Annotated in this window: 55 protein-coding genes, 2 tRNA genes and 1 pseudogene (1 of these 58 running past the window's edge); 15 read left to right on the top strand and 43 right to left on the bottom strand. The window is 59.7% G+C overall.

What is annotated here, in order from left to right; translation table 11 throughout:
• A partial coding sequence (locus P3T22_RS07960; protein WP_429324701.1) for a hypothetical protein occupies nt 1-599 on the bottom strand: 599 nt, incomplete at its 3' end.
• A 166-nt stretch (nt 600-765) separates the two neighbouring features.
• Here P3T22_RS07960 and P3T22_RS07965 point away from each other — a divergent pair.
• Entirely contained in the window at nt 766-1,860 is a 1,095-nt protein-coding gene (locus P3T22_RS07965; protein WP_429324702.1) for a DUF4238 domain-containing protein, read from the top strand.
• 401 nt (nt 1,861-2,261) lie between these two features.
• On the opposite strand, the gene P3T22_RS07970 is transcribed toward P3T22_RS07965, so the two are convergent.
• From P3T22_RS07970 to P3T22_RS08030, 13 genes and pseudogenes are all read right to left on the bottom strand, one after another.
• On the bottom strand, nt 2,262-4,070 hold the full coding sequence (locus P3T22_RS07970; protein WP_429324703.1) for a filamentous hemagglutinin: 1,809 nt from the start codon (nt 4,068-4,070) through the stop codon (nt 2,262-2,264).
• A gap of 336 nt (nt 4,071-4,406) precedes the next feature.
• A complete protein-coding gene (locus P3T22_RS07975; RefSeq protein ID WP_429324704.1) occupies nt 4,407-5,033 on the bottom strand; it encodes a tyrosine-type recombinase/integrase in 627 nt (208 codons plus the stop codon).
• A gap of 188 nt (nt 5,034-5,221) precedes the next feature.
• Nucleotides 5,222-5,734 (bottom strand): NADPH-dependent F420 reductase, encoded by a 513-nt coding sequence (locus P3T22_RS07980; protein ID WP_429324705.1) that lies wholly within the window; start codon nt 5,732-5,734, stop codon nt 5,222-5,224.
• A 2-nt stretch (nt 5,735-5,736) separates the two neighbouring features.
• Nucleotides 5,737-5,916 (bottom strand): NAD(P)-binding domain-containing protein, encoded by a 180-nt coding sequence (locus tag P3T22_RS07985; protein WP_429324706.1) that lies wholly within the window; start codon nt 5,914-5,916, stop codon nt 5,737-5,739.
• Nucleotides 5,917-6,490: 574 nt separating this feature from the next.
• Complete coding sequence (locus P3T22_RS07990; protein ID WP_429324707.1) at nt 6,491-7,357, bottom strand: SIR2 family protein; 867 nt, start codon at nt 7,355-7,357, stop codon at nt 6,491-6,493.
• Between the two features lie 3 nt (nt 7,358-7,360).
• Entirely contained in the window at nt 7,361-8,434 is a 1,074-nt protein-coding gene (locus tag P3T22_RS07995) for a ParA family protein (RefSeq protein ID WP_429324708.1), read from the bottom strand.
• Nucleotides 8,435-8,992: 558 nt separating this feature from the next.
• Nucleotides 8,993-10,210 (bottom strand): hypothetical protein, encoded by a 1,218-nt coding sequence (locus P3T22_RS08000; RefSeq protein WP_429324709.1) that lies wholly within the window; start codon nt 10,208-10,210, stop codon nt 8,993-8,995.
• 3,550 nt (nt 10,211-13,760) lie between these two features.
• Nucleotides 13,761-14,060, bottom strand: a complete 300-nt coding sequence (locus P3T22_RS08005) for a cyclic-phosphate processing receiver domain-containing protein (RefSeq protein ID WP_429324710.1) — start codon at nt 14,058-14,060, stop codon at nt 13,761-13,763.
• Nucleotides 14,047-14,568, bottom strand: a complete 522-nt coding sequence (locus tag P3T22_RS08010) for a phospholipase D-like domain-containing protein (protein WP_429324711.1) — start codon at nt 14,566-14,568, stop codon at nt 14,047-14,049. Before P3T22_RS08010 ends, P3T22_RS08005 begins: the two co-directional genes overlap by 14 nt.
• 262 nt (nt 14,569-14,830) lie before the next feature.
• Nucleotides 14,831-15,028 (bottom strand): annotated as a pseudogene (locus P3T22_RS08015) (sugar O-acetyltransferase); the annotation flags it as partial.
• Between the two features lie 81 nt (nt 15,029-15,109).
• A complete protein-coding gene (locus P3T22_RS08020; RefSeq protein WP_429324712.1) occupies nt 15,110-15,382 on the bottom strand; it encodes a hypothetical protein in 273 nt (90 codons plus the stop codon).
• Nucleotides 15,383-15,678: 296 nt separating this feature from the next.
• Nucleotides 15,679-15,963, bottom strand: coding sequence for an H-NS family nucleoid-associated regulatory protein (locus P3T22_RS08025; protein ID WP_429324713.1), 285 nt, complete (start codon nt 15,961-15,963; stop codon nt 15,679-15,681).
• A 5-nt stretch (nt 15,964-15,968) separates the two neighbouring features.
• Nucleotides 15,969-16,211: a hypothetical protein gene (locus P3T22_RS08030; RefSeq protein ID WP_429324714.1), complete on the bottom strand. Its 243-nt coding sequence runs from the start codon at nt 16,209-16,211 to the stop codon at nt 15,969-15,971.
• A gap of 447 nt (nt 16,212-16,658) precedes the next feature.
• Here P3T22_RS08030 and P3T22_RS08035 point away from each other — a divergent pair, with 447 nt between their 5' ends.
• Nucleotides 16,659-18,245 (top strand): recombinase family protein, encoded by a 1,587-nt coding sequence (locus P3T22_RS08035; protein WP_429324715.1) that lies wholly within the window; start codon nt 16,659-16,661, stop codon nt 18,243-18,245.
• A gap of 70 nt (nt 18,246-18,315) precedes the next feature.
• Complete coding sequence (locus P3T22_RS08040) at nt 18,316-19,188, top strand: hypothetical protein (protein WP_429324716.1); 873 nt, start codon at nt 18,316-18,318, stop codon at nt 19,186-19,188.
• 241 nt (nt 19,189-19,429) lie between these two features.
• Here the strand turns inward: P3T22_RS08040 and P3T22_RS08045 are convergent, their stop codons facing one another.
• The 3 genes from P3T22_RS08045 to P3T22_RS08055 form a co-directional block, all read right to left on the bottom strand.
• Nucleotides 19,430-19,786, bottom strand: a complete 357-nt coding sequence (locus P3T22_RS08045; protein WP_429324717.1) for a hypothetical protein — start codon at nt 19,784-19,786, stop codon at nt 19,430-19,432.
• Between the two features lie 261 nt (nt 19,787-20,047).
• The gene (locus P3T22_RS08050; RefSeq protein ID WP_429324718.1) at nt 20,048-20,533 is read right to left on the bottom strand and encodes a L,D-transpeptidase family protein; all 486 of its coding nucleotides are present in this window, start codon (nt 20,531-20,533) and stop codon (nt 20,048-20,050) included.
• Between the two features lie 67 nt (nt 20,534-20,600).
• The gene (locus tag P3T22_RS08055) at nt 20,601-21,341 is read right to left on the bottom strand and encodes a metallophosphoesterase family protein (RefSeq protein WP_429324719.1); all 741 of its coding nucleotides are present in this window, start codon (nt 21,339-21,341) and stop codon (nt 20,601-20,603) included.
• Nucleotides 21,342-21,656: 315 nt separating this feature from the next.
• On the opposite strand from P3T22_RS08055, the gene P3T22_RS08060 reads away from it, so the two are divergent.
• The 3 genes from P3T22_RS08060 to P3T22_RS08070 are packed head-to-tail and all read left to right on the top strand — an operon-like array spanning nt 21,657 to nt 22,961.
• Nucleotides 21,657-22,232, top strand: a complete 576-nt coding sequence (locus tag P3T22_RS08060) for a hypothetical protein (protein WP_429324720.1) — start codon at nt 21,657-21,659, stop codon at nt 22,230-22,232.
• Complete coding sequence (locus tag P3T22_RS08065) at nt 22,222-22,434, top strand: hypothetical protein (RefSeq protein ID WP_429324721.1); 213 nt, start codon at nt 22,222-22,224, stop codon at nt 22,432-22,434. Before P3T22_RS08060 ends, P3T22_RS08065 begins: the two co-directional genes overlap by 11 nt.
• Complete coding sequence (locus P3T22_RS08070; protein WP_429324722.1) at nt 22,431-22,961, top strand: hypothetical protein; 531 nt, start codon at nt 22,431-22,433, stop codon at nt 22,959-22,961. Before P3T22_RS08065 ends, P3T22_RS08070 begins: the two co-directional genes overlap by 4 nt.
• Before the next feature lie 408 nt (nt 22,962-23,369).
• On the opposite strand, the gene P3T22_RS08075 is transcribed toward P3T22_RS08070, so the two are convergent.
• A complete protein-coding gene (locus tag P3T22_RS08075) occupies nt 23,370-23,582 on the bottom strand; it encodes a hypothetical protein (RefSeq protein WP_429324723.1) in 213 nt (70 codons plus the stop codon).
• 23 nt (nt 23,583-23,605) lie between these two features.
• Complete coding sequence (locus P3T22_RS08080; RefSeq protein ID WP_429324724.1) at nt 23,606-24,427, bottom strand: hypothetical protein; 822 nt, start codon at nt 24,425-24,427, stop codon at nt 23,606-23,608.
• Nucleotides 24,428-24,722: 295 nt separating this feature from the next.
• On the opposite strand from P3T22_RS08080, the gene P3T22_RS08085 reads away from it, so the two are divergent.
• Nucleotides 24,723-25,028, top strand: coding sequence for a helix-turn-helix domain-containing protein (locus P3T22_RS08085; RefSeq protein WP_429324725.1), 306 nt, complete (start codon nt 24,723-24,725; stop codon nt 25,026-25,028).
• A 278-nt stretch (nt 25,029-25,306) separates the two neighbouring features.
• On the opposite strand, the gene P3T22_RS08090 is transcribed toward P3T22_RS08085, so the two are convergent.
• From P3T22_RS08090 to P3T22_RS08170, 17 genes are all read right to left on the bottom strand, one after another.
• Nucleotides 25,307-25,876, bottom strand: coding sequence for an HD domain-containing protein (locus tag P3T22_RS08090; protein WP_429324726.1), 570 nt, complete (start codon nt 25,874-25,876; stop codon nt 25,307-25,309).
• 36 nt (nt 25,877-25,912) lie between these two features.
• On the bottom strand, nt 25,913-26,731 hold the full coding sequence (locus P3T22_RS08095) for a hypothetical protein (protein WP_429324727.1): 819 nt from the start codon (nt 26,729-26,731) through the stop codon (nt 25,913-25,915).
• 241 nt (nt 26,732-26,972) lie between these two features.
• Nucleotides 26,973-27,049, bottom strand: a tRNA-Pro gene (locus P3T22_RS08100).
• 63 nt (nt 27,050-27,112) lie between these two features.
• The gene (locus tag P3T22_RS08105) at nt 27,113-27,520 is read right to left on the bottom strand and encodes a MerR family transcriptional regulator (protein ID WP_429324728.1); all 408 of its coding nucleotides are present in this window, start codon (nt 27,518-27,520) and stop codon (nt 27,113-27,115) included.
• Between the two features lie 46 nt (nt 27,521-27,566).
• The gene (locus P3T22_RS08110) at nt 27,567-27,977 is read right to left on the bottom strand and encodes an integration host factor subunit alpha (RefSeq protein ID WP_063496729.1); all 411 of its coding nucleotides are present in this window, start codon (nt 27,975-27,977) and stop codon (nt 27,567-27,569) included.
• A 69-nt stretch (nt 27,978-28,046) separates the two neighbouring features.
• On the bottom strand, nt 28,047-30,482 hold the full coding sequence (gene pheT, locus P3T22_RS08115; protein ID WP_429324729.1) for a phenylalanine--tRNA ligase subunit beta: 2,436 nt from the start codon (nt 30,480-30,482) through the stop codon (nt 28,047-28,049).
• Nucleotides 30,483-30,624: 142 nt separating this feature from the next.
• Entirely contained in the window at nt 30,625-31,638 is a 1,014-nt protein-coding gene (gene pheS, locus P3T22_RS08120; protein WP_063496731.1) for a phenylalanine--tRNA ligase subunit alpha, read from the bottom strand.
• Nucleotides 31,639-31,795: 157 nt separating this feature from the next.
• Nucleotides 31,796-32,155 (bottom strand): 50S ribosomal protein L20, encoded by a 360-nt coding sequence (gene rplT / locus P3T22_RS08125; RefSeq protein ID WP_006052502.1) that lies wholly within the window; start codon nt 32,153-32,155, stop codon nt 31,796-31,798.
• Nucleotides 32,156-32,184: 29 nt separating this feature from the next.
• Nucleotides 32,185-32,382, bottom strand: a complete 198-nt coding sequence (gene rpmI, locus P3T22_RS08130) for a 50S ribosomal protein L35 (RefSeq protein WP_012433738.1) — start codon at nt 32,380-32,382, stop codon at nt 32,185-32,187.
• Between the two features lie 247 nt (nt 32,383-32,629).
• Complete coding sequence (gene infC, locus P3T22_RS08135) at nt 32,630-33,154, bottom strand: translation initiation factor IF-3 (RefSeq protein ID WP_075643546.1); 525 nt, start codon at nt 33,152-33,154, stop codon at nt 32,630-32,632.
• A gap of 49 nt (nt 33,155-33,203) precedes the next feature.
• A complete protein-coding gene (gene thrS, locus P3T22_RS08140; RefSeq protein WP_063498014.1) occupies nt 33,204-35,111 on the bottom strand; it encodes a threonine--tRNA ligase in 1,908 nt (635 codons plus the stop codon).
• A 251-nt stretch (nt 35,112-35,362) separates the two neighbouring features.
• Nucleotides 35,363-35,439 (bottom strand) — tRNA-Val (locus tag P3T22_RS08145).
• Nucleotides 35,440-35,568: 129 nt separating this feature from the next.
• On the bottom strand, nt 35,569-37,812 hold the full coding sequence (locus P3T22_RS08150; protein ID WP_063496733.1) for a RelA/SpoT family protein: 2,244 nt from the start codon (nt 37,810-37,812) through the stop codon (nt 35,569-35,571).
• An 84-nt stretch (nt 37,813-37,896) separates the two neighbouring features.
• A complete protein-coding gene (locus tag P3T22_RS08155; RefSeq protein WP_063496734.1) occupies nt 37,897-38,250 on the bottom strand; it encodes a RidA family protein in 354 nt (117 codons plus the stop codon).
• Nucleotides 38,251-38,346: 96 nt separating this feature from the next.
• Complete coding sequence (locus tag P3T22_RS08160) at nt 38,347-39,258, bottom strand: alpha/beta fold hydrolase (RefSeq protein WP_063496735.1); 912 nt, start codon at nt 39,256-39,258, stop codon at nt 38,347-38,349.
• Nucleotides 39,259-39,606: 348 nt separating this feature from the next.
• Entirely contained in the window at nt 39,607-40,248 is a 642-nt protein-coding gene (locus tag P3T22_RS08165) for a CoA transferase subunit B (protein WP_063496736.1), read from the bottom strand.
• 2 nt (nt 40,249-40,250) lie between these two features.
• The gene (locus P3T22_RS08170; RefSeq protein ID WP_063496737.1) at nt 40,251-40,955 is read right to left on the bottom strand and encodes a CoA transferase subunit A; all 705 of its coding nucleotides are present in this window, start codon (nt 40,953-40,955) and stop codon (nt 40,251-40,253) included.
• 273 nt (nt 40,956-41,228) lie between these two features.
• On the opposite strand from P3T22_RS08170, the gene P3T22_RS08175 reads away from it, so the two are divergent.
• Entirely contained in the window at nt 41,229-41,774 is a 546-nt protein-coding gene (locus P3T22_RS08175; protein ID WP_063496738.1) for a LuxR C-terminal-related transcriptional regulator, read from the top strand.
• 148 nt (nt 41,775-41,922) lie between these two features.
• Here the strand turns inward: P3T22_RS08175 and P3T22_RS08180 are convergent, their stop codons facing one another.
• Both P3T22_RS08180 and P3T22_RS08185 read right to left on the bottom strand, forming a co-directional pair.
• Nucleotides 41,923-42,354, bottom strand: a complete 432-nt coding sequence (locus P3T22_RS08180) for an acyl-CoA thioesterase (RefSeq protein WP_063496739.1) — start codon at nt 42,352-42,354, stop codon at nt 41,923-41,925.
• Nucleotides 42,355-42,449: 95 nt separating this feature from the next.
• Nucleotides 42,450-43,226, bottom strand: a complete 777-nt coding sequence (locus tag P3T22_RS08185) for an SDR family oxidoreductase (protein ID WP_429324730.1) — start codon at nt 43,224-43,226, stop codon at nt 42,450-42,452.
• A gap of 191 nt (nt 43,227-43,417) precedes the next feature.
• Here P3T22_RS08185 and P3T22_RS08190 point away from each other — a divergent pair, with 191 nt between their 5' ends.
• Nucleotides 43,418-45,091 carry an electron transfer flavoprotein-ubiquinone oxidoreductase gene (locus P3T22_RS08190; RefSeq protein ID WP_063496741.1) on the top strand — a complete coding sequence of 558 codons (1,674 nt, stop codon included), beginning with the start codon at nt 43,418-43,420 and terminating at the stop codon, nt 45,089-45,091.
• 156 nt (nt 45,092-45,247) lie between these two features.
• Here the strand turns inward: P3T22_RS08190 and P3T22_RS08195 are convergent, their stop codons facing one another.
• The 4 genes from P3T22_RS08195 to P3T22_RS08210 all read right to left on the bottom strand — a co-directional run bounded on the left by P3T22_RS08195 (nt 45,248) and on the right by P3T22_RS08210 (nt 50,658).
• Nucleotides 45,248-46,723, bottom strand: a complete 1,476-nt coding sequence (locus P3T22_RS08195) for a tetratricopeptide repeat protein (protein WP_063496742.1) — start codon at nt 46,721-46,723, stop codon at nt 45,248-45,250.
• 47 nt (nt 46,724-46,770) lie between these two features.
• Nucleotides 46,771-47,871 (bottom strand): chorismate synthase, encoded by a 1,101-nt coding sequence (gene aroC, locus P3T22_RS08200; RefSeq protein WP_063496743.1) that lies wholly within the window; start codon nt 47,869-47,871, stop codon nt 46,771-46,773.
• Between the two features lie 240 nt (nt 47,872-48,111).
• Nucleotides 48,112-50,049: an MFS transporter gene (locus P3T22_RS08205; protein WP_429324731.1), complete on the bottom strand. Its 1,938-nt coding sequence runs from the start codon at nt 50,047-50,049 to the stop codon at nt 48,112-48,114.
• A gap of 144 nt (nt 50,050-50,193) precedes the next feature.
• Nucleotides 50,194-50,658, bottom strand: a complete 465-nt coding sequence (locus P3T22_RS08210) for a CBS domain-containing protein (protein WP_063496745.1) — start codon at nt 50,656-50,658, stop codon at nt 50,194-50,196.
• Nucleotides 50,659-50,897: 239 nt separating this feature from the next.
• On the opposite strand from P3T22_RS08210, the gene P3T22_RS08215 reads away from it, so the two are divergent.
• From P3T22_RS08215 to P3T22_RS08225, 3 genes are all read left to right on the top strand, one after another.
• Nucleotides 50,898-52,400 carry an O-acetylhomoserine aminocarboxypropyltransferase gene (locus tag P3T22_RS08215; RefSeq protein ID WP_429324732.1) on the top strand — a complete coding sequence of 501 codons (1,503 nt, stop codon included), beginning with the start codon at nt 50,898-50,900 and terminating at the stop codon, nt 52,398-52,400.
• Nucleotides 52,397-53,230 carry an alpha/beta fold hydrolase gene (locus P3T22_RS08220; protein WP_429324733.1) on the top strand — a complete coding sequence of 278 codons (834 nt, stop codon included), beginning with the start codon at nt 52,397-52,399 and terminating at the stop codon, nt 53,228-53,230. Before P3T22_RS08215 ends, P3T22_RS08220 begins: the two co-directional genes overlap by 4 nt.
• A gap of 200 nt (nt 53,231-53,430) precedes the next feature.
• On the top strand, nt 53,431-53,751 hold the full coding sequence (locus tag P3T22_RS08225; protein ID WP_063496747.1) for an Mpo1-like protein: 321 nt from the start codon (nt 53,431-53,433) through the stop codon (nt 53,749-53,751).
• A gap of 78 nt (nt 53,752-53,829) precedes the next feature.
• Here P3T22_RS08225 and P3T22_RS08230 read toward each other — a convergent pair whose 3' ends face one another.
• Entirely contained in the window at nt 53,830-55,143 is a 1,314-nt protein-coding gene (locus tag P3T22_RS08230; RefSeq protein WP_181448424.1) for a YihY family inner membrane protein, read from the bottom strand.
• Nucleotides 55,144-55,280: 137 nt separating this feature from the next.
• On the opposite strand from P3T22_RS08230, the gene wrbA reads away from it, so the two are divergent.
• The 3 genes from wrbA to P3T22_RS08245 form a co-directional block, all read left to right on the top strand.
• Complete coding sequence (gene wrbA, locus P3T22_RS08235) at nt 55,281-55,883, top strand: NAD(P)H:quinone oxidoreductase (RefSeq protein ID WP_429324734.1); 603 nt, start codon at nt 55,281-55,283, stop codon at nt 55,881-55,883.
• A gap of 182 nt (nt 55,884-56,065) precedes the next feature.
• Nucleotides 56,066-56,491 carry a DUF2069 domain-containing protein gene (locus P3T22_RS08240; RefSeq protein ID WP_420488478.1) on the top strand — a complete coding sequence of 142 codons (426 nt, stop codon included), beginning with the start codon at nt 56,066-56,068 and terminating at the stop codon, nt 56,489-56,491.
• A gap of 86 nt (nt 56,492-56,577) precedes the next feature.
• Nucleotides 56,578-57,671: the 5' portion of an FAD-binding oxidoreductase gene (locus P3T22_RS08245; RefSeq protein WP_063496749.1), read on the top strand. It continues 325 nt past the right edge of the window; 1,094 of the gene's 1,419 nt are visible here — the first part of the coding sequence; it begins with the start codon at nt 56,578-56,580; its stop codon lies beyond the right edge, outside the window.

A 57,671-nucleotide genomic window follows, 5' to 3' on the forward strand; every position in this document is an offset into this window, starting at 1 on the left:
CAAATTGTCGGCGCCTTCTTGTCATCTTGCTCTTTTTCCTCGTCGATTCCGGATTGTCCTCCTATCGACCTGTCCGAGGAAATTAGACCATCACATGCGACGCACGCCACTACGGCAAATCCTGGAACAAAACCTTTGGCAGGCCCCGGACTGTGGGCCTTCCATCGTAGATTTTGAGCAGCGTTCGGGAACATTACCTCGCCCATTCCCTGTGCGCGCGCAACGTCGTTCTCTTGGCACGTTTGAGCTATGGCACGCCGTAGGGCCTCAAGCGGTTCAGGATAAGAAAAGCCGCCGGAAGCTGGCGGCGTTTCTTTCGGATCGGCTAGCGGCATCATCGTGGCTGTGAACATGACATTGAAAGCCGGCGATCGGCCCACGTTGTTTAGGCTATACCTAAACGTGTATGCCAATCCGTTGTTCTCGTCACGGACAAGTGGCCCTTCCGGTTCCATTTCCAGTGAAACCCAAGGGCGCTGATCAAACTTCATGGACTGCAGTTGATCTCTGGATGCCTTGAACTGATACCAGGACGCCCCCGCGCCCAACAGCGAGCCGATAGCCGCACATAACGCAACCCAGGCCGCCACATAGTCCAACCAGTGCTTGTTCGTCTCACGCCCCGACATAGCGCCCCCGAGTTTTTCGGGAAATCATAAGTGAAAACCGATAGTTAGAGCGTTAGAAAATCGCATAAACTTGTGGCGGCGCCCTTACCTGCCAGATAGCCTCGACGCACTTGCCGAAAATGGAGCACGATACGTCGTGAAACAGCCCAGACCACGGAAGCATCATTATCTGCCGCAGTTCTATCTACGGGGCTTCTCTGAGAAGGGAACGCATCTTTACCAGATCGAGAAGTGCACCGGTAAGTCATTCGGCGCAAGCATCTTGGACACGGCCGCGATACGCGACTTTCATAAGCTGGACTTCAACGGCTGTACGGATCCCGAAGCGCTCGAAAAGTTTGTCTCGAAGGTAGAAGGCCTCATCGCGCCGGCGCTCGACAGCGTCTTGCACGATGAAGCGTTCACGCGCGGCACTCGTGTGTCAATGGACCGCCTCACTTCGATGCTCATGGCCCGGGTACCGGCAACGAAAGATATGGTCGAAGACTCCATCCGGGAGAATGTTCGCTCGGTCGGTCTCTTGCTAGAGAAGCACGGCGGACTCCCTCCGAAGCCGCTAGAGGTACAGGAAGCGCTATCTTTCGAGAACCTCAGAATCGACGTCGGCAACTGGCACGTCATGCAGCATATGTTTGCGCTCGCGTTCGATGAGGACATACTCCGGATAATCGGACGTTGCCAAGCCGAATTGCTGCGCGCTCCCACCGGAAAGCAGTTTATAACTGGCGACCAGCCTGTAGCCCAGTTCAACGCCGACGCCCGCCCAGAAGAATCGGATCCACGAGGCGGTCTAGCCGATCCCGACACAGTGACAACGCTGCCCCTGTCGAGCGAGCTGGCACTCGTCCTATCCAACAACGGACGAGGCAAAGGGCAACGTGCCCGCGAAGCGACGCCTGCGGAAGTCGACGAGATCAATCGACGGACCATAATCATGTCCAGTGACCGGCTATTCGCTTGCTCGATCGACGATTCGGTGCGCCAGCTTCTATTGCGGTACGGGCATTGCACGGCAGGGGCCGAGATCAGGGTCACTCGCACTCCAGACGGCGTTTCACACCATGTGCTGAATATGGTGCCCGTGATGGACCAGCGCCTGTATGAACCACTCGGCGCACGGCAGGCATTTACGCCAATCGCCTCTCGTCCGTACGAGCTACGTCTCAATCGAGGCGCCGTATACCCTATGGTCACCACACACATTAACTTACCGAACGACCGCAAATCGTGAGGCACACAAATGGGCGAGCCGGGGGCGTCCTTGTACGGCGTTCGTTGAGCGCCAATCCGTCAGGGGGCGAACGTCGGTTTAGGTCGATGAAGGAGCGTTTGTCTTCGACAATCGGATGGCCGGTTACGGGGCGGAGCCGACGCCTGAACGTCCGACCGACGGCGCATGTGAATGGCGGTTTGTGGCCGACTGCCGCCCGATGCGGTCGGCCGAACCGACCCGATTCAGCCAGTCGGCCGGGTGCGACCTGCGCGGCTCGTCTCCGAGCACAGCGGACATTCGTGAGGCGAAATCGTTGGCGTGTCCGCGGCCTTTGCGGACGCGTGCCTTGGCAAATTCATGGGCAAGATCATCCCGCGTCGAAAGCTCGCTAACAGCCCTACTGACTGACTCCGCGTGTGTCATTGCGCCAGTTGCCAGCGCAGCACCGGATGCGTCGCGCCAGCAGGCATCGCCCACACCCCGGTCGGGCTGAAGTCATACCCTACGAACGATGTCGGCGTGCTCATCTGGGCGGTGGTCAGCCCGTTCGCCGTGGGAATCGGCGTACCGTATACGACGCTGATTGTGGCGCCCGTGGTGTTGGTGTTCCAGTACACATCGTTCGCAACCGTGCCTGCATTGGACCGCGCGATGCCGATCGGTCCATACAACGGCTGGTTCACCGGACCGGTTGCGAATGACTGGGTGATTGTTCCTGAGTTATCGACGACGAGGGCGGCCCCGCCGCATTGCGTAGCGGTGGGGCGGCAGCCCGGAAACGTTGTAGAGCCGGTTGCATAAGACTGGCTGATCGTGCCACTGTTAGAGCCGACGAGGCCGCCACCGCCCTTAGCGTAATAACCCGACGATACGACAGGACCGGTGGCGAACGACTGGCTGATCAGGCCGCTATTCTCGCCCGCCAGACCACCGAGCACATTCCCCGAGCTCACGGCGGCGCTGCTCGAAGAACGCAGGATCGAGCCGGCGTCGACGCCCACGAGCCCACCGGCTGACGAAAAGTCGACCGGAAGCCCCGCGTTGGGATTTAGGGTCGCCACCGTGCCGGCCGTGCTCACGCGCAGGACAGTACCGTTGTTCAGGCCGGCGAGTAGGCCCATATCGAAGCTCGGGAACCCTACAAGCCCGCTCACGTTAGCCGAGTTCGCCGTGCCCGAAATGTCGAGCTTGCGTACGACACCATGGGTACCGATCACACCGAACATGCCCACCAGTGGCTGTCCGCCCCCGTAAGCCAACAACCCGCCCAGCGTGAGCGAGGTGATCGTATTGCCTTGTCCGTCGAACTGCCCCGTGAACGGTGTGTCGATGTTGCCGATTGGAGCGAAGGGGCTGTTGCTCGTCGCGCTCGCATCGATGTTCCTGCCGAGCGCGTAGTTACCGGTGAGATCGTTGGCGACGTTCGTCAGATCGGTCAAGGAGTTCACAAGCCTGTACGCGGTGATCTGTGTAACGAGGCCGCTGAATGCGGAGGGCATCCATGCCGGGTTGCTCAGTTGGGTACCGGCAACGTATGTGCCGTTCATGTCGTAGAAAGCACTCAGCGCACCGGTGCTCTTCGACCAGTCGAGCATGCCGTTGTTGGTGACGCTGCCGCCGTTGTTGATGCCGGTTCCGTCGGCGCGCAAGCTGAGATTGCCCGCGCCCTGGTTCGCGATCGTCACGCCGCTCCCGATCGACACGTCGCGGTAGGCGGCGAGCGTCAGCGAAGCGGGACCGCTCCAGTTCAGGTTCGATGCGACGTCGATGTCTCCCGTCGCGCCTGTCGCGCCTGTCGTGGTCACCTGGACGGAAGTGCCTGAATTCAGGATGGCGCACAGTGCGCGTGCAGCGGATTGGTCGATCGTGAAGGCGGGCGTCGACAGATTCCATTCGCCCGCATGCACGGCTGCCGTGGCGCCCAACGCCAGTTGTGCCGCGTAGGTGTCGACCGTTCCGCCGCTGCCGTCCGCGTTGGTGACCGTGATCACGCCCGACTGCTCGACCCGCCCGCTGTCGGCGACGAGCCACACATGGCCGTCGCGATTTGGCGTGCCCGTCGCCCGGATGCGCGTGGAGCCCGGTTGGGTAATCACAAGCCCGTTCCCCTGGCCCGCTATTGAACCCGTGCCAGTCACGTCAGTGCCGCCTTGTGGAAGGGTGCCGGCCTCGGGAGTCGCATGTGCAAAGGACAGCCCGGTGAGCGAAATGCCTATGGTGAGCCACATGCGTGCGTTTGACTGCCGACGATGCAGTGCGCGTCGCGCGTGCCGAGGTAGTTTTGGACGTGACATACATTCTCCTTTCCGCTAGATTCCCCAACCGCATCTTGAAGATAGAAGGCAGCGCAGGGAGAGTCGGTAAGGAGATTCCCGGATGAAGTTTGCGAAGCGATTGTGCGAGGGCGCACATTCAAGCGGACGTCGACACGCTAGTCCTGTTGGATTGTCAGTGGAACGGCCGGTTACTGGGGCGGGTCCGACGCATGAGTGACCGAGCGATGGCGTGGATGACAGACCGTTCATGGCCGGACAGTGTCCCCTTACTGTCCGGCCGACGGTGATTCAAGCCTCCGTCTGTTCCGCCATTTCGAGCGCATCGTCGACCTCGATGCCGAGATATCGCACCGTACTTTCCAATTTCGTGTGGCCAAGTAGCAGCTGTACCGCTCGCAAGTTTTTCGTGCGACGGTAAATTAGCGACGCTTTCGTTCGCCGCATGGTGTGCGTCCCGTATGCCGTATCGTCAAGCCCGATCGACCCTATCCAGCGATGCACCAGGCGGGCGTATTGACGCGTCGAAAGATGCGGCGATGCGTGAATGCGACTCGGGAACAGAAAATCGGATGGCGTCAGTCTCGCTAACTTAATCCAGGCCTCTGCGCTATCTCGGGTTAGCTCGGTGATTTCGAACTGAACCGGCCGTTGCGTCTTCTGCTGCATCACCGTTGCCCGTGACGCAACGCGCTGACCAAGACAGATATCACGCACCCGCAGCTTGGTCAGATCGCACGCTCGCAACTTGCTGTCGATGGCCAGATTGAACATCGCAAGATCGCGCGTTCTTGCCGCGAGTTGCAGACGGATCCGGATCGCCCAGATCTCTTTCAGTTTCAGCGGTGGCTTCTGCCCCGTCAACTTGCCTTTATTCCAAGGTACACGCACCGCGCTGAGAACGGCAGTCGCATCCATGACAATCTCCTTTCAAGTGAATGGAGTGCCAGTCTGCGCCGATCACCGCGGACGAAAACCGACCCATAGCCGCTATTGCGACCGTGTTGGCCAAAGGTCCGCTCTCGAGCGCACAACGGACCTCTCGTACTGACCGCGTCTTTCCAGCACGCGGCAACGGACTTCGACAGGTCCGTCGTCGCGTGGCTTCATGCAGGCTGATCGAAACTGCCGGGGCTCTTGTCCGAGGCCGTCCACTGCGAAGTACGAGCTCGCTCCGCCTTCCGCAAGCCGGCCTTCAGGCCTTCCCTGTCGAAGTCCTTCGTATAGACTGGCGTGCCGGGCTGGTGACGCCAGGAGTCGTCGATACCGCCATTATCGACGGCATCGAAACCCACTTCGTTGACGAGTTGCATCACTGCCGCCTTGGCGTCGGCGCTATCGCCCGAGACTGGCAGGGCAATCCGCCCCGGCGTGCCTTCCGGCTTGCCGAGATTGCGCAAATGATCGGCGTAGATGTTGTTGAACACCTTGATTACCGGCCGGCCGATCTGCTGCGCGACCCACGCGCTTTCCATCATCCCGGACTCGATCCCGTCGATGCGGCCATCGCGCTCGCGGGGATAATAATTGCCAGTATCGATTACAACCGTGGTTTCCGGCACGTCGTCGAACAGGCCCGCAGGCAGATCGAGCACCTTCTTTTCGGGAATCGTGACCACGATCACCGCTGCACTGCGGACCACATCCGCGAGTTCGGCTGGTTCGCGCCAGTTTCGCGGGCGACATCGGCGAGCGTATCCGGCCCGCGCGAGTTGCCGATAAGCACCTCGTGCCCATGTTCGACCCAGCGCAGCGCCAGTACCCTCCCTATATTCCCCGCGCCAATGATGCCAATTTTCATACACCCTCCTGTTCTTTCAGTTGACTAAAGCGGGAAGCGCGCAACGGCCATGCCCGTGCGTGTTGACCATCCCCGCGGACTCGCCATAGCCTAGCATCATCCGGGCTGAGATACTGGGCCGTCCCGTCCCGCAGGACGGGCGGCCTGGCCAAACAGCGCATCGCGGATCCAGCCTTCCAGCGGCCTGTCCATGCGCAGCTTGTAATCGCCAAAACGCTTCAGGTTGTGGGTTGGATACGGACTCAGGACCTCCAGGTCTCCGGGCCTCGGGCGAATCGAATGACTCTGGTCGACCCACTTCTGCCGTTCGGCCCAGCACCAGCGCAACGGCCGCTTCCAAAAGTGCAACGGCCATTCGTCCCGTCGAGTGGCCCCGGCAAGTCATCGGCCAAGCCGACCTTCGTTCGGTCACGGATCGACGGCGCGGAATGTCGAAATGACCGCTCCTTAACGGCACGAGCACACTATCGGCGCGCGGGCCGTCCGTACTTCTCCACCTTCGTGCCGCAAACAGCTCATGGCGGGAGCGCATCCGCCCCACGCCGACTCGCCGTGCGCGCCAATCCTACCGCGATCAATTTGCGGTCGGGTTTGCTTCGCGCTTTTCGACCACTAAATTGGCGAGGTCCTCCAGTCCGGCAAGCAGTTCTGCATGACCATCTCCTCCGTACTCTACAAATCTAAGATTGTACGATTTCGTCGCAGCCGACTTTAACGCCTCATGCATTGTGCCCTGACGAACGACTGCATAATGTTGGTGCGCGCTCGGAGCCGTAATGTTTGTGTTTTCTAGCAAGAGCTGAATGTCAGGGTCGCTAAGGCTGTACCCAATAAACAGCAAAGTGTGCGTTATAAACAAAGCGTCAAGTATCTTAAAGAAATTTGGTGACTCCTGGCGCGCTTTAAAATACTGGTGCTTTGTCAGCACCGCTTTAGACGGGTCCGTCACACATCCGTGCGCTTTGATGATCGATCGAACCGGCGAACGAAGATCGTTTATCAAATGCGTTTCGTAATACCGACAGACATTGTATCCCGCGGCAGCGTCCCCCGTTGCACAATACTTCTCATAGATATCATCGTAGTTTGTGGTAACCACGATCTTTGGATCAATCTTCAAGATTGATTTATGCGCACTTGACGCTTGATATCTTGGTGTTACAAACTCCGCTCGCATGATGGCCGCAAAGTCCGCCGGGCTAATTCTCGAACATATGACCTCGGCAGCCTCAAGGTATTGCTTGCTCTCGATGTTATCCGAAGCAAAATCCCTATCGCTCCCTTGCGGCATGGCGCCAAGTAAAAGTCGTAGCAAAGAAGCCCAATCTGGCGGGGATCTGGTTTCGTCAGCACTCGGACAACCTGCAGATACCCCTGATCCCATAAAAACGATGCAGCGCCGCGCGGCGAGTTCCTCTATAAATGATTTATCCCAGTCCATACGCTAGGCGACCACTGAGTTGTTAACGTTAGACATCAGGTTGTCGGCGAGGTGTGTCAATATTGAAACGTATTCGTCGCGCTGCTGAAACTGGGAGCCCACAAGTCCGTCTTGGGATTTCAGCGACATAATAGGCGCTGAGACGGTTTGCGCTAACGGGATCAAGCTGTACAAATGCGGGATATCGCCAAGTTTAGCGTTTGCGAATTCGTTTTTAGAGCCCCAAAAATGTCCCAGCGATTTTTCAACTTCCGCCGGCACATTGTTGATGATTTCCTCATAAGCCTTGGTTGGACGACGAATACCTTGCTTTGATTTTGTAATATATTGCTGAAGTGTATAACCTGAAAATCCATGTTTTATGGACAGCGACGTTGAAATTGGATAGTTCTGGATGCGATTGGGTGTTGCTTTTTCGCATAGAGTCAAAGCATTCTCGTATAGGCCTGTCCACGACCTCAGCCATTCGCCAATATTGCGAATTCCCAATATGCTAAATATGTCCGTTCCCATAGGAGTTACAAAGCGATCACATCCAATCAGAATACTTCGGTTCAGCGCCCCGAGACTTGGGCCAAGATCGAAGAATACCAAGTCGTAACGATTTTGAATGATTCGGCATAGTGCAGTACTCCAATTAGTCTGCCGAATGCCGCCGAGATCACCGCCTTTCAACGAATGCCACGCTGCGCCCAAGCGATCCTCGATGATCGAAAGAGCGGGATGGCCGGGGATCAAATCGACGTGAAATCTATTTTGGCTTGATTTTACAGGAACTATCTTTTCATTGATGTCAGAATCCCCATCCTCAATTTTCTGCAAAATCTCTTTTACGGTTGTTACTCCATTGGTGTCCGCATGGTCCCAATAAAGCGACGTTGCGTAGACCTCTCCCATAATCAGCTGCGTCGAATTGCACTGGGGATCGCAGTCGACGACCAGCACGCGCTGGTTATATTTCGTCGAGAGCAGTGACGCGAGGTTACAGGTCAATGTCGTCTTGCCGACCCCCCCCTTATTGTTGAACATTGACAGAGAAACCATTCCGGACTGCGACTGCGGATTGATAGCCGCCATAGGCACCTCAACGAGTTATAGGTGAACATTCTACTTTCGTTTCGGTCTGAGGAAAGAACCTTACATAGTACACCCCGCGAGGAGCGACTCGCGTTTGCATAACACGCGGCGCGCCAAGTCTTCCTGCGCCCGGCCAGGATGGGTAGTTGCGGTCTTTCGCGCTGGTCCGACGCGGTCATTCAAGACTGCGGGTTGTATAGGGCGATACGACCGCTTGCTTGAGCCGATGACGCGACTGACATGCCCCCCGCACGAAGGTGCGTTGTCTTGGCGGAACCGATGTTCGAATGTCCGCGTGAAAGTCTAGGCCAGTGGCCGGTGGTGGCGGCACTACGTCGCACCACCAAGCGCGACGATTATCTCGGGCGTGCGCCTCATGCAAAAGGCATAACCCGAGCCGAAGCGAACCTCTGCGTCGCATAGGAACAGACGTCCGGGTATTACTGGCCTATGTTCGTTCATCTGTTGCGAACTCTTGTCGCGCCGCAACTCCCGCAAGAACCAGACCCAAAGCTCAGCGCCGACGATGTATCCGGCCGCATATCTGAAATGCGGCTGTCAATCAAGTTCATTGGATTGAAGCAGTGTCCCCTCTCTTATTTGGGCTTTTTTTGCACAAATTAATGATGCATGTTCTTCGCTTATTTTAATATTTGGATGCGTAAGTACCAATCCATGTTCTGTCAGAATTGATAATGCTGATCGCACCAACTGCGCGCTCACTTTCGCGCTTACTACAAGAACATCAACTCGAGCCATCGGGAAGCCTTCCCGCAAAACAAATTCCTCATTCACTTCGAACCATGCGACCGGCAGCCCGCCTGCCACTCCGGGTAGCAATATTTCATCGCGTATCCGGCCGTTGTCTTGCGCCAATCGGAATTTTCCAAGGGTATCGCTCAATACACACATGATCGGCGTTCGGGAGCGCGACATTCTGCCAGGAAGGCGATCTAGTAGCAGCTTTGCGATTTGCTCTTGATCATTGTGAAACCAAAATCCGCCGCCTCCATTTACCTCAATTACTCCTTCTCCCTGAGAAAACGGACGCCCGATATCTGAGCAAACAATATCAACGCCCAAGACGGATCGCCCCATGGATAATCCAATTCTCTCAACAAAATCCCTATTGAGTGAGTGAATTAAATTTGTGCAATCCACCCAATTCGTCGTGGGCGGAGAAATTACTACACCCAACCCACTTTCAGGAGTGTCGTCGAGACTGATATTTTGCGGTATTAGTAAATTTTCAAGCCTTAATCGCCTCCATTTTGATTCAGTGACCTCCTTTGGTACGAGGTTCTTCAATTTTTTCACACCGTTTCCTGTAATGACATCGGGGCGCCCCGATGACACGCGGACACATACACCGTCGATGACCAAGGCTCGGAAATATGCCCCGGTAAACATGCGCTCCACAATAAGCGTGCCCCTGCCAAAATGATGCCTGAGGTGCCCCCATGCTGTTGCGAGAGTGGCCGAATCACGTATACCATGAACTACGCTTTCACTATTCGAGCCGAGCGGATGTTTCAGTGCTACAGGGTAGCCTAATAAGGCCGCCGATTTTTTGGCATCTTGGAGAGAACTGACTTCGATCGCAGGCGGGCATGGGACTCCGATCTTATTCAGCAATGATCTTCCAATATTTTTGTTTGCCCCAATCAAAAATGATGTAGCCCCATCAATCTCGAATACGTTTCCGATTAATGAACTTCTCCATTGTCCTTCCCCGAACACGATGCTTGGCAATTTACCAAGGAAATCCATTTGCACAGAAACGTGCCGCCGTCGAGCCTCATTAATTAATGGCGCCAATAAGCGCCACTTTGACGCCTCGGAGAAAGCCCTTTTCTCTAGGTGACGCTCTATGTTGAACCCGGTTCCTCTTTTGTCAGGTCCTTTCCAGTAAGCCGTGGCTAGGCGCTCTCCCACGACTTTGATACTCGGACATGGCGGACATTGGAACCACGCATATGTTCCATCAAGCACTTCCGTAACGCCTGTCCCTGCCGGAACCCCCGTTCCAAGCACAAAATCGGTCGTGAGGCTAGCAACGAACTCTCGTGCGTTATGGTCGTCCGAAACATCTCTTCCATCGTGTTGCCTGAAGTTTAGCCGCGAACTAGTAGTGCAAGCAGCGGCAGTTGGTGGCAGGCTGAATGCAACGCACGGAAATGGGCTAAACAGTGATGGGCCTGTGTAGGCCCGTATCGTTGCGGTCGACATTTAACCCGGGCATCCTTGCATGCCAGTGTCTTCCGTTGAAGCGCACCCTGGCCGAACTGGTTGGGGCGACGGGCTTGGCGACGGGTCGGGCGTGGGATCGTCGTCGGCAGCAACAGCAAACTTGACTAGTTCCGCAGCGGGTATCCTGTAGAGGACACGGTCAGAACCTCGGAACTGTACATATTCTCGCGCTTGATTCATGGCATTCTCCTTGAGATAACGGGCTGAGTTTGCTTACCTGCTCCAAAGACGTCTAAGGGAAATCCCAGAACGTCATATAGGTTGCAATGTGCGATGGGGGAACATTGCCGCAACCCGGGCACGGGCAGACATGCGGTGCGGTTTGGCTTTCGGAGATGATCGCGCAGCTTGGGACATGTATCGGATAGGGCTGACAGTCAAGTTGTGCGGTGATCGACATATCTGCATTTTGCTGTTGCGCCGAGACGGTTACCGTTCGTCTTATGCGTGGAAGCGACGCGTTGCACTGCCCGCGGTTGCCGTAGACGGGTGTCTGCGCCAATGCAGAGTCGTTCAAAAGGAAGTAGATAACCAGAAAAGAAAGTGAAGCGAATCGAGAATGATGTATACGGATTCTCATTCTCTTTTTTGCTTTTCCCCTGCAAGGATGTTGATCGTCGAGGACGAATAAACTCGCTGCGAAGTGGACGCCAATCAAGAAACCCGCAAGCAGAAGGGCATTGCGCATGTTGCGTCCCACCTTTCTTCGTTTTTGGGTTGCCGTCCGGAACGTCTTGCCGGTTTTCTCCGGACACTGGCAATAGCAGGGAGAATAGGTCGCCGTCCTACTTCTTGCGAGGATGTCCGGTGCCATATGTACGGGAACGCACATATACAGTGAGACCGCTGGCACGCGACTCCTGTCGCGAAAGGGTTATCGAGTTCAGAAGAGACGTTCGAGCGTCAGCTTCAATGTGCAATTGAGTAAACTCAATGACAACGGATTCCGGGGGGCAGAGGCCGCCCTCACCCTTAACCGATGCTCGCGAGCGGCTTGTAGGCCGATCTGAGAGGTTGATTTTTCCCCGAGCAGCTCACGAACGCCGCTAAGCAAGTTTTTCAACGCTATCGGCCGATCTCGGAACGTCTGTTACTTCGACCCGCTCCGGCCATCGTTGATTGGCGTACTTACTCGGACGGTAGAACGTCCGCTCGGCCGCGGCTACAGGACCGTCGAGCGAGCGCCAGTTGGCGCGCCCAGCCGACTCAATCTTGCAACGCGTGGTACGGACATCTAGACTGGACTCCGGAGCAAGATCACCCAACCACAAGTCTCGAACAATGGGAGTCGCTATGCGATCGATTCTTCTTGCCGCTTGTTTGTGGTTTTCGGTTAGTGCTTTTGCAGGGCTGTGTTCAAGATTTCCAGACAAAAGTAGCAGCGCGTTCGATTCGACTCAAAGCATAATAACACTCCCGTGGCGAACCGATTTTCCGACATCGGCTCCTTCGACGCTCCACGCTTGGCAAAAGCCCGGTATTTCGTTTAATGAGGACTGGATTAGCTACATTGAGGCGGTTCTCAGTGAAGTAAGAGCCTCCGGAATTAAAGTAACAAATAACTCGATTACTATGCCCTCAACGGCGCCTTGGTGGATAACACCTTGGATGGATGTCGGTCGTACAGGTCGTGAGCCTCTGCTCGGCTTAACGACAGAGCGTAGCCCTGATCCCGGCGACCTCTCTCCAAACTCCGCGGGCGGTTTGCAAACTCTTGCAATTGGCTGGTACAACGCAGAAGGGGCAGTCTCACTGGGCGAAGTGTTCCGGGATCCGTGCGATCCGAAGATCCCCATGATTCCTGGTGGAGCTCGGTGGACGTTCAAGGATCAAACCGCCTCATTCAAATTTCTATTCACGACAGCCTCGATCGGCGAAGTGAAGTATTTAATCGGCGCGCCCACTGTCCAAGCTATGATTTCCGGACAAAAGACGCTACTTCGTCTACTCCAGGTCGACGTCGCTGTTCGGGACCCGAGGGCCGCAGATACCTCATGGGTATTCGGAACTTTCGTTTGGATCGGCCCCCCCAAGGGTGACGGCCTTTTCGACAACCTGGTGCCAGTTGGTTTGATGTGGGGCAACGATCCAGGTTCGCAGGCTGAGAAGTTAAGCGAGTTCGCCACGCTACACCAGTCAGAACTCAACTCTGCGCTCGCAGGGCAGGTCTGGCAGGCAGGTGGTTCCGGTTGGTCGGAGAGACCCTTTCCCGGTTTCCAGGGGCGGCTTAACGGTCCAGCGGACAATTGGAGGTCGTCTTGCATGGCATGTCACGCCGCTGCACAGTACCCTCGTAATCAAACATTAGGCGCGCCACCGCGAGGCATCAAGGCTACTGACCAGATATCCCCGCAGCAGATTAGCGCAATCTTCGCGCGCTATTTCGTAAACGTCCAAGGCGGCCATCTGATCGATCCTCAGGCGGATCAAGCGACGCCAATAAGAGCGCTTCCACTAGACTACTCGTTACAGTTGCAAACCGCATTCACGAGAATTTGCGAGGCATGCGCAAGCGGCGACTTATCAGGCACCACCCCAACGATATGCCGAACTGCGGCGCCCCCAATTTCGACGGCGACCTGCCCCAGCAAAACTTCTACCACGTCCAGGACATTGCTGAAGGCCCTCGTCTCACCGAAGGGCAACCTTAACGACGCGCTGCCGAGGCAATAAAGCTAAGTTTTACGCGAAAAGATGGAGACCAGATCGAATCCTTTGATGGAGTAAGCGGAGCACCGGTTTTTTCGGGTACTACAAAATTAAGCACGGTATGGTTTGCCGGCGTGGCGATCCGGGGAGGGGCGTCGGCCGGTGAGGTTCGGTTCCTTGAGCGCGAATGGATATCTGGCGTGTGCGCGCTAACTCGAATCATCAACAAGGACGTAGTACCCGCGAACGACTAAAGAGCGCGGAAGGGCCGTTTTATGAGGGCTAACGGACGTCCCACACTGCCGTCAGTGGCCTCGCCGAACGACGGTTCATGGCCGATCGGCGACGACCTGTGATCGACGTGCTTCAGGCAAACAGGCAATGGAACGTAACGTCGCTGAGATCAGCACGCCGCGGGCCGATCGACTTAAACCTCGCGCTGGCGCAGATAAGCCTCGAGCAATCCCTCGATGTTGCCCTTGCCGACGGGATTCGCGCTATGAACTGAGTAAGCGAAATCGGCAGGGATGAATCCGCCGCCAGCATCGAGGTCCATCGATACCAGCTTCTTGGCCACAACCATTGCAGTGTCATCACCGCCCAGGTCATGGTCAAAGGAAATTTCGAAGGGACAGCCGCGAGCTTCGAGAACTGTGATTGCCTCAAAAGACGTACGTGCGATTACCCAATCGGGTGCGACGGGGTCACGGATATCATCGATAAACAAGCGGTATCGGGTTTCCACTTTTATCGATCCTCGGAGCCTGGTAGTGGCGACATCTGCGGTCTAAACGCGCCAGATACGCTACGAGCTGCTGGTGCTGAGCATCTCCCTTGATGCCGGCAACACCGTAAGATAGCTCCTCATTCGACGTAAGCGCAGCCTCCGTGATGTTAGCGGACCCCACAACTGCAGAGTACCGATCGGCCGCCTCAAAGTAGTACAGCTTGGTGTGGAGATATGTTTGCGTGTGATCTACGATGATGTGCTCAACGCCGAGTTTGGCTAGCCCATCGGCGGCGTCCTGTTCTGTGTGTTTGTCGTTCGAATAAAAGATGACGCGGGCTCCGCGATCGACGGCTTTTTTCAGTTCATCTGCAAGCGCTTTGATCCCACCGTACTTTAAATGACCAGAGCACATCGAGATGATGTGGGCGTTGATTAACTTGTTCTTGATAGCTGCAAGATGACCGTCCTTGCCCGTCTTCGATTGATTCCAGATGAATGTCGACATAGGTTGATTATTGTTTATTAGCAAGCACCTGCCCCGAAGCGAGGTGTCGGAAAGAAGCCGGGCGTATCGTTGGCGATCTGCGCAGCGCGGGGGCGCCACTTATGGAAGTCGAACGATTGTAGACGTCGCGATAACGTCGGGTGAGCCTTTCGTGTCTAGACAGCCATGCGCCAAACAAAGCAGATCCAATGTTTGTTGGCATGGGACAACCGCCTGGTCGGCCCCAGCCTACAATCGATGCGAGCACTTCGGCCAAAGGCGACGGTGGTATCAATAAAAAGCTGTCGTCCACCTTCTTGCCGATGAGATCGCTGAACAAGGCCCGGACTTCATCGGCATCGTTGAATGTCTACCGATTGAGAGTGGCGGTGATCACCCGCGCTCGTTTGACGTTTGCTGACATGGCCGCTGATTCCGGCGTTCTCCTCGGAATTATCTTGGTGCGATCATCATTCGCCATTCCGACCGGTACGGCCGCTTATGTGCGGCCGTTTTCACGTTCTGCACGCAGTGTGCGGACTGAATGTCTCTGATTGACTTGCTATTGAGTTGCTGTGAGTTTGAGTCCCGGCCTCGACACCAGTGAGGTTTCGTGTTGACTTTTGCGCTGATCGACTACCTGCTCGATGCCGTTCTTAATGACCTCCTCGCAAAAGGCTAGACGTGCACGGTAGTAATCCGCATGCAATTGCGCATCGAGGATGCGCTGCTCTGCCTGGAAAAGCTCCAGACGCAGGTCCCGCAACGCTTTCTCGGCTTGTTTCTCCGGGGTGAGTGCGTTGTGCACAGCCCAGTTCGAGATCCATCTCAGCATGGCGAAGTCCTCCTGTCGTTGGATGCTCGTCCTCTGCCACAATAAAGCCTATCAAAATACGAGACAGGTGTGTATTAAATAATGTTTGAGCATTACCTGTGACAAAAACGACACACTTCTCTTTCGAAGTATTGATATTGCATACACGGTCCTTCGCGGCGAACGCCGTGCCCTACCGCCACCGGAAGTTCGGCCAGTAACCCGCAAATGCTCACTGGCAGGGGACCCGAAAGAGATAGTCGACCTGCTCTATAACGGCCACTCCCTGAGTTGCACCCGCCGGGAACGTCGATTTATTACCGACGAACGATAAGAAACTCCTTCGAGTCCTTCCCTAGCAACCAGACAGGGCGTGCGCCCCATCCAGTCCAGGTTTGCCCCGTTTCCGGATTTCTGTATCGCGGCGGTGCTGGAGTCCGTCCTCGCTTGCGTCCGACGAGTTCACTTGGCGTGATGCCGTAGTCCCTCATCAAGCCGCGGATCTGCTCAATAGCTGCGACGCGTTCAGTACGCCATGCGAATTGAATCCGTTTATCGAGCGCGGCAAGGTCAGATACAAGTTCCAGGTAAGTCTTGTTCATCGCACTTATTGCAGGTTTTTCGCGAGTTGTGCACGCAAGGTGTTGGCCATCTGTTGAAGAATATCCGGCAGCAGAACCTGTGCGTCAAGCGGACCGACTACTGAGTATCCCGAGCCCGAAACACCGTCGATGACTATGACGGCTGCGCAGCGTGCGCCAGTCGACTGCCGGACGTGATTGCAGGCAGCTTCGAATTGACCCGCCGCTTCACCACCTGGCTCGACCTTTGCCTCAATTTTGCCGATCATGAGATTCTCCGCGTGTCCAGATGGGCCCGTGGAACATTCTAAGCCCACCAATCGGAATGGACGTTGCTTCCGGCCACCAACAGGTGGTCCACGGGGGCACTATGCCACTGGAACGTGGCGCTAACGGATAACTGCAATGCGTTACCTTCTGAACGATTGCTCAGCGCGAACTCGTTCACCCAGCGGAGTGAGGCAGAGATCGGCAGGTTCCTGCCGGACGCTGGCCAGCAACTCGCCATGCTCGTTGCGACTGGGGATTCGCCGGGCTGCGAAAACCTGGCAGGTGCAACTGGCAGCCAGGCATCTGATGGGTTGAACTGCCATTGCTTGCCGGACACGGCTTGCCGCACGCGTGAAGCCTTGTTATCGCGAGGACACCAATCTAGTGGCCTTGACTTTCAAGGCTGCATCGCTATCACTAATCATTGTTGTCAACCGGTAAGCCGAATGCCGTCCACCCAGGACCGTCGGTCTGGCTTCACCGCACCGATACGTGCCGCGCAATACGTGCGCATGTCTACCGACCATCAGCAATGCTCCCCGATTTTCCAGAGGCAGGCGATTGCCGAGTACGCGGCGGCTCACAATATCCGCATCGTTCGGGACTATGAGGATGCCGGTATCAGTGGCCTCACGCTGCGCGAGCGCCCGGCACTCATCCGGTTGCTGGTGGACGTTGAAGATCCAGCCCGCAAATTCACCACAATATTGGTCTACGACGTAAGCCGGTGGGGGCGATTCCAGGACGTTGATGAAGCTGCGTTCTACGAATACACCTGCCGCCGTGCCGGTGTGAAAGTGATTTACGTCGCCGAGCCATTCGAGAATGACGCCAGCCCGACAACATGCGTCATGAAAGCGCTTAAGCGCGCGATGGCGGGCGAATTCAGTCGCGAAATTTCGCGCAAGGTTTTCCTGGGCCATTGTGTCAACGTCCAGCGCGGCTATCATTCCGGCGGGCCGCCCGGCTATGGTTTGCAGCGTATACTGGTAGACGCCAATAGCGGCACCCGCCGACCGCTGGCACCGTATCAGTACAAAAACCTCCAGACCGACCGTGTGATCCTCGCGCCGGGGCCGCCGCATGAAGTGGCCATCGTGAGAAAAATGTTCGAGTGGTACGCCGCCCGAGGGACTACTGCTACGGATATAGCGCGCCGGTTGAATGACTTCGGTATCTGCAACGGCGCGGGCCGACCATGGATGCCCCGGAATATCCTCCAGATCCTACGCAACGAAAAATACATCGGGACCAACGTCTACAGCCGGACCTCTTCGAAGCTGGACGCACCATGGGAGCAATTGCCCACAGCGGAATGGATACGTGTAGCCAGTGCCTTTGAGCCCGTGGTCGGCAATCAACTCTTTGCGGCCGTTCAGCGCAAGCTCACCCGCATCAGACAGATTCCCAGCCGGCACGAAATCGTCTCAGGCCTGCGCAAGGTCTTCGAAAAGACCGGCATCCTGAACCAGGCAACGCTGCGGCGCTACCGAAGCGCACCCTCAGTTGAGCGCATCATGCAGGAATTCGGCAGCCTGTATGAAGCGTACGAGGAAGTCGGATACTCACCTCGCCTGAATCCTGAGCGATCGCGGAACAGGTATGTCGAACGACGAACGGAGCTTTCAATAGCCGATATCACGGCGGAGAAGTTGCAAGGGTTGGGACACGACGTCAGGTTCGAAAAGCATACCAATGTCATGTGTGTGAATAACGCGCTCCGACTGCAGCTTGTGGTGAGGAGTTCATGGCTCATCCACGGGCATTCACCGTATTGGGTTGCGCGCTGGCCAGACTGCTTCGCCATCGACTTTCTGGTGTACGCCCGCATTGAGCGCGCGAACCCGAAACTGCTCGACTTTCACGTCTTTCCTCGAGGTAGCCTCACGCCCGGCGCGTACACCGTGATTCACCGAAACGGCGCTTCGAGATTTGAAGATTTTCGACGCCTCGATCTGAAGTCGATCGTCGAACTTTCTGACGTGGTTCCCCTGGAAGTGCTGAGTCACGCCCCACGTGCTGGAGCCACATGAATCCCCCCACCTCAAAGTCCGGCTTAGAAGGCACGGCGGCAAGAGTCTGCTCACGACATCCGGAGGCAGCGTGCACGACGTAGTGGGGGCACCGGAACAATCCCGGAACAGGCAGGCAGCGCGCAAGCCCGCTGGGATCAGGATACGGGAAGCGATCAAGGAGGAGTGTGAACGACAACGTGCCGCACTCGCGCGTAAAGAAGCGGCAGACGCCCAAATAACGCTGCTGGGAAGTATTCTCGGAGAACTGTTATCTCAGGCCGACTTCGTTGCCGTGCTCGAGGTCGCAGGATTCACAGCCATACCCCGTCTCGTTCAGCAGCGCCTGCAGCCGAGATTCCCGGAAACCCGAGCTGTTCCGGCGAAACAGGACACGGGTTCAGATACCACGCCTTACAAGCAAGGAAACGCGGTCGATGCCTCTGAGGACGCCGCTGCGATCCCCGCGGGACAAACGCTACCCGCAAGGACAATTCAGGCACTTGGCCGGATGGTGCCGGTGCGCCGGACAGCCGTCGCCAATCTGATGAATGCCGTGGATAACCTGACGGGAGACTTTGCCCATGCGCTTCTGGCGGCTACACCCGAGGGCATGAGAGTAACCGTCGCGCGGTCGGAACGAGTCGACAGCAGCCGTGCGAGGAGCTTCGCGAGGATTGAAAAGCGACTCATGGGCTTACACGCGAAAAACCAGATGCTGTCCGCTGGACACAACGACAATCTCCGCTATCTGGCGGTCTGCGCCAGCTACGTCCGTGGCTGGACTCACAATCGTCACATAGTCGCCTGGCTGCGTTTGCATTATCCGGTTCACGCCGCATCGCTTGAGCAGATCGCACAGGAAGCTGATTGTGCAAAAGAGCCGAAGCGGGCAATGAAGCTGCCTTACCCAACGGAGTCCGCCCTTGCTTACACTGAACCAAGCAACCGCTGGCGCTGCTGATACCTTCCGGCAGGTGGCACAGTGGCAAAGCGTCGTGTCGAACGGACTCGAATGAATCTCGTACCGGGTGGCACAGCAATAGCATCCACCTGTCAGCATCGAATCCCTCGACTTATCGTTCTTGAACAGATTGTCGGCAGTCTAGGGCAGCTTGTCGAAGTGACCGAAACTGGCCGCTTCGATACCGTCAGTGTGTTCTCTTTGCCGGCCGGGTTGATCGTTTGCTGAGAGGGGAACAGCATCATCCTTGGCGCAGATGCTCAGTACAAACGTCGAGCATGCCCCGTACCGTCGGCGAACGATAGTCCAGCCTCCAGCCATCCACAAACAGCTTGACGATCTCTTTGGCGTCCCTGAAGTAAGGGAATACAAGAAATTGCGGCGCGATGGCGGCCGACATCCATGCAAGCTTTGCACAATCAAGCCAATCGCACTGTGCGGAGTTCGACGCCGCCCACATCCGCGTGGCCTCCACCGCGTGGTCGGTTCGTAGCCAATCGCCAGTGCTTGCGTGGCCGACGAGCTGGGCCATTACGAGGAAGCAGAGGAGGTCGACGCGTTCCGCGCAGTCGAGTTTGTGTGCATTGTCTTCCGTCATTTTCATCTCGGTCTTGGTTGCCTCGTGCAACCATCATAACCGCACTGGTCTACTCAAAACGAACCATCTAGCCGTCAGCCATAAGTGGGGCAAAGGATCCCGGGGCAATACAGGTAGCCAGCGAGGGAGCGTCCCCAAATTTGCAGCGAGGTGTTCTGGAAGTTCAGCAGCCTCGAATTTCCGTAGCCGACCCACAAGGGACAATCATGTTGCTCGATAGCGGGCAAGCAATACCGGAAAATCGACTGATTGCATTGCGCCTCACTCTTCGATCAGAACGCGGGTTCTTGATTCGACAAGATCAAATAGCTCGACGATGTCCGCATTTCGCATTCTTATGCAACCGTGAGATGCGGGAATCCCCATTGGCTCAGTGTCAGGGCAACCGTGAATATAGATATAACGTCGCATCGTATCTACTTCGCCTAACCGGTTTCTTTCTACCTCACAACCGCACAGCCATAGGATCCGGGTTAATATCCAGTCGCGTGCTGGAAACTTGCTTGCGAGTTCGGATGAATAGACTTCGCCGGTTGTTCGACGTCCGGCAAAAACGGTACCAACTGGGCAGAAGGAGCCGATCTTCGCTCGAATTACGTGGTGACCGCGAGGAGTACAGCCGCTCCCCATTCGTTCGCCAGCACCATTTTTTGCGCTAGAAATAGGATAGGTACGCACCGACAATCCGTCCCGTATGAAGGTCAAGGATTGCCTGGGGAGATTTACGGCAAGCAGCAAACTTGGCATGGAGTATTTTTGCCTCCGGGCTGGAGAATTGTTCTAGCGGTTATCGGCCGATTTCAGACGTGAAGATTCAGCTTCCGCAACGACCGCTGCGAAGAGCAACTGCCCAATCGTGTCGTCCGTTCTTCATCGCGGTCGCCGACGCAGCGTCCCAGTCATATTTAATGGCACGAAACTCGACCGTCCAATCTGATCCGATCCCGGTCACGAATGCATATCGTGCGTAAGGCGAGTGCATTTCCATGCGATGAGGGAACGGCCGGTCATCCTCATAAGCCTGAAGGCCGACGCTGCCCGGGTTCACAATCAAGCGCCCGTCATCGAGTTTCATCGAGTGCTGCAAATGAGTATGACCACAAAGAATCAGCTTCGAAGTCGCATTCCCCGCGCGACATTTGACTTCCGCCGGCGTCGCCTCCCTGCATCCAGAGTGGGTTACGGTTTCCAGAAAATAGGTCAAGTCGTCTTCGGGCGTCCCGTGGACCAAGAGAATGTCTTCGCCAACAGACAGTGTGCTGGGCAAACCTGCGATCCAGTCCAGTTGATCCGGGCGCAGGCGATCGAGTGCCCAGCGGTCGGATTGGCCCATATGCTCCCGATAGCCGGTAAGTACCTGCCTTTCATGATTGCCCCGGATAGTGGAGAGACCGAGAGACATCAACCGGTCTGCCGTCTCACTCGGATAAAGCGCGCCGGAAAGAATGTCGCCAAGGTTAACGATCAGGTCCGCACCGGCCGAACGAATATCCGCCAGAACAGCATCGAGTGCGGCGAGGTTGCCGTGGATGTCAGATAGCGCAGCGATTTTCATAGCGACAACGAATAAGGGGCAACGATGGTCAGATTGTCGCCAATCTGAACGCGTCGGTCCAATGACAGGTTGTGGCCGCTCTAAGCCGCTCAGCCGCCTACCCAGCCAAGCAAGCTCCTTCCTCAGCTTAACGTGCTTTTTTCCCGTTTTCTGAAGCGCACGCGATAACGCGCCCCCAGCGGACTATGCACCCGAAAGCGGCTTGCACTCTCGCGTGCCGTCCTCTTTCAAAACACGATCTGCATTTGCATGCTCTTCCACCAAATAGGGCGTCGTGAAACGAGAATGTATTGAATCGCAATCGATACTCGCTCCATGCCCCGCCCTCCCGATCCCGCTCGACTCGACGCCATCAAGGCCATCCGCGAATGCATCCTCGAACACGGTCCCGATGAAGGCCCGCGCCGTGCGCGCCTCAAGTTTCAGGATATCCCCGCACCAACCTGGCATCGCTGGGTCCAGATGACACGTGACGAAGACAGGAACCTCGTAGAAGAGGCGGCGGCGGCTGTACCTCAGTTGGGTCAGCAGCCGGTTCCATTGGCTGAGGGCGACCACCTCGCCATGCGCCGCGCGATCGACTTCTACAGCGAGTTCGACGCAATGGTCGCGGATACTCAGCTATTGGCCAGCTATGCCGTCGCCAAGAACGACGACGGTACGCGTCGCGTCAAGAACCCACAGATGCTGGCGCTCTCGCACCGAATGCGCGCGACTAACCTGTCGCTCGCCATGAAGTACTCGGAGATGGTCTGGAGCGTCGAACGGCTTGAGCAGATGCACGATGCGATTGCCAGCGCCATCCTTCAGGCGGATTGCGAAACCGGCGCCCGCGTTTTCGCCGCAGTCCAAAACGTGCAGCGCCGTTGGAACCTCCACCGTGACGCTTAACGCCTGCGGCTTCCCCTTGGATGACTTCGCCGCGCATCTCGCGGACATGGACGCCGACATTGCACTGCTTGAGCAGGACGGCCATCCGACGAAACGCCTGAAGCGCTCGATAGCGGGATTGCGCCGTCAGTTGGATACATCGGCGGCAATCCGGCGCGATCGCATTGGAAAAATGCCTCGCCCGAATGGCGACGATCAATGACGCCCCCCAGCCTTAAGCCCGAGTACTTCGAATTTGCAGAGTTGCCGGGCGTGAAGCATTTTCGTTGCGATCGCTACAACGCGACGTTGAGCGTGGACGCATGCGCAGGCATGTGGCGCGACGGTAACCATGCGCTGACCGAGAAGCGCATGCGCTGCAAGGTATGCCCTGTTGGGGCGATGCATGCCGGCAAACTCGACGCGAACCCTTCTCCGTTACGGGGACTCAAGATCTGCGCACGATGCCACGCAACGGCATCGCGGCTCATCGGCAGGCATCTCTGCATTAGCTGCTACAACCGTCAGCGCGAGCAGCTTATAGGCAAGAACGCGAAAGGAACTAAACCGGTGAAGCTCGCGCCGCTGCAACGCCGGACCGTCAGCTATATGGCCGGCGGTAAGCTTAAGACTAAGACCGTCGACCGGTCGCTCGATGCAACAGAGGTCATCATCGCGGTCTTGCGCGACGAGGAGGATTCCGTGCGATTCCGTTGGCAGCCGCCCGCAAAATTGCAAGCGCTGCTTTAGATTGAGGAAGTAGTACATGAACGACGATCGTACATACTGGCAACTGGCCACGCATTGTTGCCGGTCATGCTTTGGCCGAGTGTTGCTCGGGGAATCTGCCGGCGGCCTACGTATCTATCGCTGCGCCCAGTGTGGCTCGCAGGGGGATAGCGACAGTGCGGCGGGTATCTGCTGCTGTGGTATCCGGCTCAAGACCGGGCAAGATGCCGGCGTCCGCTGCGTTGTGAATGACCAGCCGTCGGCTGATTGTCCACTGGAAGTCGTTGCGGAGGTGGTGTCGGACTATTAGCGTGCCGTCCTTGCCTGTATGCCCGAGGAATGACCGTGCGCGGAGATCCAGGGCTTTCTGCCGCAGGGGTATGGCAGTGACATCCCTCCCGACGTTATCAACTCGGTCAAGCCCGTACCTCAATCGTTCTGCGGCTCCCGATACGTGCCCCCCAAATCATATTCATCGAACACTTGCTCGACGGCGTCTGAAAATGGTGGCGCTTGATGTGGTACTGGGTAACCGTCTTTGACGCGGACCGCCACGATCGTGCGCCGACCTACGTCGGTGCATCGCCACAGCTCCGATCCGGTATAAAACTCCATGCCAATCTCGAATTCCGAATGTTCCACGTATTGCTCCAAGACAGGATCAGTTATTCATCTATCGACGCCGAGCGCTCCAAAATCGAATTCAGCGGGATCGCAACGCATTTAGAGACGTCGCGTCCGAATCGAGCAGACTTATGACCGTTACGCGAGGCGCCGTCAAAACTCAGCAGCAAATTGCGAAGATCTGCGGCGTAAGGCAACTCCGCAACTAGTCCACGCAACTGTTTAGATGTGTTAGAAAAAAGTAGGTCTGTACCGTGCACGCGCATACCGATCCGGCCGAGCAATGCTTGCGCAGTCTTCGCGCCGATTCCGGCGCGATTGTGGTCAATCTCGCCGATGCGGTCGTACTCTTGCTTACTCGCCTCCTCCACGAGTTCAGAGACAGTGTATTGAACGCCCAAATGTTGCATACGCGATAGCATCAACACAGAAAGCGCTACCTTGGACTCGTCACTTGTGGCGGCTTTCCACCGCAGATTTGCCATCCGCCTGTTTGCGATCGTCACGGCATAAAAGAGAAGCTGTCGCTTCTCCCATTTTTTGTACGCGCTCTGCTGGCGGCTGCTTAAAGCATTTTTCGGCAAAGGTTCAATGCCCTGCTCCGCGCACCAATGTGGATAAAGTCCTTTCTGGTAGACGCGAAGTTCTTCGCGGTCGCGGTTGTCGCACTCCAATTCTTTGAGCATCTCAGCACCACGTGTCACGTCGGACGGCGACATGCTGGTGCGGGCGCGACCTGCGGAGTTATACAGCGGGCTTTCCCTCCTGATCGCCTGTAATTCCGCCACTCGCGCCGCGGCGCGGTCCGGATAGCGTTTGATTTCCACCTTCTCGATCCGATGTACCCAGTGAGCCGCCCCCATGTGCTGCTCCAGCCGCGCAATTGGACCGGTCGAAATTCCAACGTATAGAAGGCGATTTTCTTCGTCGTAGAGACGATATAGTGCCGTCGACTTTGTGTGCATATGTTAGCTGCGGGTTCTTCGTCTATGGGAAAGCACAACCACACTGTCGGGTCGCGTTGTGCCGGTTGAGAGGCTCGTAAATAGGACGCTCGGTTCCACTCAAGAAGGATGACGATTCCGATACTACCAAATCGGTAGCAAATAGTTTACGACAACCCGGGACTATCTTTGTCTTTCAGCACCTCGGACGAAGATGCCAGCACTCCCTCGGCGCCTGAAGGAGGCACGGCAACGCGCCGCGCTCTCGCAAGAAAAGCTTGGAATTGAAGCCGGGCTTGACCCGATGTCGGCCAGCGCCCGAATGAACCGCTACGAACTCGGAAAACGCATACCGAATCTGGAACTGGTCGAGCGCATTGCCGATGTGTTGAGGGTACCGACCGCATACTTCTACGCGGTCGGAGACGACGAAGCAGAACTACTGCTGAGATTCCACGAATTGTCGAACCAAAATCGCGCAAAAGCCATCGCATTCGTTTGCAGCTTGCGGGACTTGTAACGCCGAAGCAGTTCGCTTGCGGATAGCTGGTCAATCCCCGTTTCTTCGTCGTTCTTTCAGATCGCCCTGTTACTCAGTCGCGCTCACTGCAGTTGAGCCGCGCGGAGCTGACGATCTCCCGTTTGAATGTCGACATGGACCCACCGGCCGATGCTGCATACCGCAAGGTGAAGTTGCGCGCACGTCAGCCGGACGGACCCATCCCGTACCACAAACAGGTGTAAGTGTTTGGCGCGGAATGCGGCCGCGCCTGAACCGGTCGCCCCCGTAACATCAGCCTAATGAGCGGCGGTGTTTATCAATACAACGGTACGTGCAAGCTCTTTCGAGAGGCTGCTCGGCATCCTTGCCAGGAAAATCCGCGCGAGCTCACCGTAGTACCACAGCGTGCCCGCCTCGCCGGCCGTGAAGCGGTCGAAGACTGCACGACCGACGGTGTGCAGGTCCGTAACGATCGCGCGCGCGTTATAAAGCTTGTCGGACGCCGACACTAGCAGCACGTCCGCATCCGCCTGCTCCAGATGCGCCAGATACGCGAGCTTGCGCGTGCGCCAGTCCGGTTTCTGACCCGATGCATCCGGCACGCCATCCGTGCATCCCTCCACGATTTTTAGAACGCGTTCGCCGAACATTTTGCGTATGGAGGGGACTGCTTCGGGGCCGACGTCCTCGATCGCGTCATGCAGCAGGCCCGCGATCGCTTGCTCTTCATCGCCGCCGTTCTCTAGCACGAGGCTCGCGACACCCAGCAGATGCGACGTGTAGGGGATCTGCGTCCCCTTGCGTCGCTGCGTGGCGTGCAGGCGTAGTGCGAGCTCTGTCGCACGGACAAATTTATCTGTGAGCATCGTATGATCCTTTATCGCGAAGGGTTATGTAAGAAGCTAGGCCCACGGATCGGTCTCGTGGGTGAACGGCACGCCCGATTCACTGAGCCATCGATAGGCGTCAGCCCAGGCGGGGTAATGCCGGCCAATGGCAATGAGCAAGGCTTCCGGTGTTGCCGGCCGCTCGCCGGTTGTCCGCGTCATCAAGTCATGAAGCAATGCAACGGCGGCGCCTTCGACACAATATGTATCGGCACGGCCGCTGCCTAGGTAATTGCGATCGTATAGATCGAAAACCAGCGCGCCGTCATCGCGCAACTGGACCGTCGCCGTGCAGTGGGGATACGACTTCAGTGTGATTGTCCGAGGCGTGGCACGCTGAGACTTGTCCTCGGCGGGCGTCTGCTCACCGCTCAGGGTATCCGTTGCTCCCGCAACGGTCCTGAGCAGGAAGCGCTCGAAAGCGGCCGACTCGCCCACACCATAGCGCTGCGCGTACCGCATCTTGCGGGTATGTCGTTCGCTCTCGTGGCGTTGTACGACGATCGAGCGCAGCCATGGCTCGAGATCGTCGCAGACGAGGAGGATGTCGAGCAGCGCAGGCCAATCCGCCTCCACTTCATCGAGCAGGTAGACGGGTACCGCGCCAATCTCTTCGGCCAGTTCAGGACCGGGCGGCTCAAGCGTCAGCCCCCACCCGTCGGGCACCCGGAATGGCAGTGCGGTGGTGGCGGGTCGCCACGCAAACCAGGCCCATTGAGCGGGGCAGCGAAAAATTTCAGTCGGAGTTTCTTCGAGATGCTGCACGCAGAGCTGCAACTGTGCGACGCACCAGCAGCCTGGTTGCCATGTTGTGATTATATTGAGCGAGGTCATGCAGTCATTCTAGGCAGCACGCATGCGTTTACGCTATGGGTCTATGCATCGTGCGACATTCGACGGGCCTCAGCGACTACTTCCCACGACAAAAAGCATACGCCCTTTGCACGAGGACGCCGCGCTATCCGCAGCGTGACGGGCAACGACGTGAGACCAGTGATTCCGGTAACCAGACGGTAACGGCGGCGCGCAAACGAAAAAAGGACCTACGGCTTCCACCGTAAGTCCTTGATTTCTTTGGTCGGGGCGAGAGGATTTGAACCTCCGACCACCTGCACCCCATGCAGGTACGCTACCAGGCTGCGCTACGCCCCGAACAGCTAAAAATTATAACAGACACTTCAAGCGATTAGAACCGCTCTACGCTAACAAAACAAACTAGTGGCCCAACAAATCGATCACGTACAGTAATTCCTTGCGCAACTGCTCCACATCGACCGTAGCCGTTGCCGCTGCCGGCGCCACTGCGCCCTCGCTTTCCTCGACCACGTCAGCCGGCGCACCGTGCGCGCCACCGCCAGGCGAATCAAGCCGATTGCGCGCACCGTTGATCGTGAAGCCCTGCTCGTACAGCAACTCACGAATCCGCCGGATCAACAGCACCTCATGATGCTGGTAGTACCGGCGATTGCCACGCCGTTTGACCGGCCTCAACTGCGTGAACTCCTGTTCCCAATAGCGCAGCACATGCGGTTTCACGCCGCATAGTTCGCTGACCTCACCAATCGTGAAGTAGCGCTTCGCCGGAATCGGAGGCAAGACGACTTTTTCGATCGTCGCTGTCATCGTCAGTTAGCCGTCGTGGTGGGTTGCGCAGGAACGCGCCAGTCAATCAGCGCGCGAAGCTCGCTTCAGCGCCGTTCTCGACCAGCGCTTTCAGCTTTTGACTTGCATGGAACGTCACAACACGGCGCGCGGCAATCGGAATCGCCTCGCCGGTCTTCGGGTTTCTGCCGGGACGCTGCGGTTTGTCGCGCAACTGGAAGTTGCCGAACCCCGACAGCTTCACGCTATCGCCACTCTCCAGCGCGTCGCGGATCACCTCGAAGAACGCTTCGACCATGTCTTTCGCTTCCCGCTTGTTGAGCCCGACATTGTCGAACAGCAACTCGGCAAGTTCAGCTTTGGTCAGCGTCGGCGTTTCGGTGGAAACGGCCGCGGGTGATGTCGGAATTTCGCGAATCATGGCGCTGCGTTGCGCCGTAAGAAGGGCTTCGAAATCACTCGAGTTCATTTCATTCATATCTATCAAATGGCGCGCCAAGCAGAAACGGAAGTTGCGGGAAAATGCCGTGCAAATGTTAAGTGCGGGTTATCCACGCAACCGTGCGCCATATACTCGAGCCAGACGTTCCACCAGAGTTTGAATGGCCAAATCGACCGTTTCATCCTGAAGGGTCCCGCCAGTATCTTGCAAGGTCACACGGAACGCAAGGCTTTTCTCGTGAGCAGCCAGACCGCCGGAAGTGTTTGATTTTGGACGGAATTCGTCAAAAAGCGCAACCTTCTGGACGGTCTTGCAGGCCGCTTCGGACTGAGCCTTCTGGAGCTCGTCCAGCAGCGCCTGCACCTCGATTTTCTGATCGACGACCACCGCAATATCGCGACGCACCGGCGGGAATTTAGACACGTCCGCCGGAGTCGGCAATACGCGCTGCATTAATGCTTCCGCTTCGATTTCAAACAGAATCGGCGCATGCGGTAAATCATATTTTTGCATCCAGCGCGGATGCAATTCGCCAATCCAGCCCACTGCCCGGCCATTCAGTTCAATACTCGCGCTGCGGCCCGGATGCAATGCCGGATGCTCCGCCTTCACAAAGCGCGCCACGGCTGGCGCGAGCACGGCTTCCAGATCGCCCTTCACGTCGAAGTAGTCGACCGCGCGCGTTTGCGCGCCCCATTGCTCTTCGAACGCGGGACCATACGCAAGGCCACCGATCATTTTCGGCTGTGCGAAACCTTCGACCGTCAGCTCGCCTGCCTTGATCGACGGATCGTGCAGAAACACGCGGCCCGCTTCGAACACGCGCACACGATCGGCCGCGCGACGGTTCAGGTTCGTGCGCAACACGTTGATCAGGCTGCCGAACAGCGTGGTACGCATGACCGACAACTGGCTCGCAATCGGATTCAGCAGACGTACCGGCTTGTCGTTGCCGGCGAAGTCCTGCTCCCACTCGGTGTCCACAAAACTGAAGTTGACCGTTTCCGCGTAATCGCGCGCGGCGAGTGCGTGACGGATGACGTGAATCGAGCGCTGCGTTTCGTTGGTCGGCAGCATTTCGCTGGTCGCGACCGGCGGACGCGCGGGGATCTTTTCGAAGCCGTAGATACGCGCGACTTCTTCGATCAGGTCTTCTTCGATTTCGATATCGAAGCGGTACGACGGCGGCATCACCGCGAACGTATCGCCGTCGCGTTCGAACTCGAGGCCGAGGCGCGTGAAGATCTGCGCGATTTCGTCCGCATCGATCTTGACGCCGATGATACGGTTCGCACGCGAGACCCGCATCTCCACCGGCTCACGCTTCGGCACGTTGACGATCTGATCGTCGACCGGGCCGGCTTCGCCGCCGCAGATATCGAGGATCAATTGCGTGATGCGTTCGATGTGTTCGACGGTGGTCGCGTAATCGACGCCACGTTCGAAGCGATGCCCCGCATCGGTCGAGAAGTTGTACTTGCGCGAGCGGCCACGAATGCTATCCGGCCACCAGAACGCGGCTTCGAGATAGATGTTGGTAGTGTCGAGCGTGACGGCCGTGCTGTCGCCGCCCATGATGCCGGCGAGGCTTTCGATGTGCTGTTCATCGGCGATCACGCCGACGGTTTCATCGAGTTCGACGGTGTTGCCGTTCAACAGCTTGAGCGTTTCGCCCTTGCGGCCCCAACGCACGTCCATGCCGCCGTGGATCTTGTCCAGATCGAACACGTGCGACGGCCGGCCCAGTTCGAGCATCACATAGTTCGAGATATCGACGAGCGCGGAAATGCTGCGCTGACCCGAACGCTCGAGACGCTGCACCATCCATTGCGGCGACTTCGCGCGCGCATTCACACCGCGAATCACGCGGCCCGAAAAACGGCCGCACAGATCGGGCGCCGAGATTTTGACGGGCAACGTTTCGTTCAACTTGACTTCGACCGGCTTGATCTCGAGCGGACGCAACGGTGCGCCAGTGATGGCCGACGTTTCGCGCGCCACGCCGAACACCGACAGGCAGTCCGCCTTGTTCGGCGTCAGCTTGATTTCGAAAACCGTGTCGTCGAGATCGAGCGTTTCGCGGATGTCCTGGCCGATCGGCGTATCTTCCGGCAGGATCATCAGGCCGCTATGATCTTCCGAGAGCTTCAGTTCGCGTGCCGAGCACAGCATGCCTTGACTTTCCACGCCACGCAGCTTCGAAAGTTTGATTGCGAACGGCGTGCCGCCCTCTTCGGCCGGCGGCAGTTGCGCGCCGACCAGCGCGACCGGCACCTTGATGCCCGGCGCGACATTCGGCGCACCGCACACGATGTTCAGCGTCGCGCCCGTGCCGGCGTCGACCTGACATACGTTGAGCTTGTCTGCGTCCGGGTGCTTGACGACTTCCAGCACCTGGCCGACGACGATCTTCGAAGTCGGCGGCGCGGCCGGCCGCAGGTCTTCGACTTCGAGACCCGCCATCGTCAACGCGTGCGACAGCTCATCGGTCGTCAGTTGCGGGTCGACAAAGGTTCTCAGCCAGGATTCCGGGAATTGCATGGTTCTGTGTACGTTCTGATCAGGTTAGGTCCACGTCCGGCAGGCGGCCCGTTGATTCACTGGGCACTGCCGGGGACGCTGCGGGCGGCACGCACTGCGTGCAATGCCGCGCTCTATGCTTGTCGCGTTCGTACGCGCCGGTTCAGGCGAATTGACGCAGGAAACGCAGGTCGTTTTCGAAGAACAGACGCAGGTCTTGCACGCCGTAACGCAACATCGTGAGCCGCTCGAGGCCGCTGCCGAAAGCAAAGCCGATGTAACGCTCGGGGTCGAGGCCCATGTTGCGGATCACTGTGGGGTGAACCTGGCCGGAACCCGAAATTTCGAGCCACTTGCCGGCGTTCTTGCCCGTTTCGAACAGCATGTCGATTTCAGCCGACGGTTCGGTGAACGGAAAGTACGACGGACGGAAGCGCACCTGAATATCGTCGCGCTCGAAGAATTTCTTGAGGAAGTCGGAGTAGACGCCCTTCAGGTCCGCAAAGCTGATGTTCTCGTCGATCCACAGGCCTTCGACCTGGTTGAACATCGGCGAATGCGTTGCATCGCTGTCCACGCGATACGTGCGGCCCGGCACGATCACCTTGATGGGCGGCGTGTTGGTACGGGCATAACGCACCTGCATCGGGCTGGTGTGCGTGCGCAGCAGCAGCTGGCGGCCGTCGGCATCTTTGCCGTCGACGTAGAAGGTGTCCTGCATCGAACGCGCCGGATGGTTTTCCGGGCTGTTCAGCGAGGTAAAGTTGTACCAGTCGGTTTCGATCTCGGGGCCGTCGGCCACGTCGAATCCGATCGACCGGAAAATCTGTTCGACGCGCTCCCATGTGCGCATCACCGGGTGCAGGCTGCCTGCACCGGTGCCGCGGCCAGGCAGCGTGACGTCGATGGCTTCAGCGTCAAGGCGCTGGTTCAGCAACGCGTCGGCCAGCGCCTGACGGCGGGCCGTCAACGCGGCTTCCACTTGCTGCTTGACGAGGTTGATCCGTGCGCCTTCGGTCTTGCGCGTTTCGGGATCGAGTTTGCCAAGGCCCTTCAATAGCTCGGTCAGCGCACCCGATTTACCGAGAAAGCGGGCTTTCTCGTTCTCGAGGGTGGTGACGTCGGAGGCTTCTGCGAAGGCTTTTTGCGCGTCGGCGACAATCTGGTCCAGATCCATTGATCCCATCATTTCAACGTCAGTGTTCAATCATTGCAAAACTGGTTCTACCAACAAAAACGGGGCTCGGTGAGGAGCCCCGTTTTTGTTGCAGCGGCACCGAGACTACCGGATGTTCGCTGCAACGAACCACGCAGTTTAATTGCCCAAAGCGCAATCAGGCTGCAACGGCGGCTTTCACCTGCTGAACGATCGCAGCAAAAGCAGCCTTGTCGAACACAGCCATGTCGGCCAGCACCTTGCGGTCGAGTTCGATCGAAGCCTTCTTCAGGCCGTTGATGAACACGCTGTACGTCATGTCGTGCTGACGCACCGCCGCGTTGATACGCGTGATCCACAATGCACGGAACACACGCTTCTTGTTGCGGCGATCGCGGTAGGCGTATTGGCCTGCGCGCATGACCGCCTGCTTGGCGATGCGATAGACGTTATTGCGACGGCCGCGGTAACCCTTGGCCAGCTTGATAATCTTCTTGTGACGGGCCCGTGCGGTAACCCCACGTTTTACTCGAGGCATATCTTGCTCCTATGAGTGTCGGTTAAGGGTTAAGCGAACGGCAGCATTGCGCGCACGGAGTTCATATCTGCATCATGAACTGCCGTCGAGCCGCGCAAATGGCGTTTGTTCTTGGTGGTCTTCTTGGTAAGAATGTGGCGCTTGAAGGCTTGACCGCGCTTGACGGTACCGCCCGGACGCACCACGAAGCGCTTTGCAGCACTCTTCTTGGTCTTCATCTTCGGCATGACAACTCCATTATTAGATGGATATGGGTGTGCGGTCGGCCAGATGGCCATTACCCGCCCTTCGAAACCCATTCCACTTGGTATGCAGACCGCCGATACCTCCGGCAGCCGCTTTTCAGAACGCGGCACCAATTTGCATAGGCACCGATCCGAAACCTGCCGATACCGCGCCGGACCCCGGCACAGCATCGCTTCAATCTTTGGCAATCGGAGCGCGCACCACATGGCGCGCCGCCGCTCCAATCGCTTACTTCTTTTTCTTCGGTGCGAGCACCATGATCATCTGGCGCCCTTCCATTTTCGGCATCTGCTCGACCTGACCGACTTCGTCGAGGTCCGTGCGCAGGCGCTCGAGCATGCGCATACCGATTTCCTGGTGAGCCATTTCGCGGCCACGGAAACGCAACGTGATTTTCGTCTTGTCGCCGTCGTCGAGGAAGCGGATGAGGTTGCGCAGCTTGACGTTGTAATCGCCGTCATCGGTGCCCGGGCGGAATTTGACTTCCTTGACCTGGACGACCTTCTGCTTGAGCTTGGCCTCGTGCTGCTTCTTCGCTTCCGAGTACTTGAACTTGCCGTAGTCCATCAATCGGCAAACCGGCGGAACCGCTTGCGGAGCGATTTCGACCAGATCCACGTCTTGCTGTTCCGACATGCGGAACGCATCAGCGAGTTTCACGATGCCGAGCGGTTCGTTCTCGACGCCGACCAGGCGCACCTCAGGTGCTGTAATCTCACCGTTGATGCGGTGCGCAGACTTATCAGTAGCGATGTTACGTTTCCTCTAAAAATTAAAAAAACGAGCCGGGCTGCCAAGTGGCTCAGTTGAACGACTGCACGTCCTGGCGCAGACGCTCAATGAAGGTATCGAGAGGCATCACGCCCAGATCGACACCACCACGGGCACGCACGGCTACCGTTTGGGCTTCACGCTCTTTGTCGCCGACCACAAGCAGGTACGGCACCTTTTCCAGCGTGTGCTCGCGTATTTTATAGCTAATCTTCTCGTTGCGCAAATCGGCCTCCACTCTAACCCCTTGTTTTTGCAACGATTGGGCTAGAGACTGCGCATATTCGGCCTGACTTTCCGCGATATTCATCACCACAACCTGCATCGGCGCGAGCCACGACGGCATTGCACCAGCATGGTGCTCGATCAGAATACCGAGAAAGCGCTCCATTGATCCGACGATTGCCCGGTGCAGCATGATCGGGCGGCGACGGCTATTGTCTTCGGCGACGTATTCGGCACCCAGGCGCTCCGGCAGCACCATATCGAGCTGCAACGTGCCGCACTGCCACGAGCGGCCGAGCGCGTCCTTGATGTGATACTCGACCTTCGGGCCGTAAAACGCGCCCTCGCCCGGCAATTCTTCCCACGTCACGCCGCACGCCGTCAGCGCCTCGCGCAGGCCCTGCTCCGCACGATCCCATGTCTCGTCCGTGCCGGCGCGCGCATCCGGGCGCAGCGACAGCTTGATCTCGACATTGTCGAAGCCGAAATCCTTGTAGACGCTCATTGCCAGCGTGTTGAACGCGATCGATTCGCTGATGAACTGGTCTTCGGTACAGAAAATGTGCGCGTCATCCTGCACGAAACCGCGCACGCGCATCAGACCGTGCAGCGCGCCCGACGATTCATTGCGATGGCACGAGCCGAATTCCGCGTACCGCAGCGGCAGATCGCGATACGAGCGCAGACCGTGGTTGAACACCTGCACGTGACCCGGGCAGTTCATCGGCTTGATCGCGTAGTCGCGCTTTTCCGACTCGGTCGTGAACATGTTTTCACGATAGTTCTGCCAGTGACCAGACGCCTCCCACAGCGAACGGTCCATGATCATCGGCGTCTTGATTTCAAGGTAGCCGGCATTGTTCACGCGGCGGCGCATGTACTGCTCGACTTGCTGCCACAGCGTCCAGCCACGCGGATGCCAGAACACCATGCCCGGCGACTCGTCCTGCATGTGGAACAAATCGAGTTGCTTGCCGAGCTTGCGGTGATCGCGCTTTTCCGCCTCTTCGAGCATATGCAGATACGCGTCCTGGTCTTCCTTCTTCGTCCAGGCCGTACCGTAGATGCGCTGCAACTGCTCGTTCTTCGAATCGCCGCGCCAATAGGCCCCAGCGAGCTTCATCAGCTTGAAGACTTTCAGCTTGCCGGTGGACGGCACGTGCGGGCCACGGCACAGATCCGTGAAGCCGCCATGCGAGTAAAGCTTGATTTCGTCGCTAGCCGGAATCGATTCGATGATCTCGGCCTTGTACTTTTCGCCGATGCTCTTGAAGTAGTCCACGGCTTCGTCGCGCGACACCACGCGGCGCGAGACCGGCTCGTCTTTCTTCGCGAGCTCCTGCATGCGCTTTTCGATCTTCTCGAGATCTTCTGGCGTGAAGGGGCGGTTGTAGGCGAAGTCGTAGTAGAAGCCGTTGTCGATCACCGGACCGATCGTGACTTGCGCCTCCGGATACAGATCTTTCACCGCGTACGCAAGCAAGTGCGCCGCGGAATGGCGAATGATATCGAGGCCGTCTGCGTCTTTCTCGGTGACGATGGCAAGCGCCACGTCGCGATCGATCAGCGTGGACGTGTCGACGAGTTCACCGTCGATCTTGCCGCCGAGCGCGGCCTTCGCGAGGCCAGGGCCAATCGAGGCGGCCACTTCGGCGACGGTCACCGGATGCTCGTACTGTCGAACAGAACCGTCAGGCAGACGTATCGAAACCATTGCGTTCTCCGTGGTGCCGACCGGCGGCGGCACATACAACCAGGTCAAAAAACCAAAAAAAATGCGGCCCCGCTTTCGAGGGGCCGCATTCACATTTCCTGCTAACTACAGTGGCGAAAGTGGTCCTCGACTAGCGTCGCTCCGAAGTAGTTTCGGTCAACGTTCGCGGTGCCATAACCGTATTTGCCTTTTGCGCCGAAGCGCTTACTGCAGCTTGCGAAACCCCGGCAAAACCGGAATTTCTCTTTCGTTGGTAGGCTCGATTGGACTCGAACCAACGACCCCCACCATGTCAAGGTGGTGCTCTAACCAGCTGAGCTACGAGCCTGAAGAAACGAGATTATATGGAGCCCCACACCGCTTGGCAAGTACTTTTATGCATCGACTTTAAATTTCTACTCACATGCTCGAGCGCATTGAGCGGATGCCTGCTGGCACCCGCCACCTCGCCCGTACGTCAATTCTTGCGTGAAGCGCGCATCACGCCCGTTACTTCTCCGAGCAAGGTACACGCGCGCTGAATTTGCGCAGCGCTCGACACCTCGACAGTGAATTGCATGAACGCAGCGTTACGACGCGATTGCGTCTTCACGCCGATCACATTCATTTTCTCGCGCGCGAAAACTTCGGAGATATCGCGCAGCAGACCTTGCCGATCCGTTGCCTCGATGCTGAGGTCGACGGGATAGACCGATTGCCCGCGGCCGCTCATGACATCTGCCGACCATGCGGTTTGCAACACACGCTCCGGCGCGCGATCGGCCATGCGCAGGAAGGTCGGGCAATCGCTGCGGTGAATCGACATGCCCTTGCCGCGCGTGACGAAGCCGCTGATGTCGTCAGGCGGTGCGGGACGGCAACAGCGCGCGAGCTGCGTGAGCAAGGCGTCGACGCCAACCACCAGCACGCCCGTAGAAGCCCCGCGGGCGACGCTCGCGCCGCTACTGCGTTTCTCGAACTGTTCCGGCGCTTCAACCACAGGCTCGGGCGGTGGCGCATCGTGCAGCGCCTGCTCGACGAGCCGCAAACTAAACTCTTCCTTGCCGACCACCGAGAACAGATCGTCGGTAGTTTTGAAACCGAGCTTGGCGGCGAGCTGATCGAGATTGACCGACGTCTTGCCCTCGCGCTGCAGGGTCTTTTCGACCATTGCACGACCGCTCGCGATGTGCTCCTGCACTTCGACCGCGTTGAACCACGCGCGCACTTTCTGCCGCGCCCGATGGCTCTGCAGATACCCGAGTTGCGGGTTGAGCCAGTCACGCGACGGACCGCCCTCTTTAACCGCGACGATCTCGACCGTCTGACCGTTCTGCAACTGCGTGTTGAGCGGCACCATCGCGCCATCGACACGCGCACCACGGCAGCGATGCCCCAGTTCGCTATGCAGGTGGTACGCGAAGTCCACCGGGGTCGCGCCGTGCGGCAACGGAATCACGCGCGCTTGCGGCGTGAGCACGTAGATGTGGTCGTCGTCGAGCGTAGCCTGGCGCAGTTGCTCCCACGGCTGGGCGGCGCGCTTCTCGCCGTGCTCGCCTTCCGAGACATCGTCTTTCCACGCGAGCAGTTGACGCAACCACGCAATCTTCTCGTCGTACTTCTCATTGGCGCTGAACTGCCCGCCGTAACCCCGCGTGCCCGCTTCCTTGTAGCGCCAGTGCGCCGCCACGCCGTACTCGGCGAATTGATGCATTTCCTGCGTGCGAATCTGCACTTCGAACGCGCGGCCGTCGTCGCCGATCACGACCGTGTGCAGCGATTTATAGCCGTTCGGCTTGGGCCGCGAGATGTAGTCGTCGAACTCTTTCGGCACCGGCTGCCACAGGTTGTGCACGATGCCGAGCACCGTGTAGCAATCCTTGATGTCCGGCACGATCACGCGAAACGCGCGCACGTCGTACAGCTCGGCGAAGTCCAGCTCCTTGCCATGCATCTTGCGCCAGATGCTGTAGATATGTTTGGGCCGGCCGCTGACTTCGGCCTCTACATTCGCCGCGGCCAACTCCCGCTGCAGCCGCTCGATCGCCTGCGCCACATAACTTTCGCGCTCGACGCGTTTCTCGTCGAGCAGCTTGGCGATGCGCTTGTAAGTGACCGGCTCTTCGAAACGGAGCGCGAGATCCTCAAGCTCCCATTTCAGTTGCCAGATGCCGAGCCGGTTGGCGAGCGGCGCGTAAATATCGAGCGTTTCACGCGCGACGTCGGGCGACGGCGTGATTTTCGCCGCCGCGTAATAACGCAGCGATTGCAAGCGCGACGCGAGCCGTATCAGCACGACGCGAATGTCCTGTGCGAACGCGAGCAGCATCTTGCGCAGCGCCTCGACCTGGGCGCGGCGCGCGGCCTGCGCATCGCGCCCCGCCTCAGGCATCGCATTCTGCGCGGCGCGCATGCTCACCGTACCCAGGCGCAGCAACTTGCGCACGTCGCCGACCAGTTGCGCGACTTCTTCACCGAAGTTATCGGCAATCACGCGCTCCGGGTCCCGCAGATGCGGCGTGAGCGCGAACAAGGCCGCAGCCAGCACAGCCGGCGGATCGACGTTGAGCGTGCGCATGATCGACGCCGTACCCGCCGCATGATCCGCCAGCAACTCGCCCGACGAGAGCCGCACTTCGCCCGCATGTTCGCGCACGAATACCATCGCTTCGTCGAAGGAAGGGATGGGTGCCGGCGTGCTCGTAACGATTTCGGTAGTCATGGTGCGACGGCCCACCGGGCCAGACGGATCAACGGAATTTCAACAACAACTGCGAGACCGGGCTTGAGCCAGGCTCAGCCAGGCTCAATCGCGCTGCGCCGCGACCACGACGATTTCGACGAGGCACTTCGGGTTAGCGAGCTTTGCTTCGACGGTAGCGCGCGGCGGCGTGGCGCCTTGTGCAACCCACTCGTCCCACACCGCGTTCATACCGGCGAAGTGCACCATGTCCGAAATGTAGATCTGCACGGACAGCAAGTGCGACTTGTCGCTGTTCACTTCAGCCAGCAGACGGTCGATGTGGCCAAGCACTTCGCGCGTCTGGCCCGTGATGTCCTGATCCGCGTCTTCGGCGATCTGGCCTGCGAGGTACACGGTGCCGTTGTAGACAGCGATTTCCGAGAGGCGCTTGCCGACGTGATGACGAATGACTGCCATGAAGAATCCTGAGGTTGGTTGAAAGTTGATCGCAGATGCGTTCCGCATTGCGCCCGCGCATTGCACCCAGTCAAGGACGCCGCGCGGAACTCTACATTATGACGCGCCAGCGGCCGGCCCGATAAAGAACTCCCTCGCGAGGCCAATCTGATCGGCCGACAGAAACGCCGGCGCATGCCCGACACCCGCGATTTCCGCGCTCGATACGGCGCGCCCGGTCTCGACCATCCTGGCCACGGTCTCGCGAGAAAGCAGATCCGATTGCTCACCGCGCACCACCAGTACCGGCCCCTGAAACGCAGCCAGCGAATGCCACAGCGCGGCCTCGCCGAGTTTGGCCGCTTCTTCGGTTATCGCGGTAAACGGCTGCGCGATCCGCGGGTCGTAGCGGAACAACCATGCGCCGTCCTGTTCGTGCAAAAGCGGCGTATTGATCTCGCGCCATTCCTCTGGCGTGAGCGGACCGAAGGTTTGCGCCAGCAACGCAGCGTAATCGATGCCCTGCTGCAGCGATTCGAAACGCACGGGCTTGCCGAGATAATCGCCGATGCGCTCTACGGCCACCGGCTCGAGATGCGGACCGACGTCGTTCAATAGCATCTTGCGGATCGGTGTTTCCGGCAGGCCGGCCAGCGCGAGCCCGATCAGACCGCCCATCGAGGTACCGAACCAGTCGACCGTCTCTACGTTCAGGCGCGCGATTAGCGTGACCATGTCGGCGACGTATTGCGGCACGCCATAGAAGTTGGGGTTCGCGAGCCACGAAGACAAGCCCCGCCCCGCCACATCCGGACACACCACGCGGTAAGTGCCGGCGAATTCCGCCGCGATGCGGTCGAAATCGCGCCCCGAGCGCGTCAGGCCGTGCACGCACAGCAGCACACGCGGGTTGGCCGGGTCGCCCCACTCGGTGTAGGCGATACGGTGCAAGCCGCCAGGGCTCGCGCACTGCACATAACGTTGGCGCGGCGCGGGCCGCTCGGCGGTGGAAGCGGACGTTTCGGTCATCTGGGTTCCTTGCAAAAGCGCCTTGGGCTCGCCGCAGACCAAGCGGCGGGAAATGAATGTCGAATCTTCAAACGATTGTAAACCGCTTTGCCGCGCGGCAAGGATCGGCCGAACGGCCTAAGACTGACCAGGATGCCCCAGGGTAAAAGCCGCAGCGCAGGCGCTCCGACGCGAGCAGCGCAATACGGCACGAAAAGACGGCACCAAAACAAAACGGGCGAGACTCGCGCCTCGCCCGCTTACAACTTCGCTTCAACTCGCTTCATAAGCCGCCCACGACCCACAAGGCAACTTGCGTTGCCGCCAGCTTCCGTCACAAGGACCGAGGCCGGCGGCTCACAACACCATTCAACTCACCGCGCTCACATCCAGCGGCGCGCCCGTCTTCGCCTTGATTTCTTCGACGCTGACGCCCGGCGCCAGCTCAGTCAGCTTCAGACCGTCTTCGGTTACTTCGATCACGCCGAGATCGGTAATGATCTGATTGACCACGCCCACGCCCGTCAGCGGCAACGTGCATTCTTCGAGGATCTTGTGCTGGTCGCCCTTCGCGACGTGCTCCATCAGCACGACCACGCGCTTGACGCCCGCGACCAGATCCATCGCGCCGCCCATGCCCTTGATCATCTTGCCGGGGATCATCCAGTTGGCCAGGTCGCCCTTCTTGCTGATCTGCATCGCGCCCAGAATCGCCAGGTTGATGTGACCGCCGCGAATCATCGCGAACGAATCCGCCGACGAGAAAATCGACGAACCCGGCAGCGTGGTCACCGTCTGCTTGCCGGCGTTGATCAGGTCGGCGTCCACTTCTTCTTCCGTCGGCGACGGGCCAATGCCGAGCAGGCCGTTCTCCGACTGCAGCCATACTTCGACGCCGGCCGGCACGTGGTTCGCCACCAGCGTCGGCAAGCCGATGCCGAGGTTCACGTAAAAGCCGTCCTGCAATTCCTTCGCCGCGCGCGCGGCCATTTCGTCACGAGTCCATGCCATGATCAGTCTCCTTTCGCGCGGACGACGCGTTGTTCGATGCGTTTTTCCGGATGCGCATTGAGCACAATGCGTTGCACGAAAATACCCGGCGTGTGGATCGCATCCGGATCGAGTTCGCCCACTTCGACGATTTCCTCGACTTCCGCGACGGTAATCTTGCCGGCCATCGCGCACATCGGGTTGAAGTTGCGCGCGGTGCGGCGATAGATCAGGTTGCCCGATTTGTCGGCTTTCCATGCCTTGACCAAAGCGACGTCGGCCGTCAGTGAGTGTTCGAGCACGTAGTGGTTCTCGCCGAACTGACGGGTTTCCTTGCCCTCGGCGATCAGCGTGCCGTAGCCGGTGTTCGTGAAGAAGGCCGGAATGCCCGAGCCGCCGGCACGCAGCTTTTCGGCGAGCGTGCCTTGCGGCGTGAATTCCAGTTCGAGTTCGCCGGCCAGATACTGGCGTTCGAACTCCTTGTTCTCGCCCACGTACGACGAGATCATCTTCTTGATCTGGCGCGTTTCGAGCAGCAGGCCGAGGCCGAAACCGTCGACGCCCGCATTGTTGCTGATGCAGGTGATGCCTTGCACCTTCGAATCGCGCAGCGCCGCGATCAGCGCCTCGGGAATGCCGCACAGCCCGAAGCCGCCGACGGCAAACGTCTGCCCGTCCTTGACGACGTCTTTCAGCGCCTCGGCGGCGCCTGGATAGACCTTGTTCATCAGTATGTCCCTTCCTTTATGGAAACCCGAAACCGGAGCGCCGGCCGCCGGTACACCGGCCGCCGGATCTTTGCGACTTCGATAAGACGTTCAGCGGGCAAACGCCCGACACGTCATTCTAGTCATCCGCGGCCAGCTGTGCGCTCGGGTTATCGTGCCTCGCGCCAATGCCTGCTGCGAACGTTTCGCCGCGTTGTTATGTGCTCGAAAGAGTACGCTGGGCGCGCCATGCGGCACAATACGCAAAAATACATAAGTACTTGCCGCCAACCCATGCCCGCACTGGATTACCAAACCGCGTTTCACCTCGCCCCGATCGGACTCGTGCTGTCGCGCGAACGGATCATCGAAGACTGCAACGACGAACTGGCGTCGATATTCGGCTGCACGCGCGAGGCGCTGCTCGGCCAGTCGTTCCAGGTGCTGTACCCGTCGACGGACGAATTCGAACGGATCGGCACGCGGATTCCGCCGATCATGACCGCCCAGGGCAGTTACGCGGACGACCGGATCATGAAGCGGGCCAACGGGGAATTGTTCTGGTGCCACGTGACCGGCCGCGCGCAGCAACGCGCCGACCCGCACGCCGCCGGTGTCTGGACTTTCGAGGATTTGAGCGCGACACGGCGCGTGGCGGTCGAATTAACGCCGCGCGAGCGGGAAATCGCCGCGCAACTGGTGACGGGCAAAACCAGCAAGCAGATCGGACGGGTGCTGGATATCAGCCCGCGCACGGTCGACGTCTACCGCGCGCGGCTGATGCGCAAATACGATACAGGGAACGCGACCGAGCTACTGCAGCGTTTGCTCGGGCACTGAGGCTCGGACATTGGGGCTCGGGCATTGGGGCCGGAATCGGGTGCCGGCTCGGTGAGAAGCCGGCCTTGAGGCCACCCGCAGCGAACGTGAGAATGGCTCCAGGTTCGATTGCGGGCGCGGCCACGCGCTTGTTACAAGGGCCAGGCGATCAGGCCGCTTTAACCAGCGCCGCGCGCTCGATGGTCGCGCGCAGCAGATCCGGAACCGGCACCGACTTGCCGGCGGCGTAGTCGATCCACACGCAGCGCGCAGCGCCACGTGCATAGACGGTGTTCGGATCGTCGGCGCGCACGAGCTCGAACCCCGTGTCAAAGCTGCTGCGCCCGGGCGTGGCTACGGACATCCGGCCGATCACATCGCCGGGATAGTGCAACTGCTTGAGAAACTCCATCGATGCATTGACGATCACCGGCCCCTGCCCGTCGGCGTTGCTGCCGGCCAGACCCAGTTGTTCGAACCAGGAAATCCGCACCTGCTCCATGTAACGGAAATAGACCGTGTTGTTCACATGGCCGAATGCGTCCATGTCGCCCCAGCGGATCGGCATCGACATCTCAAAAACTGCGTGAAAATCGTTCATCGTACTTCTTTAACGGGTTGAAACAAGGGTGAAACCGGCGCATGAGCCGGCGCAAACATGATACAAAAACCCACAACAGCGCCCCAAAGCCGTGTTCAGGCGAGCCCGAAGCCATCGTCGGCGGCAATTACCGAGCCATTGATGAACTGCGATTCGTCGGCCGCCAGCAGCAGCAACAGCCCGTCCAGATCCTCCGGCTTGCCGACACGATGACGCGGCAGCATCGACACCAGCTTCTGTCCCTGCTCGGTTGACCAGTGATGATGGTTGATCTCGGTATCGATATAGCCCGGGCAGATGGCGTTCACATTGATGCCGTGCTTGCCCCACTCCAGTGCCATGGCTTTCGTCATATGAACGACGGCGGCCTTGCTCATCGAGTACAGGCCAATCTGCGGCAGCACCCGCAAGCCCGCCATCGAGGCGATATTGATGATCCGGTATGACGGCTTCTGCGCGCCATTTCCGCGCATGATCATGCGCTTGGCGACTTCCTGGGCGACAAAGAAAGCACCGCGCGTGTTAGTGTCGAACACGTATTCGAAGTCGGCCGGCGTGACTTCCGTAAGCTTCTGCGTGGTCGACACGCCTGCATTGTTCACCAGAATGTCGATCGTGCCCGCCTCGGTTTCCGCGTGGGCAACGGCCGACTTGATGCTCTGATAATCCGTGACGTCGAGCGAGACAACGTGCGCCGCGCCGCCGGCGGCCTCGATCTCGGCGCGCAACTCTTTCAGACGCTCGGTGCGGCGGCTCGCCAGCACGACCTTGGCGCCAGCCTGCGACAATACTTGAGCAAAGCGCTTCCCCAACCCGCTCGAGGCGCCGGTGATCAGCGCGACCTTGCCTTCCAGATTGATCGAACGGCCCATTGTCGTTCCCTTGTTCGGTTGTTGTTACAGACGCGATTGACAGATGCGGCAAGACCCTCAGTGCGGGTCATACCGTATCACAGAAATAGTACGATCGTGCTAATCTCTGCTCATCTGGTTGCAGTTGCGGAGGCCATCGCCCACAATACGATCCCGAAAAAAGCATTCTAACGGTAACAAGAGGAGCATCAATGACCCCCGCAAGTCTCATTGAGCAATACGGTCCACGCGAGTCGATGGAATACGACGTCGTGATCGTCGGCGGCGGCCCGGCTGGCCTGTCGGCCGCGATCCGCCTGAAGCAGCTGGCAGCTGAGAAAAGCGTCGAGATTGGCGTGTGCGTACTGGAAAAAGGCTCGGAGATCGGGGCGCATATCCTGTCGGGCGCGGTGATGGATCCGCGCGCGATCACCGAACTGATCCCCGACTGGAAGGAAAAAGGCGCGCCGCTGACGGTGGACGTGACCGAAGACAAATTCCTGTTCCTCACCGAAACCGGTTCGAAGAGCGTGCCCACCTGGGCGCTGCCGGATAACTTCAAGAACCACGGCAACTACGTGATCAGCCTCGCGAATGTCACGCGCTGGCTGGGTCAGCAGGCCGAGGCGCTGGGCGTGGAGATTTTTCCGGGCTTTCCGGCGGCGGAAATTCTGTACAACGACGACGGCTCGGTCAAGGGTGTCGCGACCGGCAACCTCGGGATTGGCAAGGACGGCGAACCCACCGAGAATTTCCAGCTCGGCATGGAACTGCATGCGAAATACACGCTGTTCTGCGAAGGCGCACGCGGGCACCTCGGCCGTCAACTGAACGACAGATTCAAGCTGCGCGAAGGCGTCGATCCGCAGGTCCACGGGATCGGCATCAAGGAACTGTGGGAAATCGATCCTTCGAAGCACAAGCCGGGTCTGGTGATGCACACCGCCGGCTGGCCGCTGGAAAACGACACGTACGGTGGCTCGTTCCTCTATCACATGGACAACAACCAGGTGGTGGTGGGCTTCGTGGTCGGCCTCGGCTACACGAACCCGTATCTGTCGCCGTTCGAGGAGTTCCAGCGCTACAAGACGCATCCGGCGATCCGCGCGGTGCTCGAAGGCGGCAAGCGGGTGTCGTATGGCGCACGGGCGATTACGGCGGGCGGCCTGATGTCGCTGCCGAAGCTGGTGTTCCCGGGCGGTGCGCTGGTGGGCGACGATGCGGGCTTCCTGAACGCATCGCGCATCAAGGGTTCGCACGCGGCAATCAAGACCGGCATGCTGGCCGCGGAAGCGGCATTCGATGCCGTGCAGGCAGGACGTCAGGCTGATGAACTGGTGGCCTATCCGGAGTCGTTCAGGACGTCGTGGCTGCACACCGAACTGCATCGTGCGCGCAACTTCAAGCAGTGGATGAGCAAGGGCCTGTACCTCGGCACGCTGATGGTCGGCATCGAGCAGAAACTGCTGGGCGGTAACGTGCCCTGGACGCTGCATCACCACCATTCCGACCACGAGATGCTGAAACCGGCGTCGCAGTGCAAGCCGATTGTTTATCCGAAGCCGGATGGGAAGCTGACTTTCGACCGCCTGTCGTCGGTGTTCATCTCGAACACCAACCATGAAGAGAACCAGCCGGCCCACCTGACGCTGAAAGATCCTTCGGTGCCGGTGAATGTGAACTGGCAGACCTATGCCGGTCCGGAGTCACGCTACTGCCCCGCTGCGGTGTACGAGTTCGTGAAGAACGACGACGGCAGCGAGCGGCTGGTGATCAACGCGCAGAACTGCGTGCACTGCAAGACCTGCGACATCAAGGACCCGACCCAGAACATCGTCTGGGTGACGCCTGAGGGCGGCGGTGGGCCGAATTACCCGAATATGTGATTCGGTGTTTGTTTGCCGTGCGCGGAGCTTGTTTGTCTGTCCGCGCACGGCATGCAGTTGATCGCTCCGGAAAGGCAGTTGATCGCTCCGGGCGTGCAAAAGACAAAGCGGCATCCACGGCAGACGCACTGCCAACGTCGCCGCGAAGCAAAAAGCTCAAACGCCCCGCATCAGTTCAATCCGCTCTCGCACCTTGGCCAGCACCGGCGCCCACGCACCAATCTCAGGCTGCCGAAAGAGCTCAATAGCGTCATACCAGTCCGTGGTGCGCGATTCATCGCCCCAAAACCATGCCGACACATGATCGATCATCAAACACGTCGGCACGCCGAGCGCTCCCGCCAGATGCGCCGGTCCGCTATCAATCGTGACGACCAGATCCAGATTCGCCAGCAACGCAGCGACGTCGTCGAATCCGGACTGAAAATGATGGGTCAAGTCGACTATATCGAGACGCTGTGCCCGCCACTGCGCGACCGTCTCGCTGCGCCCGGGCGACACCGCAAACCAGGTAACGCCGGGCACGCTCAATAGCGGCTCGAGTTGCTCGACGGGCACCGACCGCCGCCTATCGCGGATATGGTCAGGATTGCCGTTCCACACCAGACCGACTTTGCGATTACCCGGCTTGCCGGCCGTGTGCGCCTGGACCCGCTCGCGCCACGCCTGCACACGCGCGGGCTCAGCGCCCAGATACGGCGCGCCCCACCCTTTTGCATCGAAGACGCCAAGCCGCAGCGGCAAGCTCATCAACCCGCAATGGAAATCAGGCCGCGTTTCAAGGTTCGTTTCGAGCGGCAAGTCGGCCGGCAGCATTCGTTCGAATAGATGCCGCAAGGGCCCGTCGTGACCGAAAATCACCCGGCCGCCTTCGCGTCGCGCCCGCTCGGCCAGCAGCGGCAGAAAGCGCACCGCCCACAGGCAGTCGCCGTTGCCTTGCTCGCCATACACGATCAGCGTTTTGCCTTCCAGCGATTCGCCCTGCCAATGCGCGCTGATCGCAGCAAGCGCATGCTGCGCGTTATTCAAATCGTCGCCGAACGCGACACGTGACTCGTAATGCGCCCAGCCTTCGGTGAAACGTGCCGTGCGGATTTCGAGCTCCGACAGATCGAACAGCGCATGCGCGTTATTCGGCGACAAAGCAAGCACCTGCCTGAGCAAGGCTTCCGCTTCCTGGAAACGTGCCTGCTCCTTGATGCACAACGCGAGCTTGTGAAGCGCCACCGGATTACCGGGCACGACACGCACCGCTTCGCGCAGCAGCCGCTCCGCCGTGTCGAAGTCGTTGCGTTGTTGCACGGCAGCGGCGCGCCAGATCAGCGCGTTGGCGTCTTCGGTGTTCCGTTCGAGAAGCAGCGTAGTAGCGGAGTCGACGAGTGCCCAGTCGCGCACGACGAACGCCGTCTGCGCAATCGTGTGAAGCAGTGTGGGTTCGCAAGAGGGATCAAGCTGATAGGCGCGCACGAGCGCTGCAAGCGCTTCGCGCTGGGCAGCTTTGCCGCGGCCAGCGTGCTGCAGCAGCGTTTGTCCGAAGGCGAGGCAGTCGGCCGCGCCGGCATGCGGGGCGGCGGCACGCGCTCGCAGGTTCGCGACTTGGCTATCTGCCGGCTCGATATTCAAATCGGTCATTGATATGATGTTGCGCGCACAGTACGAAGACACTCAGAGCGCGTTCTTTACGGCGCGCTCGCCGCGATCTTCGGCGTGCTCACAGCGACATCGCCGCATTGCGCACGGTGGCGCAGCGCGTGGTCGATCAGCACCAGCGCAAGCATGGATTCGGCGATCGGCGTGGCACGGATGCCGACGCACGGGTCATGGCGCCCGAACGTTTCGACGATGGCCGGCTGCCCTGCCTTGTCGATCGAGCGGCGCGGCGTGCGAATGCTCGAAGTCGGCTTGATCGCGATCGACACCGTGATGTCCTGCCCGGTCGAAATACCGCCGAGCACGCCGCCCGCGTGATTGCCGACGAAGCCCTCCGGCGTCAATTCGTCGCCGTGCACCGAGCCGCGCTGCGCGACGCTGGCAAAGCCCGCGCCGATCTCGACGCCCTTCACCGCATTGATGCCCATCATGGCGTGCGCAATGTCCGCGTCGAGGCGGTCGAACAGCGGCTCGCCAAGCCCGACCGGCACGCCCGAAGCCACGACGTTGATACGCGCGCCGATCGAGTCGCCGTCTTTGCGCAACGCGTCCATGTAGTTTTCGAGTTCCGGCACGATCCCGGCATTCGGCACGAAGAACGGGTTCTCACGCACGTGCACCCAGTCGACGAACGGTACGTCGATCTCGCCTAGCGCCGCCATGTAGCCGCGGATCTCGGTACCGAATTTTTCGCGCAGCCATTTCTTCGCTACCGCGCCGGCCGCCACCGTAGGTGCAGTCAGACGGGCCGACGAACGGCCACCACCGCGATAATCGCGAATGCCGTATTTCTGCCAGTAGGTGTAGTCGGCGTGACCGGGCCGGAAGGTGTCCGCAATATTGCCGTAGTCCTTGCTGCGCTGGTCTGTATTGCGGATCAGCAGCGCGATCGGTGCGCCGGTGGTCTGGCCTTCGAACACGCCCGACAGGATCTCGACCTTGTCTTCTTCCTGACGCTGCGTAACGTGGCGCGACGTGCCCGGCTTGCGGCGGTCGAGTTCGAACTGGATATCGGCTTCGCCAAGCGCCATGCCGGGCGGGCAGCCGTCGATCACGCAGCCGATAGCGGGGCCGTGCGATTCGCCGAAGGTCGTGACAGTGAAAAGCGTACCGAGCGTGTTGCCGGACATGGGCGTCGTCCAAAGAAATGCGGGGAAGCCGCCATTATGCCAGCCCTCAAGGGGCTCGAACCGCAGCGCGCGCCGGTCTATGCCTTCCGGACAAGTCTCTGGCGGTAGCAGGGCCGCAGGTGGAAGCGCAGGAATTCCTGCCGCAACGGGACACAAACCACAAACCGGCACACAACCGCGAATTCCGTGACGCCGCAGCTTGCGCTCCGCCCCCCGTCGGCAAACCGTTATCCGGCCGCTCTACTTCCGCGCTCCGCGCAACTCGGAGACGATCTGCTGCAGCACTTCCGGCGTCGCCTCGACCGGATCGATCGGTTCACCCACCGCCAGCGTCAGCCGGCTCATCACGCCCTTCTGGATCGGTCGCGGCCAGCGCGCGTCGTTGGCACGCGAAAACACGCTGCCCCACAGTCCGCGCAGCGCCATCGGTATCACCGGCGCCGGCGCGCGACGGATGATCTCGGTTACGCCGTGGCGGAATGGATTCATTTCGCCGGTCTTTGTCAGCTTGCCTTCCGGGAAGATACAGACCAGATCGCCCTCGGCGAGCGCCTCGGCGCAGCGCTCATAGGCGCGCGCCAGCAGCGCCAGATCCTGATGGGCGGGCGCGATCGGAATCGCCTTCGCATGGCGGAACACCCAGCCGGCGAACGGCGACTCGAAGATCTGATGGTCCATCACGAAGCGGATCGGCCGCGGACTCTCGGCCATGATGACGATCGCATCGACGAAGCTCACGTGGTTGCACACCAGCACGGCCGCGCCCTCTTCCGGAATCCGTTCGGCATGAACCAGACGAATCCGGTAGAACGTATGCACCAGCGCCCAGGCGATAAAGCGCAGCAAAAACTCGGGGACGAGCGAATAGATGTACGTCGCGACGACAATGTTCAGCAGCGCCGTGACGAGGAAAATCGCCGGAATGCTGAAGCCCGCCGCTGTCAGCGCCATCGCCATCAACGCCGAGACGATCATGAACAGCGAATTCAGAATATTGTTCGCTGCGATGATGCGCGCACGATGGCTCGGCTGGCTGCGGCTCTGGATCAGCGCATAGAGCGGCACGCTATAGAGGCCGCCGAACATGGCCAGCAGAAACAGATCGGCCAGCACGCGCCAATGGGCGGGCCGCACGAGGAATTCGCCGACGCTCAGGAGATGCCCGGCAGCTGGCAGCGCATGGCTCGCGAAGAATAGATCGATCGCGAACACGCTCATGCCGATCGAGCCGAGCGGCACGAGGCCGATTTCGACGCGCCGCTTCGAGAGCTTTTCGCACAGCAGCGAGCCGATGCCGATGCCGATCGAGAACGTGCCGAGCAGCACGGTTACGACGTCCGGATCGGCGGACAGCACGTTTTTCGCGAAGCTGAAAAAGGAAGACAGAAAGGTCGCGCCCACGAACCACAGCCAGGAAATCCCCAGCAGGCTCAGAAACACCGTCCGGTTTTCGCGCGCGAGCTTCAGATTGCGCCACGTCTCGCTGACCGGATTCCAGTTGATGCGCAGATCGGGCTGCGGCGCCGCCGTGACAGGCACGAAGTTCGACACCAGCCGCCCCACCAGCGCAATCCCGACACATGCGCAGGCCAGCACCACGGCGCCATGCTCGACGAAACCCGCACCCACACCGCCGACGATCGTGCCGATCAGGATCGCGACGAAGGTGCCCATCTCGACCATCCCGTTACCGCCGACCAGTTCCGACTTCGACAGATGCTGCGGCAGGTACGAATACTTGACCGGTCCGAACACGGTCGAATGGACGCCCATCAGAAACGTGCACAGATACAGCAGAGGCGCGCTATGCAGCCAGAACCCCGCGCCGCCGATCAGCATCACGACGATTTCGAAACTTTTGACGAAACGCGTGAGCGTCGCCTTGTCGTACTTGTCCGCGATCTGGCCGGAGGTGGCCGACAGCAGCACGAACGGCAGAATGAAGATCGCCGAGATCAGGAACGCCGCCGTCTTCGGATCGACACCGGAAAAGCGCGCCGCCTGATACGTGACAAGCGACGTGAAGCCGATCTTGAACACGTTGTCGTTCATCGCGCCGAGGAACTGGGTCCAGAAAAACGGCGCGAAACGGCGCTGGCCGAGCAGGCGGAACTGCGACTCATGCGCCTCGTGAGGGCGGGCGGCACGGCGGGCAGCAGGCAACGGACGATCGCTCATGAAGTTCGGGAACGGGCTAAAAGAGCAACAAATGGGAAAGGTCCGGGCGCAAAAAAAGCGCACGCTTTCGCGCGCGCCTTGACCGCATCTTCGCACTCACGGCAACGGCGCGAGCGCCGCGGTGAGCCACCGCGCGTTAGCTAGTTAGCGCGGCGACGGTTGCTGGTCTTGCGGTTCTTCCGGCCAATCGCGGATGTAAGCCTTGAGCATGCGGTTTTCGAAGCCCTGCTCTTCGACCACCGCCTTCGCGACGTCGTAGAACGAGATCACGCCCATCAGCCTGCGGCTTTCCAGCACCGGCAAATAGCGCACATGATGCTCGAGCATCATGCGGCGAACCTCGTTGACATCCGTTTCGGGCGTACAGGTGAGCGGATGGTCGTCCATCAACTTGCGGATCGTGGAGGTACCGAGGCTGCCGCCGTGCTTGCTCAAGGTCAGAATAATTTCGCGAAACGTCAGCATGCCGACGAGGTCGCCATATTCCATCACGACCAGCGAGCCGATATCGTGTTCGGCCATGGTATTGACTGCGTCGTGCAGCGTTGTATCTGGCGTGACCGTGAAAAGGGTGTTGCCTTTGACTTTAAGAATGTCGCTGACTCGCATGATATGTCTCCGTGATACCCGCTAAGCTGATAGTGTCCAATTGACTTTCGATCCTAGCGGAAAGGCCCATAAAAGGAAAGCGGCCCGCCCACCAAGGCGCAACGGGCGTTTGCAAGGTCGGCCCGGCGCCATCCTGACCGTGCGCATCGGGAAAACCGCGCTTGAAGCGATCCATGCCGGTGATAGGATGGCCGCCACTTTCACCTTTCGCGAGGCCGTCCGTGGCCTCGCCGCCCAGGATGTCCGCCAACCGTTTCGATACGCTTGCGCTGCACGCCGGCGCAGCGCCCGACCCAAGCACCGGCGCGCGCGCCACGCCGATTTACCAGACTACCTCGTTTTCGTTCCGCGACTCGGACCACGCCGCAGCGCTCTTCAATATGGAACGCGCCGGCCACGTCTATTCGCGCATCTCGAATCCGACCGTGGCCGTGTTCGAGGAGCGCGTTGCCGCGCTTGAAAACGGCGCAGGCGCGATCGGCACGGCCAGCGGCCAGGCAGCACTGCATCTGGCGATCGCCACCTTGATGGGTGCCGGCTCCCATATCGTCGCCTCCAGCGCGCTGTACGGCGGCTCGCACAACCTGCTGCACTACACGCTGCGGCGCTTCGGTATCGAGACGACCTTCGTCAAACCGGGCGATCCTGACGCGTGGCGCGCCGCGCTGCGCCCCAACACACGCCTGCTGTTCGGCGAGACGCTTGGCAACCCCGGGCTCGACGTGCTCGACATCGCCGCGGTGGCACAGCTCGCACATGAGCACCGCGTGCCGCTGCTGGTCGATTCGACCTTCACTACGCCCTATCTGCTCAAGCCATTCGAGCATGGCGCCGACTTCGTCTATCACTCGGCGACCAAATTCCTCGGCGGCCACGGCACCACGATCGGCGGCGTACTCGTGGACGGCGGCACGTTCGACTTCAACGCATCCGGTCGTTTCCCCGAATTTACCGAGCCGTACGAGGGCTTTCACGGCATGATATTCGCCGAGGAAAGCACAGTCGCACCGTTCCTCCTGCGCGCGCGCCGCGAGGGCTTGCGCGACTTCGGCGCGTGCCTGCATCCCCAGGCCGCCTGGCAACTGCTGCAAGGCATCGAGACGCTGCCGCTACGCATGGAACGGCACGTCGCGAATACGCGCAAGGTGGTCGAATTCCTGTGCGCGCACCCTGCCGTCGAAGCCGTCGCCTACCCGGAGCTGCCATCGCATCCGGACCATGCGCTTGCCAAGCGTCTGCTGCCACGCGGCGCCGGCGCGGTGTTCAGCTTCAATCTGCGCGGTGACCGCGCCGCCGGACGCAGCTTTATTGAAGCGCTTTCGCTGTTCTCGCATCTCGCGAACGTCGGCGACGCGCGCTCGCTGGTCATCCATCCCGCATCGACGACGCACTTCCGCATGGACGCCGCCGCGCTCGCCGCAGCCGGCATCGCCGAAGGCACGATCCGCCTGTCGATCGGCCTTGAAGACCCCGACGATCTGATCGACGACCTCAAGCGCGCGCTGAAAGCCGCGCAGAAAGCGGGTGGGACGACCGCGCCTGAGAGTGGATCATCCGGTCCATCCAGCACGGCAAAAAACATCCATTCCAGCTGGTCCGCTGCTTCAGCCCAAAGCAGCCCCTCCAGTTCATCCGCAGCTTCGGCCCAAGACATCCGCTCCAGTTCATCCGCCGCGCCAACTCAAGGCAACCCATCCGACCCGCCCGCCGATGCGGCCAAACCCCGCCCGGAGTCCGCATGATCGTCACCGTTCAAGGCAAGCCCGCCTACGCCTACACCGGCGGCAAACCATTCGACGCCAGCCTGCCGACCGCCGTGTTCATCCACGGCGCCGAGCATGACCATAGCGTGTGGGCATTGCAAACGCGTTACTTCGCGCATCACGGCTTTGGCGTCCTGGCGGTCGACCTGCCCGGACACTGCCGCAGCGCCGGCCCGGCGCTCACCACCGTGACAGCAATGGCCGACTGGCTGGCAGCCCTGCTTGACGCCGCCGGCGTACAGCGCGCATTCGTGGCCGGCCACAGCATGGGCTCGCTGATCGCACTCGACTTCGCCGGCCGCTATCCGCAGCGCGTGACGCACCTGGCGCTGCTCGCCACCGCCGTGCCGATGGTCGTCTCCGACACCTTGCTCGACGCCGCCCTGCATCGCGAGCCCGATGCAATCGGTATGGTCAATCAATGGTCGCATTCGACGCTCGCCGCCAAGCCGTCGTGCCCCGGCCCAGGCTTCTGGCTGCACGGCATGAACCAGCGGCTGATGGAGCGTGTCTCGGCGAGCGGCGAGCCTGACCTGTTCCACACCGACTTCACCGCCTGCAATGGCTATGCGGACGGCCTCGCACGCGCCGCTGAGGTGCGTTGCCCGACGCGATTGATCGTGGGCCGGCGCGATGCGATGACGCCGCCGCGCGCGGCCAAAGCGCTCGCCGACGCGCTCTCTCAAGCCGGCGTACCGGTCGGCACGGTCATGCTCGAAGCCGGCCATGCCTTGATGACCGAGCAGCCCGATGCCACGCTCGACGCGCTGTTCAGCTTCGCCTCGAAGGCCGCCAGCGCCGTTCAATAGTTGCTGCGAGTCGTCACGATAGCCGCCCAGGCAGACGCGCGCCATCGGCCGAATGGCCAGGTTGCGCGCCTGCCCCGATAGCCGCACAATGGGTCAAGCCTGTCCTGTTTCGAGCGCGTTCCGAGCAATGTCAGCGCACGGCGAAGCAACCTGGGAGCGACGGGCACGGAATCGAGTAGCGTCGACATTCGGAGGCCGTGATGGCTCAAACCGCGCACACCGATCACTTCGCGAGTTTCGCGGAGTTCTATCCGTACTACCTGAGCGAGCATCGCAACACGGTATCGCGGCGGCTGCATTTCGTAGGGTCGCTCGGCGTGATAGGTTGCCTCGCCATGGCGCTCGCCACCGGCGACTGGCTATGGCTGCCGGCTGCCGTCATCTGCGGATATGGCTTTGCCTGGGTCGGGCATTTCTTCTTCGAGAAAAACCGGCCGGCTACCTTCCGGCATCCGCTTTATAGCCTGATGGGCGACTGGGCGATGTTCAAGGACATTTGCGTGGGGAAGATTTCGCTGTAGGTTTGCTGCCGCCTCAGGCGGCCTGCTCATGCAGCTTGCTCATGCAGCTTGCTCATGCGGCCTGCTCATGCGGCCTGCTCATGCAGCCTGATGCGGCATTGAAGACGTGCCCTGTTCGCTCTCCAGGGCGCGCGCTGCCCGCGCGGCGGCACGCGCCGCCAGCAGCGTAGCAAGCGTCACTTTCAGCTTGTCGTTTTCCAGCGCCGCCAGAAGCGTCTGGCCATCCACACGCGTAGAGTTCAGTTCAAGCTGATATTCGAGTTCCGCGCGGTCGATCACGAACAGACTGAACAAACGTTCGACCGTGATCTGCGCCGGATTGGCCAGCAGCAGGAAGTGCGCACGCGTGTCGTCGTCCTGCAAGCGCGCGATCCACTCGATCTCTTCAAGCTTTTGCAGCAGCTTGATCGTGGTATCCATCTCGCGGCGAAGCATTCGCGAGAGTTCCGGCACCGTGTAGCCGCGCTTGCCCGCATCGCGCGCTTCGGAGAGCCGCGCGAGGAGTTCGAGCGAATCGAACAGATCGCTGCCCTCGAAAGTCGGCCGGTGAAACTGGCCGATGCGGATCGCCGGCAACGCCGACGCGATCATCGCGCCGGCCAGCGCGATGAACCAGCATAGGTACATCCACACCAGGAATAGCGGCACAGCGGCAAATGCACCGTACACCGTCGTGTAGGTGGGAATCCGGCGCACGTAATAGCCAAAGCCCCGCTTGGCGAGTTCGAAGGCGATCGCAGCAGTAATTCCGCCAATCACCGCATCACGCCACTCCACCCGGCAGTTCGGCAGAAACACGTAAAGCATTGTGAAGGCGAGCGCCGTCAATGGCAGCGCGGCGCCGGTCAGCGCCCAGTCGATCACCGAAGGAATATGCTGGACGGCCGTAAACGCCATGGACCGCGTGAACAGATAGGAAGAAGTCGACAGGCTCACGCCGATCAGAATCGGGCCAAGCGTGATGATCGCCCAGTAGACCAGGATGCGCTGCGCGATCGGCCGCGCCTTGCGCACCCGCCAGATCACGTTGAAAGCGGATTCCACGGTCATCATCGTCATCACGGCGGTGACAAACAGAAAAATCATGCCGATGGTCGTGAGGCTCTTGGCCTTCGACGCGAACTGATTCAGATAATCGAAAATCTGACTGTTGAGCTGCGCGGGCATCAGATGGTCGGCCAAGAAAATCTGCAGCGACATCTGAAACGAGCTGAATAGCGGAAAGGCGGTGAACAGCGCAAACGCGACCGTGGCGAGCGGCACGAGCGCGAGCATGGTCGTGAACGTGAGGCTGCCGGCCACCTGTGGAATGCGGTCTTCGCTACTGCGCTTCGCCGCAAACTGCGCGAGCCGTTTGAGCGTGTCGAGATCGAAACGCACCCTGGACAACAAACCCACCTCCGTACCTCCTGCTTCATAAAACGGTGGTTCAGGACCTTGCGCGAGGCCTGGCCGAATGGCTATGAATGGCTATGGATGGCCTGTGCAGCGGACCCACCCCCTATAATACCCGTTCACCGATGAGGCCTATGAAAGACATTCTCGTGCTCTATTACAGCCGTCACGGCGCCACGCGCGAGCTTGCGCTGGCGATCGCGCACGGCATCGACAGCGTCCCCGGTATGCAGGCGCGCGTGCGCACCGTGCCGGCGGTGTCCGCCGTCTGCGAAGCGACCCAGCCGGATATTCCCGCTGAAGGGCCGCCCTACGTCGAACTGCGCGACCTCGAAGAATGCGCCGGTCTCGCACTCGGTTCGCCGACCCGCTTCGGCAACATGGCCGCGTCGCTGAAATATTTTCTCGACGGCACCACGCCGCAATGGCTTTCGGGCGCGCTGTCCGGCAAACCAGCCTGCGTGTTTACGTCCACCGGCAGCTTGCACGGCGGCCAGGAGTCGACGCTGCTGTCCATGATGCTGCCGCTTTTGCATCACGGCATGCTGATCGTCGGCATTCCGTACACCGAGAGCGCGCTCTCCACCACGCAAACCGGCGGCACGCCCTACGGCGCGTCGCATTTCGCTCGCGCGGGCACGGCCGAACAGGGCATCTCTGCCGACGAGAAAACGCTTGCGATCGCCCTCGGCGCACGCGTTGCCCGCACGGCGGCGTCCATGAGCGAACGGCCGTGAGCGAGCCGAATGCACGCGCGCAGTCGAGCGAACCCGGTGCGCAAATGGCAGGGAGCGAGGCAGACGCACAACGCGGATATAGCAATCCAAACGCCGACCCACGCGTCGGTAGCCGCACTCATCAGCAAGTCGGCACGTCATCCGCAGACACCGGCACAACCGCGTCCATGCCCGCGCTTGCCATGCAGGTTCAGCCCAAACCTTCTGCTGCATTCGGCGCCGCCGCCGCCCTGCTCGCGCTAATCGTCTTATCCGTCGCGTGGGAATGGTGGCTCGCGCCGCTGCGTCCGGGCGGCTCGGCGCTGGTGCTCAAAGCCGTGCCGCTACTGCTCGCCCTGCCCGGCGTGTGGGGGCACCGGCTTTATACGCTGCAATGGGCGTCGATGCTGATCCTCCTGTATTTTGCCGAGGGCATCGTCCGCGGCTGGAGCGACCGCGGCCTGAGCGCCCGCCTCGGCTGGCTCGAGGTCATCCTCGCCGTAGTCTTCTTCGTCTGCACGCTCGTGTATGTCGCACCGTTCAAGCGCGCGGCAAAACGGGCAGCGAAGCAGGCAGCAAAGGAGAACGCACAGCAGAACGCCGGATATGCCGAGGGAGGCACACGCTGAGAACAGCGCTTCTCGCGTCGTTTCTCGCGTCGCTTCCCGCACCACTTCCCGCGTAACCTATCCGCCAAACATCCTGACCGACCAACATGACCCAAGCCGCTTTCCTCGCCGCTTGCCGCGGCGCCATCGGCGCCGCCCAAGTGCTCACCGATCCGCACGATACCGCTCCCTACCTCACCGACTGGCGCCGCCGCTATACTGGCTCGGCCTGCGCGGTGCTCTGCCCGGCCACGCCTGACGAAGTCGCGGCACTCGTCAAACTCGCCGTCGAGCATCGCATCGCACTGGTGCCGCAAGGGGGCAACACCGGTCTGGCCGGCGGCGCCACGCCGGATGCAAGCGGCGCGCAGGCGGTTATCAGCCTGCGGCGTCTGAACCGCGTACGCGACATCGATCCGCACAACAACACGATCACCGTCGAAGCCGGCGTGATCCTCGCCGAAGTGCAAAAGCAGGCCGAAGAAGCCGGCCGCCTGCTCCCCCTGAGCCTCGCCGCCGAAGGCAGCTGCACGATCGGCGGCAATCTCGCCACCAATGCGGGCGGCACCGGCGTACTGCGCTACGGCAACACGCGCGAGCTGTGCCTGGGCCTCGAAGTGGTCACCCCGCAAGGCGAACTGTGGGACGGCCTGCGCGGATTGCGCAAGGACAACACCGGCTACGATCTGCGCGACCTGTTCATCGGCGCGGAAGGCACGCTCGGCATCATCACCGCTGCTGTGCTCAAGCTGCATCCGCAACCGGCCGCGCGCGTCACGGCGCTCGCCGCGCTCGCGTCGCCGCATGCGGCGCTCGATTTTCTGTCGCTCACGCAACGCTTCGCCGGGCCGCTTCTGACCGGCTTCGAACTGATGTCGGATTTCTGCGTGCGGCTCGTGGGCCGGCATTTCGAACAGATGCGCTATCCGTTCGCCGAACCGCATGCGCAAGTCGTGCTACTGGAACTGTCAGACAGCGAGAGCGAGGAGCACGCGCGCGGACTGTTCGAGCGTCTGATGGAAACCGCGCTCGAAGAAGGCCTGGTCGAAGACGCGGTGGTCGCGGCAAACCTCACACAGTCGCGGGCATTCTGGAATCTGCGCGAACACATCCCGCTCGCCCAGGCTGAGGAAGGCCTGAACATCAAGCACGATATCGCGGTGCCGATTTCGCGCATTGGCCATTTCATCGAGGAAACCGA

The sequence above is a fragment of the Paraburkholderia sp. GAS348 genome, assembly GCF_050434205.1.
Lineage (GTDB): Bacteria > Pseudomonadota > Gammaproteobacteria > Burkholderiales > Burkholderiaceae > Paraburkholderia.

Coding starts and splice junctions, on each gene's coding strand:
- P3T22_RS07970 (WP_429324703.1), bottom strand. CDS start 4,070: ATGTGGCTCACCATAGGCATTTCGCTCACCGGGCTGTCCTTTGCACAT.
- P3T22_RS07975 (WP_429324704.1), bottom strand. CDS start 5,033: ATGGATGCGACTGCCGTTCTCAGCGCGGTGCGTGTACCTTGGAATAAA.
- P3T22_RS07985 (WP_429324706.1), bottom strand. CDS start 5,916: ATGAAAATTGGCATCATTGGCGCGGGGAATATAGGGAGGGTACTGGCG.
- P3T22_RS07990 (WP_429324707.1), bottom strand. CDS start 7,357: ATGGACTGGGATAAATCATTTATAGAGGAACTCGCCGCGCGGCGCTGC.
- P3T22_RS07995 (WP_429324708.1), bottom strand. CDS start 8,434: ATGGCGGCTATCAATCCGCAGTCGCAGTCCGGAATGGTTTCTCTGTCA.
- P3T22_RS08010 (WP_429324711.1), bottom strand. CDS start 14,568: ATGTCGACATTCATCTGGAATCAATCGAAGACGGGCAAGGACGGTCAT.
- P3T22_RS08020 (WP_429324712.1), bottom strand. CDS start 15,382: ATGCTGAGATGGATCTCGAACTGGGCTGTGCACAACGCACTCACCCCG.
- P3T22_RS08025 (WP_429324713.1), bottom strand. CDS start 15,963: ATGAACAAGACTTACCTGGAACTTGTATCTGACCTTGCCGCGCTCGAT.
- P3T22_RS08030 (WP_429324714.1), bottom strand. CDS start 16,211: ATGATCGGCAAAATTGAGGCAAAGGTCGAGCCAGGTGGTGAAGCGGCG.
- P3T22_RS08035 (WP_429324715.1), top strand. CDS start 16,659: ATGCCGTCCACCCAGGACCGTCGGTCTGGCTTCACCGCACCGATACGT.
- P3T22_RS08045 (WP_429324717.1), bottom strand. CDS start 19,786: ATGACGGAAGACAATGCACACAAACTCGACTGCGCGGAACGCGTCGAC.
- P3T22_RS08050 (WP_429324718.1), bottom strand. CDS start 20,533: ATGCCAAGTTTGCTGCTTGCCGTAAATCTCCCCAGGCAATCCTTGACC.
- P3T22_RS08055 (WP_429324719.1), bottom strand. CDS start 21,341: ATGAAAATCGCTGCGCTATCTGACATCCACGGCAACCTCGCCGCACTC.
- P3T22_RS08060 (WP_429324720.1), top strand. CDS start 21,657: ATGCCCCGCCCTCCCGATCCCGCTCGACTCGACGCCATCAAGGCCATC.
- P3T22_RS08070 (WP_429324722.1), top strand. CDS start 22,431: ATGACGCCCCCCAGCCTTAAGCCCGAGTACTTCGAATTTGCAGAGTTG.
- P3T22_RS08080 (WP_429324724.1), bottom strand. CDS start 24,427: ATGGGGGCGGCTCACTGGGTACATCGGATCGAGAAGGTGGAAATCAAA.
- P3T22_RS08085 (WP_429324725.1), top strand. CDS start 24,723: ATGCCAGCACTCCCTCGGCGCCTGAAGGAGGCACGGCAACGCGCCGCG.
- P3T22_RS08090 (WP_429324726.1), bottom strand. CDS start 25,876: ATGCTCACAGATAAATTTGTCCGTGCGACAGAGCTCGCACTACGCCTG.
- P3T22_RS08095 (WP_429324727.1), bottom strand. CDS start 26,731: ATGACCTCGCTCAATATAATCACAACATGGCAACCAGGCTGCTGGTGC.
- P3T22_RS08105 (WP_429324728.1), bottom strand. CDS start 27,520: ATGACAGCGACGATCGAAAAAGTCGTCTTGCCTCCGATTCCGGCGAAG.
- P3T22_RS08110 (WP_063496729.1), bottom strand. CDS start 27,977: ATGAATGAAATGAACTCGAGTGATTTCGAAGCCCTTCTTACGGCGCAA.
- pheT (WP_429324729.1), bottom strand. CDS start 30,482: ATGCAATTCCCGGAATCCTGGCTGAGAACCTTTGTCGACCCGCAACTG.
- pheS (WP_063496731.1), bottom strand. CDS start 31,638: ATGGATCTGGACCAGATTGTCGCCGACGCGCAAAAAGCCTTCGCAGAA.
- rplT (WP_006052502.1), bottom strand. CDS start 32,155: ATGCCTCGAGTAAAACGTGGGGTTACCGCACGGGCCCGTCACAAGAAG.
- rpmI (WP_012433738.1), bottom strand. CDS start 32,382: ATGCCGAAGATGAAGACCAAGAAGAGTGCTGCAAAGCGCTTCGTGGTG.
- thrS (WP_063498014.1), bottom strand. CDS start 35,111: ATGGTTTCGATACGTCTGCCTGACGGTTCTGTTCGACAGTACGAGCAT.
- P3T22_RS08150 (WP_063496733.1), bottom strand. CDS start 37,812: ATGACTACCGAAATCGTTACGAGCACGCCGGCACCCATCCCTTCCTTC.
- P3T22_RS08155 (WP_063496734.1), bottom strand. CDS start 38,250: ATGGCAGTCATTCGTCATCACGTCGGCAAGCGCCTCTCGGAAATCGCT.
- P3T22_RS08160 (WP_063496735.1), bottom strand. CDS start 39,258: ATGACCGAAACGTCCGCTTCCACCGCCGAGCGGCCCGCGCCGCGCCAA.
- P3T22_RS08165 (WP_063496736.1), bottom strand. CDS start 40,248: ATGGCATGGACTCGTGACGAAATGGCCGCGCGCGCGGCGAAGGAATTG.
- P3T22_RS08170 (WP_063496737.1), bottom strand. CDS start 40,955: ATGAACAAGGTCTATCCAGGCGCCGCCGAGGCGCTGAAAGACGTCGTC.
- P3T22_RS08175 (WP_063496738.1), top strand. CDS start 41,229: ATGCCCGCACTGGATTACCAAACCGCGTTTCACCTCGCCCCGATCGGA.
- P3T22_RS08180 (WP_063496739.1), bottom strand. CDS start 42,354: ATGAACGATTTTCACGCAGTTTTTGAGATGTCGATGCCGATCCGCTGG.
- P3T22_RS08185 (WP_429324730.1), bottom strand. CDS start 43,226: ATGGGCCGTTCGATCAATCTGGAAGGCAAGGTCGCGCTGATCACCGGC.
- P3T22_RS08190 (WP_063496741.1), top strand. CDS start 43,418: ATGACCCCCGCAAGTCTCATTGAGCAATACGGTCCACGCGAGTCGATG.
- P3T22_RS08195 (WP_063496742.1), bottom strand. CDS start 46,723: ATGACCGATTTGAATATCGAGCCGGCAGATAGCCAAGTCGCGAACCTG.
- aroC (WP_063496743.1), bottom strand. CDS start 47,871: ATGTCCGGCAACACGCTCGGTACGCTTTTCACTGTCACGACCTTCGGC.
- P3T22_RS08205 (WP_429324731.1), bottom strand. CDS start 50,049: ATGAGCGATCGTCCGTTGCCTGCTGCCCGCCGTGCCGCCCGCCCTCAC.
- P3T22_RS08210 (WP_063496745.1), bottom strand. CDS start 50,658: ATGCGAGTCAGCGACATTCTTAAAGTCAAAGGCAACACCCTTTTCACG.
- P3T22_RS08215 (WP_429324732.1), top strand. CDS start 50,898: ATGTCCGCCAACCGTTTCGATACGCTTGCGCTGCACGCCGGCGCAGCG.
- P3T22_RS08220 (WP_429324733.1), top strand. CDS start 52,397: ATGATCGTCACCGTTCAAGGCAAGCCCGCCTACGCCTACACCGGCGGC.
- P3T22_RS08225 (WP_063496747.1), top strand. CDS start 53,431: ATGGCTCAAACCGCGCACACCGATCACTTCGCGAGTTTCGCGGAGTTC.
- wrbA (WP_429324734.1), top strand. CDS start 55,281: ATGAAAGACATTCTCGTGCTCTATTACAGCCGTCACGGCGCCACGCGC.
- P3T22_RS08240 (WP_420488478.1), top strand. CDS start 56,066: ATGCAGGTTCAGCCCAAACCTTCTGCTGCATTCGGCGCCGCCGCCGCC.